Origin of the sequence: Maricaulis salignorans (assembly GCF_900103475.1) — a bacterium.
Lineage (GTDB): Bacteria > Pseudomonadota > Alphaproteobacteria > Caulobacterales > Maricaulaceae > Maricaulis > Maricaulis salignorans.
On record NZ_FNHG01000002.1, the window covers coordinates 1 to 54472 of the forward strand.

The 54472-nt window shown below is 63.7% G+C and carries 64 protein-coding genes (1 of these 64 cut by a window edge); 37 read left to right on the forward strand and 27 right to left on the reverse strand.

Features of this window, described 5'->3' with window-relative positions:
- Both BLT42_RS15070 and BLT42_RS01730 read left to right on the forward strand, forming a co-directional pair.
- A partial coding sequence (locus tag BLT42_RS15070) for a hypothetical protein (RefSeq protein WP_407657263.1) occupies positions 1-1032 on the forward strand: 1032 nt, incomplete at its 5' end.
- A 192-nt stretch (positions 1033-1224) separates the two neighbouring features.
- Positions 1225-1932: a hypothetical protein gene (locus BLT42_RS01730; protein ID WP_091765899.1), complete on the forward strand. Its 708-nt coding sequence runs from the start codon at positions 1225-1227 to the stop codon at positions 1930-1932.
- A 19-nt stretch (positions 1933-1951) separates the two neighbouring features.
- On the opposite strand, the gene BLT42_RS01735 is transcribed toward BLT42_RS01730, so the two are convergent.
- The 13 genes from BLT42_RS01735 to BLT42_RS14920 form a co-directional block, all read right to left on the reverse strand.
- On the reverse strand, positions 1952-2689 hold the full coding sequence (locus tag BLT42_RS01735; protein WP_091765902.1) for a TlyA family RNA methyltransferase: 738 nt from the start codon (positions 2687-2689) through the stop codon (positions 1952-1954).
- Complete coding sequence (locus BLT42_RS01740; RefSeq protein WP_091765905.1) at positions 2689-3129, reverse strand: GNAT family N-acetyltransferase; 441 nt, start codon at positions 3127-3129, stop codon at positions 2689-2691. Before BLT42_RS01740 ends, BLT42_RS01735 begins: the two co-directional genes overlap by 1 nt.
- 24 nt (positions 3130-3153) lie before the next feature.
- Positions 3154-5079: a 1-deoxy-D-xylulose-5-phosphate synthase gene (gene dxs / locus BLT42_RS01745; protein WP_091765908.1), complete on the reverse strand. Its 1926-nt coding sequence runs from the start codon at positions 5077-5079 to the stop codon at positions 3154-3156.
- Positions 5080-5094: 15 nt separating this feature from the next.
- Entirely contained in the window at positions 5095-5982 is an 888-nt protein-coding gene (locus BLT42_RS01750) for a polyprenyl synthetase family protein (protein ID WP_091766829.1), read from the reverse strand.
- A gap of 107 nt (positions 5983-6089) precedes the next feature.
- Positions 6090-6434 carry a tRNA-binding protein gene (locus tag BLT42_RS01755; protein ID WP_091765911.1) on the reverse strand — a complete coding sequence of 115 codons (345 nt, stop codon included), beginning with the start codon at positions 6432-6434 and terminating at the stop codon, positions 6090-6092.
- A 4-nt stretch (positions 6435-6438) separates the two neighbouring features.
- The gene (locus BLT42_RS01760; protein WP_091765913.1) at positions 6439-6687 is read right to left on the reverse strand and encodes an exodeoxyribonuclease VII small subunit; all 249 of its coding nucleotides are present in this window, start codon (positions 6685-6687) and stop codon (positions 6439-6441) included.
- A 60-nt stretch (positions 6688-6747) separates the two neighbouring features.
- Entirely contained in the window at positions 6748-7335 is a 588-nt protein-coding gene (locus BLT42_RS01765; RefSeq protein WP_233342256.1) for a histidine phosphatase family protein, read from the reverse strand.
- Between the two features lie 80 nt (positions 7336-7415).
- A complete protein-coding gene (locus BLT42_RS01770) occupies positions 7416-8348 on the reverse strand; it encodes a histone deacetylase family protein (RefSeq protein WP_091765916.1) in 933 nt (310 codons plus the stop codon).
- Positions 8349-8477: 129 nt separating this feature from the next.
- Positions 8478-9350: an SDR family oxidoreductase gene (locus BLT42_RS01775; protein WP_091765919.1), complete on the reverse strand. Its 873-nt coding sequence runs from the start codon at positions 9348-9350 to the stop codon at positions 8478-8480.
- Positions 9351-9395: 45 nt separating this feature from the next.
- Positions 9396-10175: a signal peptidase I gene (gene lepB, locus BLT42_RS01780; protein ID WP_091765922.1), complete on the reverse strand. Its 780-nt coding sequence runs from the start codon at positions 10173-10175 to the stop codon at positions 9396-9398.
- Position 10176: 1 nt separating this feature from the next.
- Positions 10177-10941 (reverse strand): signal peptidase I, encoded by a 765-nt coding sequence (gene lepB, locus BLT42_RS01785; RefSeq protein WP_091765924.1) that lies wholly within the window; start codon positions 10939-10941, stop codon positions 10177-10179.
- Positions 10938-11258: a YbjQ family protein gene (locus BLT42_RS01790; RefSeq protein ID WP_091765926.1), complete on the reverse strand. Its 321-nt coding sequence runs from the start codon at positions 11256-11258 to the stop codon at positions 10938-10940. Before BLT42_RS01790 ends, lepB (BLT42_RS01785) begins: the two co-directional genes overlap by 4 nt.
- 26 nt (positions 11259-11284) lie before the next feature.
- On the reverse strand, positions 11285-11512 hold the full coding sequence (locus BLT42_RS14920; RefSeq protein ID WP_143024005.1) for a hypothetical protein: 228 nt from the start codon (positions 11510-11512) through the stop codon (positions 11285-11287).
- A 221-nt stretch (positions 11513-11733) separates the two neighbouring features.
- On the opposite strand from BLT42_RS14920, the gene BLT42_RS01795 reads away from it, so the two are divergent.
- The 3 genes from BLT42_RS01795 to BLT42_RS01805 all read left to right on the forward strand — a co-directional run bounded on the left by BLT42_RS01795 (position 11734) and on the right by BLT42_RS01805 (position 12935).
- Positions 11734-12117, forward strand: a complete 384-nt coding sequence (locus BLT42_RS01795) for a DUF4870 family protein (protein ID WP_233342257.1) — start codon at positions 11734-11736, stop codon at positions 12115-12117.
- Positions 12118-12370: 253 nt separating this feature from the next.
- Positions 12371-12625: a GlsB/YeaQ/YmgE family stress response membrane protein gene (locus BLT42_RS01800; RefSeq protein ID WP_091765929.1), complete on the forward strand. Its 255-nt coding sequence runs from the start codon at positions 12371-12373 to the stop codon at positions 12623-12625.
- 184 nt (positions 12626-12809) lie between these two features.
- Positions 12810-12935, forward strand: coding sequence for an entericidin A/B family lipoprotein (locus tag BLT42_RS01805; RefSeq protein WP_143024006.1), 126 nt, complete (start codon positions 12810-12812; stop codon positions 12933-12935).
- A 118-nt stretch (positions 12936-13053) separates the two neighbouring features.
- Here the strand turns inward: BLT42_RS01805 and BLT42_RS01810 are convergent, their stop codons facing one another.
- A complete protein-coding gene (locus tag BLT42_RS01810; protein ID WP_091765935.1) occupies positions 13054-14814 on the reverse strand; it encodes an acyl-CoA dehydrogenase in 1761 nt (586 codons plus the stop codon).
- A 131-nt stretch (positions 14815-14945) separates the two neighbouring features.
- Here BLT42_RS01810 and BLT42_RS01815 point away from each other — a divergent pair, with 131 nt between their 5' ends.
- From BLT42_RS01815 to BLT42_RS01885, 15 genes are all read left to right on the forward strand, one after another.
- Positions 14946-15548, forward strand: coding sequence for a YceI family protein (locus BLT42_RS01815; protein ID WP_091765938.1), 603 nt, complete (start codon positions 14946-14948; stop codon positions 15546-15548).
- Entirely contained in the window at positions 15545-16126 is a 582-nt protein-coding gene (locus BLT42_RS01820) for a cytochrome b (protein ID WP_091765940.1), read from the forward strand. The genes BLT42_RS01815 and BLT42_RS01820 overlap by 4 nt, the downstream gene beginning before the upstream one ends.
- A gap of 5 nt (positions 16127-16131) precedes the next feature.
- Positions 16132-16680, forward strand: coding sequence for a YceI family protein (locus BLT42_RS01825; protein WP_091765943.1), 549 nt, complete (start codon positions 16132-16134; stop codon positions 16678-16680).
- Between the two features lie 38 nt (positions 16681-16718).
- Entirely contained in the window at positions 16719-17669 is a 951-nt protein-coding gene (locus tag BLT42_RS01830) for an L-threonylcarbamoyladenylate synthase (RefSeq protein ID WP_091765945.1), read from the forward strand.
- A gap of 13 nt (positions 17670-17682) precedes the next feature.
- Complete coding sequence (locus BLT42_RS01835) at positions 17683-19116, forward strand: FAD-binding oxidoreductase (protein ID WP_091765948.1); 1434 nt, start codon at positions 17683-17685, stop codon at positions 19114-19116.
- Between the two features lie 271 nt (positions 19117-19387).
- Positions 19388-20188 (forward strand): peroxide stress protein YaaA, encoded by an 801-nt coding sequence (yaaA, locus tag BLT42_RS01840; protein ID WP_091765951.1) that lies wholly within the window; start codon positions 19388-19390, stop codon positions 20186-20188.
- 341 nt (positions 20189-20529) lie between these two features.
- Complete coding sequence (locus BLT42_RS01845; RefSeq protein ID WP_091765954.1) at positions 20530-21330, forward strand: 3-hydroxybutyrate dehydrogenase; 801 nt, start codon at positions 20530-20532, stop codon at positions 21328-21330.
- Complete coding sequence (locus BLT42_RS01850) at positions 21327-21683, forward strand: VOC family protein (protein WP_091765957.1); 357 nt, start codon at positions 21327-21329, stop codon at positions 21681-21683. The genes BLT42_RS01845 and BLT42_RS01850 overlap by 4 nt, the downstream gene beginning before the upstream one ends.
- Entirely contained in the window at positions 21676-22116 is a 441-nt protein-coding gene (locus BLT42_RS01855) for an NUDIX hydrolase (protein ID WP_091765960.1), read from the forward strand. Before BLT42_RS01850 ends, BLT42_RS01855 begins: the two co-directional genes overlap by 8 nt.
- Before the next feature lie 20 nt (positions 22117-22136).
- Positions 22137-22649, forward strand: coding sequence for a TIGR02301 family protein (locus tag BLT42_RS01860; protein WP_176780205.1), 513 nt, complete (start codon positions 22137-22139; stop codon positions 22647-22649).
- 157 nt (positions 22650-22806) lie between these two features.
- On the forward strand, positions 22807-23823 hold the full coding sequence (locus BLT42_RS01865; RefSeq protein WP_091765966.1) for an efflux RND transporter periplasmic adaptor subunit: 1017 nt from the start codon (positions 22807-22809) through the stop codon (positions 23821-23823).
- 84 nt (positions 23824-23907) lie between these two features.
- A complete protein-coding gene (locus BLT42_RS01870; RefSeq protein ID WP_091765969.1) occupies positions 23908-24600 on the forward strand; it encodes an ABC transporter ATP-binding protein in 693 nt (230 codons plus the stop codon).
- Positions 24597-25754, forward strand: a complete 1158-nt coding sequence (locus BLT42_RS01875; RefSeq protein WP_091765972.1) for an ABC transporter permease — start codon at positions 24597-24599, stop codon at positions 25752-25754. The genes BLT42_RS01870 and BLT42_RS01875 overlap by 4 nt, the downstream gene beginning before the upstream one ends.
- A 12-nt stretch (positions 25755-25766) precedes the next feature.
- Positions 25767-26945, forward strand: a complete 1179-nt coding sequence (locus tag BLT42_RS01880) for an ABC transporter permease (RefSeq protein ID WP_091765975.1) — start codon at positions 25767-25769, stop codon at positions 26943-26945.
- 10 nt (positions 26946-26955) lie between these two features.
- Entirely contained in the window at positions 26956-27174 is a 219-nt protein-coding gene (locus tag BLT42_RS01885; RefSeq protein WP_091765978.1) for a hypothetical protein, read from the forward strand.
- Positions 27175-27207: 33 nt separating this feature from the next.
- On the opposite strand, the gene BLT42_RS01890 is transcribed toward BLT42_RS01885, so the two are convergent.
- The 5 genes from BLT42_RS01890 to BLT42_RS01910 all read right to left on the reverse strand — a co-directional run bounded on the left by BLT42_RS01890 (position 27208) and on the right by BLT42_RS01910 (position 31828).
- Positions 27208-27969 (reverse strand): hypothetical protein, encoded by a 762-nt coding sequence (locus tag BLT42_RS01890; protein ID WP_091765981.1) that lies wholly within the window; start codon positions 27967-27969, stop codon positions 27208-27210.
- A gap of 72 nt (positions 27970-28041) precedes the next feature.
- The gene (locus BLT42_RS01895) at positions 28042-28431 is read right to left on the reverse strand and encodes a DUF6165 family protein (protein WP_407657271.1); all 390 of its coding nucleotides are present in this window, start codon (positions 28429-28431) and stop codon (positions 28042-28044) included.
- Between the two features lie 53 nt (positions 28432-28484).
- Entirely contained in the window at positions 28485-29822 is a 1338-nt protein-coding gene (locus tag BLT42_RS01900; RefSeq protein WP_091766837.1) for a dihydroorotase, read from the reverse strand.
- A 2-nt stretch (positions 29823-29824) separates the two neighbouring features.
- Positions 29825-30775: a glycosyltransferase family 9 protein gene (locus tag BLT42_RS01905; protein WP_091765987.1), complete on the reverse strand. Its 951-nt coding sequence runs from the start codon at positions 30773-30775 to the stop codon at positions 29825-29827.
- Positions 30776-30862: 87 nt separating this feature from the next.
- Complete coding sequence (locus BLT42_RS01910; RefSeq protein ID WP_091765990.1) at positions 30863-31828, reverse strand: glycosyltransferase family 9 protein; 966 nt, start codon at positions 31826-31828, stop codon at positions 30863-30865.
- Between the two features lie 64 nt (positions 31829-31892).
- Between BLT42_RS01910 and ygfZ the strand changes: the two genes are divergently transcribed.
- Both ygfZ and BLT42_RS01920 read left to right on the forward strand, forming a co-directional pair.
- A complete protein-coding gene (gene ygfZ, locus BLT42_RS14925; protein ID WP_176780206.1) occupies positions 31893-32711 on the forward strand; it encodes a CAF17-like 4Fe-4S cluster assembly/insertion protein YgfZ in 819 nt (272 codons plus the stop codon).
- The gene (locus tag BLT42_RS01920) at positions 32711-33292 is read left to right on the forward strand and encodes a DNA-3-methyladenine glycosylase I (protein WP_091765994.1); all 582 of its coding nucleotides are present in this window, start codon (positions 32711-32713) and stop codon (positions 33290-33292) included. Before ygfZ ends, BLT42_RS01920 begins: the two co-directional genes overlap by 1 nt.
- Positions 33293-33317: 25 nt before the next feature.
- Here BLT42_RS01920 and BLT42_RS01925 read toward each other — a convergent pair whose 3' ends face one another.
- Together BLT42_RS01925 and BLT42_RS01930 are read right to left on the reverse strand one after the other, a co-directional pair.
- Positions 33318-33962: a response regulator gene (locus tag BLT42_RS01925; protein ID WP_091765996.1), complete on the reverse strand. Its 645-nt coding sequence runs from the start codon at positions 33960-33962 to the stop codon at positions 33318-33320.
- Positions 33959-35863, reverse strand: coding sequence for an ATP-binding protein (locus BLT42_RS01930; RefSeq protein ID WP_176780207.1), 1905 nt, complete (start codon positions 35861-35863; stop codon positions 33959-33961). Before BLT42_RS01930 ends, BLT42_RS01925 begins: the two co-directional genes overlap by 4 nt.
- A 218-nt stretch (positions 35864-36081) precedes the next feature.
- Here BLT42_RS01930 and BLT42_RS01935 point away from each other — a divergent pair, with 218 nt between their 5' ends.
- Positions 36082-36444, forward strand: coding sequence for a hypothetical protein (locus BLT42_RS01935; RefSeq protein ID WP_143024008.1), 363 nt, complete (start codon positions 36082-36084; stop codon positions 36442-36444).
- A 44-nt stretch (positions 36445-36488) separates the two neighbouring features.
- Entirely contained in the window at positions 36489-36950 is a 462-nt protein-coding gene (locus BLT42_RS01940) for a hypothetical protein (protein WP_091766004.1), read from the forward strand.
- 70 nt (positions 36951-37020) lie between these two features.
- Here BLT42_RS01940 and BLT42_RS01945 read toward each other — a convergent pair whose 3' ends face one another.
- A complete protein-coding gene (locus tag BLT42_RS01945) occupies positions 37021-37644 on the reverse strand; it encodes a hypothetical protein (RefSeq protein WP_143024009.1) in 624 nt (207 codons plus the stop codon).
- Positions 37641-37958 carry an autorepressor SdpR family transcription factor gene (locus BLT42_RS01950; RefSeq protein WP_091766010.1) on the reverse strand — a complete coding sequence of 106 codons (318 nt, stop codon included), beginning with the start codon at positions 37956-37958 and terminating at the stop codon, positions 37641-37643. The genes BLT42_RS01945 and BLT42_RS01950 overlap by 4 nt, the downstream gene beginning before the upstream one ends.
- Before the next feature lie 276 nt (positions 37959-38234).
- Between BLT42_RS01950 and BLT42_RS01955 the strand changes: the two genes are divergently transcribed.
- The gene (locus tag BLT42_RS01955) at positions 38235-39281 is read left to right on the forward strand and encodes an SMP-30/gluconolactonase/LRE family protein (protein WP_091766013.1); all 1047 of its coding nucleotides are present in this window, start codon (positions 38235-38237) and stop codon (positions 39279-39281) included.
- 76 nt (positions 39282-39357) lie between these two features.
- Here the strand turns inward: BLT42_RS01955 and BLT42_RS01960 are convergent, their stop codons facing one another.
- Both BLT42_RS01960 and BLT42_RS01965 read right to left on the reverse strand, forming a co-directional pair.
- Positions 39358-41517, reverse strand: a complete 2160-nt coding sequence (locus tag BLT42_RS01960) for a tetratricopeptide repeat-containing sulfotransferase family protein (protein WP_091766016.1) — start codon at positions 41515-41517, stop codon at positions 39358-39360.
- A gap of 168 nt (positions 41518-41685) precedes the next feature.
- Positions 41686-41898: a DUF3185 family protein gene (locus tag BLT42_RS01965; RefSeq protein WP_091766019.1), complete on the reverse strand. Its 213-nt coding sequence runs from the start codon at positions 41896-41898 to the stop codon at positions 41686-41688.
- A gap of 242 nt (positions 41899-42140) precedes the next feature.
- Here BLT42_RS01965 and BLT42_RS01970 point away from each other — a divergent pair, with 242 nt between their 5' ends.
- On the forward strand, positions 42141-43256 hold the full coding sequence (locus tag BLT42_RS01970) for a beta-ketoacyl-ACP synthase III (RefSeq protein ID WP_091766022.1): 1116 nt from the start codon (positions 42141-42143) through the stop codon (positions 43254-43256).
- A gap of 112 nt (positions 43257-43368) precedes the next feature.
- Here BLT42_RS01970 and BLT42_RS01975 read toward each other — a convergent pair whose 3' ends face one another.
- A complete protein-coding gene (locus tag BLT42_RS01975) occupies positions 43369-44595 on the reverse strand; it encodes an ammonium transporter (RefSeq protein WP_233342259.1) in 1227 nt (408 codons plus the stop codon).
- Positions 44596-44609: 14 nt separating this feature from the next.
- Here BLT42_RS01975 and BLT42_RS15075 point away from each other — a divergent pair, with 14 nt between their 5' ends.
- The 5 genes from BLT42_RS15075 to BLT42_RS01995 all read left to right on the forward strand — a co-directional run bounded on the left by BLT42_RS15075 (position 44610) and on the right by BLT42_RS01995 (position 48965).
- Entirely contained in the window at positions 44610-44771 is a 162-nt protein-coding gene (locus BLT42_RS15075; protein ID WP_176780208.1) for a hypothetical protein, read from the forward strand.
- A gap of 27 nt (positions 44772-44798) precedes the next feature.
- Positions 44799-45941, forward strand: coding sequence for a beta-ketoacyl-ACP synthase III (locus tag BLT42_RS01980; RefSeq protein WP_091766025.1), 1143 nt, complete (start codon positions 44799-44801; stop codon positions 45939-45941).
- The gene (locus BLT42_RS01985) at positions 45941-46984 is read left to right on the forward strand and encodes a TolB family protein (RefSeq protein ID WP_091766029.1); all 1044 of its coding nucleotides are present in this window, start codon (positions 45941-45943) and stop codon (positions 46982-46984) included. The genes BLT42_RS01980 and BLT42_RS01985 overlap by 1 nt, the downstream gene beginning before the upstream one ends.
- 76 nt (positions 46985-47060) lie before the next feature.
- Complete coding sequence (locus BLT42_RS01990; protein WP_143024010.1) at positions 47061-47858, forward strand: hypothetical protein; 798 nt, start codon at positions 47061-47063, stop codon at positions 47856-47858.
- A gap of 3 nt (positions 47859-47861) precedes the next feature.
- Entirely contained in the window at positions 47862-48965 is a 1104-nt protein-coding gene (locus BLT42_RS01995) for an acyltransferase family protein (protein WP_091766035.1), read from the forward strand.
- Between the two features lie 14 nt (positions 48966-48979).
- Here the strand turns inward: BLT42_RS01995 and BLT42_RS02000 are convergent, their stop codons facing one another.
- A complete protein-coding gene (locus tag BLT42_RS02000) occupies positions 48980-49354 on the reverse strand; it encodes a hypothetical protein (protein ID WP_091766038.1) in 375 nt (124 codons plus the stop codon).
- 180 nt (positions 49355-49534) lie between these two features.
- On the opposite strand from BLT42_RS02000, the gene BLT42_RS02005 reads away from it, so the two are divergent.
- The 6 genes from BLT42_RS02005 to BLT42_RS02030 form a co-directional block, all read left to right on the forward strand.
- Positions 49535-50152: an HD domain-containing protein gene (locus BLT42_RS02005; protein ID WP_091766041.1), complete on the forward strand. Its 618-nt coding sequence runs from the start codon at positions 49535-49537 to the stop codon at positions 50150-50152.
- Entirely contained in the window at positions 50152-51114 is a 963-nt protein-coding gene (locus BLT42_RS02010; RefSeq protein ID WP_091766044.1) for an NUDIX hydrolase, read from the forward strand. Before BLT42_RS02005 ends, BLT42_RS02010 begins: the two co-directional genes overlap by 1 nt.
- Before the next feature lie 2 nt (positions 51115-51116).
- The gene (locus tag BLT42_RS02015; protein WP_176780209.1) at positions 51117-51794 is read left to right on the forward strand and encodes an RluA family pseudouridine synthase; all 678 of its coding nucleotides are present in this window, start codon (positions 51117-51119) and stop codon (positions 51792-51794) included.
- Positions 51795-51911: 117 nt separating this feature from the next.
- Positions 51912-52193 carry a RebB family R body protein gene (locus BLT42_RS02020; protein ID WP_407657272.1) on the forward strand — a complete coding sequence of 94 codons (282 nt, stop codon included), beginning with the start codon at positions 51912-51914 and terminating at the stop codon, positions 52191-52193.
- Between the two features lie 162 nt (positions 52194-52355).
- On the forward strand, positions 52356-53495 hold the full coding sequence (gene nadA, locus BLT42_RS02025) for a quinolinate synthase NadA (RefSeq protein ID WP_233342293.1): 1140 nt from the start codon (positions 52356-52358) through the stop codon (positions 53493-53495).
- A gap of 3 nt (positions 53496-53498) precedes the next feature.
- Positions 53499-54472, forward strand: partial view of an L-aspartate oxidase gene (locus BLT42_RS02030; RefSeq protein WP_091766050.1) — the 5' portion only. Its footprint extends 634 nt past the window's final position; only the first 974 of its 1608 coding nucleotides appear in the window; the start codon lies at positions 53499-53501; its stop codon lies off the right edge, out of view.

Genomic DNA, 54472 nt, shown 5'->3' on the forward strand with positions numbered 1-54472 from the left:
CGCCGCTCCGATTCCCACCCCGGTAGTAGTGGTAGTAGTCCACGCACCGGAACATACCGTCCCGGCGCGCAGCCGGGCCGCGACGGCGCGCATAACCCGCGCGGACCAAGATCAGGATCCACCAGCCCAGGCTCACGCCCGGGTCGCGATGGAGCCTATAACCCGCGGGGTCCGAGATCCGGAACCACCCGTCCCGGCTCACGCCCGGGTCGCGACGGAGCCTATAACCCGCGGGGTCCGAGATCCGGAACCACCCGTCCCGGCTCACGCCCGGGTCGCGATGGAGCCTATAACCCGCGGGGTCCGAGAGCTGGAACGAGCCGTCCCGGTCATAATCCACGCGGCCCGAGAACCGGTTCCAGCCGTCCCGGCTCCCATGATTACCGTCCGGGCCGGAACCAGGTCGGCTATCGCAATGATCGCCGCCGCCACGAATACGCCCAGCGACGCCACTCATTCTACCGTTCCGACCACCGCAGCGATATCCGCTGGGTTCGGCATCTGAATGTTGGCTGGAATAATTCGCGCTATTACGGCCATTACGGGCCATCGACCCGTTGGCGGTATAATTCTCGCTATTATGACCATGGCTACAACACCCGCCAGTTCGCCTATTACGACCGGGCCTGCCACTATGAACGCAATGGCAATGGCACCGCGGTCGGTGCCATTCTGGGCGCGATCATTGGCGGCGCGGCGGCCGATGGCGACAATGTCGGAGCCGGAATTCTGCTCGGAGCCGGATTCGGTGCCGTGCTCGGCAGCGCAGTCAGCCAGCTCGATGACTGCGACAAGGTTCAGTATCAATATGCGATGAATTACGCCTTCGAGAACGGGCAACCCTATTACTGGGGCAATCCCTATTCCGGCGTGCGCGGCAGTATCGTGATCCGCGACAGCTATGCCTATGCCAATACGGAATGCCGCTGGGGCGATGCCGAGATCTACATGCCGGACGGGACGTTCAGCTATGATCAGGTCCGCATGTGCCGCGATGCCTATGGCGACTGGGAAGTCGCACGGCAGCAATAATCAGCTGCAGCGCTGATCAGACAGGGGCCGTGCCGGCAAGGTGCGGCCCCTATTTTTTTGCTTGCGGCCGCGAGGCTCCCGGCACTAGCCTTGCAGGGCCGCACAGACCGTTCATCCCCGGCTCATCACCCCGCCCTTATGGTCTGGGTGAAAGTCGGGTCAGAAATGGCCCGCCCACGCCAGGAGACTGACATGAAAATGCTGACAACCGCCCTGCTCGCCGCCACTGCCTTCGCTGTCGTGGTGCCCACGGCCTCCGCCCAGGCGCAGGCTTATGGCAATTGCGAATCTGACCGCCAGGGCCGGCAGGTCGCCGGCGCGATCATTGGTGGCATTCTTGGCGCCGTTATCGGTAATGAGCTGGCTGATGACTCGAATAATCAACGCGAATACCGCCGCGGCGGTCGCAGACACCACACCCCCTATCGCGGCCGGCATCACCGCAATGACCGCGGCAATGCCGAGGAAGTCGGCACTATTGCAGGCGCCGGGGTTGGCGCGCTGATCGGAGCCGGAATTGCCGGCGGCAGCGATCCGTGTGCACCGACGCGCACCAGCCGGGGCTTTGACGATTACGAGGCCTATCCGGGCAAGCCCGGTTATGCCGATAATTCCTACCAGGATCAGGGCTATCGCGGCTATCCAACGCAAGGCTACCGCGATGACGGCACAGATTATGGCTATGTCGACGGCTATGGCTCACGTTCATCGACCCAATTGCTCGGTGGCGCCCAGGCCAGTCAGGATGCCCGCATCTACAATACCGGCGCCCAGGACTGGAATTGTCAGTGGACCTCGACCCGGCGCATGGATTCATACGGCCAGGCGACCGTTGACCAGGTCTATATGTGCCAGGGCAATGACGATATCTGGCGCCCCTACGACACCTACACCCAGTAATCGCCGCGCAGCTTTGCGATCAGCGCGAGTCGACATTCCGGCGGGCGGCAATTAGATACTCCTGATTGCCGTCCCCACCCTTGACCGGACTCTCGATGACATCGCGTACGCAAAAGCCCTCGAGACCGTCCAGCGCGGCACGAACCTCCGCGACAGCGCGGGCGCGTTCCTTCGGACTTTTCACCAGACCGCCGCGTCCGATCGCGGCCCTGCCCACCTCGAACTGGGGTTTGATCAACGCGATCAAGTCAGCCTGGTTTGCGGCCAGGGACATCGGCCTGGGGATCACTTTCAGTAAAGAAATGAAGCTGGCATCGCAGACGATCAGCGAAGGCGGCTCGGCAAACACCGCCCCGGTCAATGATCGTGCATCCACCCCTTCCATCGAGACCACCCGGGAATCGCTGCGCAAGCTGGGGTGAAGCTGGTCATGCCCGACATCGACGGCATGGACCCTCGCCGCACCGCGCTCGAGCAGGACCTCGGTAAAGCCCCCCGTCGATGAGCCGACATCCAGGCAGGTGCGTCCAGCCGGATCGATCGCAAAGCGGTCGAGAGCGGCGACAAGCTTGAGCGCCGCCCGTGATACATAAGGATGGGCCGGGCTGGCCTGCACGATCGCACCCTCGGGGATTTTTTGCGAGGCCTTGGTGACAACCTGCCCGTCAATGCTGACCATGCCGGCAGCAATCGCCTCCTGCGCCTTGGCGCGGGTCTCGATGAGACCATGGTGAACCAGGTAGAGGTCGGCGCGCATCACAACACAATCCGGTAGCGGCATTTTTGCCGGATGCCATGCTCATACATCACATGTTCGACCGGAATATCGATGATTTCGACCAGCTCGGCGCCAGCCTTGTCGCAGACACGGCGCGAGGCGAGATTTTCCGGATTGCAGGTGATCCAGGCCTCGCCATAACCGAGATCCCTCATGACAGTGAGCGCAAGCTGGCAAGCCAGGCTGGCATGGCCGCGGCCGCGATATGCCGGGTAGACTTCATAGCCGATCTGGCCGAAATGGCGTTTGAGATCATCACTATCGCCCAGTCGAACCCGAACTTCGCCCACAGTCTGCCCCGCCGCCTCGATGGCATATCGCAGGGTCGGGACATGGGTCGGAGCCCGCGGCTCGAGATGCTCGCAGAGCCGGATCGCGCCGCCTTCGCCGCTCAGCATTTCCGGCGGCATCCGGTCCATCGGCCTCACTGCGGCATCACCGGCCTATTCGGCCAGCATCGGCGCGACGACGGACTTGGCCAGGTCCTGATTGCGCCCCAATGCCTCCAGCGCGGTGGCCGCGATGTGGCGGGCATTGAGACCGGCCGTGTCATACATCTTGAACGGCGCGTCGTGATCCTGGAACACATCCGGCAGGGTCATGGTGCGGATTTTCAGCCCATGGTCGAGCGCGCCGCGCTCGGCGAGAAGCTGCAACACGAAGGCGCCAAATCCGCCGCGTGCGCCCTCTTCGATCGTCACCAGGACTTCATGCTCGCGCGCCAGGCGCAGGATGAGGTCTTCATCGAGCGGTTTGGCAAAGCGGGCATCGGCGACGGTCGTGGAATAACCTTGGGCGCCCAGCGCATCGGCGGCCTTGAGCGCCTCGTCCAGGCGTGTCCCCAGGGACAGCAGCGCGATGCTGGTGCCTTCGCGAACGATCCGGCCCTTACCGATGGCGAGAGGCTCAATCACGGCCGGCATTTCAAGGCCCAGACCATTGCCACGCGGATAGCGGAAGGCCGACGGCCGGTCATCAATCTGGACCGAAGTCGCGACCATGCGGGCCAGTTCAACCTCATCGGCCGCAGCCATCAAGACCATGCCCGGCAGGGCGCCGAGATAGCCGACATCGAAAGAGCCGGCATGGGTAGCGCCATCGGCACCGACCAGACCAGCCCGGTCAATCGCGAAGCGGACGGGCAGGCCCTGGATCGCGACATCATGGACGACCTGGTCGTAGCCGCGTTGCAGGAAGGTGGAATAAATGGCGGCGAAGGGCTTCATGCCGTCAGCAGCCAGACCGGCGGCGAAGGTGACCGCGTGCTGCTCGGCGATACCGACATCGAAACATCGCTCCGGGAAGCGTTCGGCAAACAGGTCCAGCCCGGTACCGCCCGGCATGGCAGCCGTGATGCCGACAATGCGGTCATCGGTCTCCGCTTCACGGATCAATTGCTGCGCGAAAACCTTGGTATAGGAGGCCGGGCCACTGGCGGCCTTTTGCTGCTCGCCGGTGACGACATTGAACTTGGCGACGCCATGATATTTGTCGTCCGCCGCCTCGGCCGGGGCATAGCCCTTGCCTTTCTGGGTCACGACATGGATCAGGACCGGCCCGTCATCGCCGTCGCGGATATTGCGCAGCACCGGCACCAGCTGGTCGAGATCATGACCGTCGATCGGGCCGACATAGCGAAAGCCCATTTCCTCGAACAGGGTCCCGCCCATCGCCATGCCACGCATGTATTCCTCGGCCTTGCGGGCCGGGCCCTCGACGCCGATGGCCTTGGCGACGCCCTTTCCGATCTTGCGCAGGCTGCGATAGCTTTGCGACGATACCAGGCGGGCGAAATAGTGGCTCATCGCGCCGACCGGCGGCGCGATCGACATGTCGTTATCATTGAGGATGACGATCAGGCGCTTGTCGAGCCCGCCGGCATTATTCATCGCCTCATAGGCCATGCCCGCCGACATCGAGCCATCACCGATCACGGCGATGACATTATTGCTTTCGCCCTTCAGATCGCGCGCCACGGCGAAGCCCAGCGCGGCAGAGATCGAGGTCGAGGCATGGGCCGCGCCGAATGCGTCATATTCGCTTTCAGAACGCTTGGTGAAGCCTGACAGCCCCCCGCCCTGGCGCAGGGTGCGAATCCGGTCGCGGCGACCGGTGAGAATCTTGTGCGGATAGCATTGATGGCCGACATCCCAGATCAGGATATCCTTCGGCGTCTCGAACACATGGTGCAGGGCCGTCGTCAGCTCAACCACACCCAGCCCGGCGCCGAGATGGCCGCCGGTCACCGAGACCGCATTGATCGTCTCGGCGCGCAATTCGTCCGCCACCGCGATCAACATGTCACGATCGAGATTTCTCAGATCGGCTGGCGCGGTGATGCGGTCGAGATTGGGCGTGCTTGTGGTCATGCGAATACCAGCCTTTCAGGAGCGGCGATTGATAACATAATCAACCGCTTCTTTGAGAGTGTCTGCCCGCGCGCCAAACGGTTCGAGATGATCCTTGGCCTGCGCGGCCAGATGCTGCGAACGGTCCTGCGCGCCCTCAACCCCCAGAATGGTGACAAAGGTGGCTTTTCCTTGACCGGCATCCTTGCCGACCGCTTTTCCTGTGTCCGCCGCGTTTCCGGTCGCGTCGAGCAAATCGTCCGTTATCTGATAAGCCAGGCCGAGATCATGGGCAAACCCTTCAAGCGCCCGGCGTATCTGTGGCTCGACATCGCGCAGGATGCAGGCCGTCTCGGCGGCATAGCTGATAAGGGCACCGGTCTTCATCCGGTGCATGCGCGTGACGATCGAAATATCAAGTTCCTGGCGCTCGCCCAGAATGTCGATCATCTGCCCGCCGACCATGCCATAGGGGCCGCAGGCGCGCGACAGGCGCTCGACCAGCCGGGCGCGGACGCTGCCGCGATTATGCGTGTCGGGATGGGCGAGGATCTCGAAAGCCACCGCCTGCAGGGCATCGCCGGCCAGAACCGCAGTTGCTTCGTCATAGGCGCGGTGCACAGTCGGCCGGCCGCGGCGCAGATCATCATCATCCATGCAGGGCAGATCATCATGGATCAGCGAATAGGCATGGATGCATTCCAGCGCCGAGGCGACGCGCAACAAACCGCGTTCATCGGCATTGACCAGGCGGCCGCATTCGATCGCCAGGAAGGGCCGCAAACGCTTGCCCGGCCCGAGCGCGGCATAGCGCATCGCCGAATTGAGCTGGCTCTCCGGGCCTTCAGCGCGCGGCAGCAGGGCATCGAGCGCGACGGTGACCCGGTCGGCAGCCTCATTCAGGCGTTTCTCGAAACTGTCCATCACCCTCGCCTGTCCTGTTGCTTCCGGCCCGTCACGATCGGCCCGGCAGTTGCAGCCCGTCCTGCCTGTCTCATGGCCAGCCCTGTCGACCGGTCCGGCAGAACCGCCTAGTGCAGGCGGGATCCGTTCGGCACGGCTTGATCAGGCGTCATAAGCACGATCTCTCCCTTGCCATCAGAAACGCCAAGAGTCAGCACTTCAGAGCGCATCGGGCCGATTTGACGCGGCGGAAAATTCACCACAGCCAGCACTTGCTTGCCGACCAGGTTTTCGGGCGTGTAATGCGCCGTGATCTGGGCCGAGGATTTCTTCTCGCCCAACTCGCCGCCAAAATCGATCCAGAGCTGGATCGCCGGCTTGCGGGCCTCGGGGAATTCGGCGGCGCGGACAATCGTGCCAATCCGGATGTCGAGCTTGAGGAAGTCCTCGATCGTGGCGTTCGAACCGGTCACCGGATCAGTCCAGCCCCGCAGGTTCAGCTGCCGGCTTGCCGTCTTCACCGCGGACGATCTTCTCGACCTTCAACTCGGCATCTTTCAGCTTGCCATCGCAATGGGCACGTAGGGCGGCGCCGCGCTCATAGATCGCGATCGACCGCTCGAGCTCGACTTCGCCGGATTCCAGCTGCTGCACGATCGTCTCCAGCTGGGCCAACGCCTGCTCAAAGCTCATCGTTTCAATATCGGCATTGGGTGTGTCGGCCATAACGACTCTCCTGCAAGGTCTGCAACATAGGCAGCCGCCCGCCGGGCGGCAATTCCGCATTTATCGTGGGCGGTATTCATAGCGGCGGAACGACCAGTAGCTGTCGCCACCATCCCGCACGCAGCGCCAGCCGAGCGCGCGCATGTGCGGGCGCATCATGCGGTTGAACCATCCATGCGCACACAGCAGGACCGGCCCCGATTGCGCGGCCTCCACCAGGGTGCGCGCGGCGAGGGCGGCGCGTATTTCGGCATCCTTGCGGCTTTCGCGGCCACGCGAAAAACCCTGCCACCAGGAACAACGCGCAAACACGCCCCAGGTCTTGGCCATGAAACGGCCAGCCATCGCCGGCGGCGGCAATTCGGCTTCGATGAAACAGGCGTCAATCACCAGTTCGCGTCCCGGCGCAACAGCCCGCGCGGTCTCGATGGCCCGCCGCAATGTGCTGGCGAAAATGATGTCGGCGGCGGCGGCAACGGCAATCAGATCGTCCGGTGGCGTCTGGTCGGGATGGAGCCCGGCCGGCTGGTAGCAATCATCCCACCAGCTCTCATAGCCGCGCCAGTCGAGCATGGTCGTGCGGTCGGCATCGGGTCTGCCATGCCGGGCAATGGTGATCGGGCCCGGTTTTTCCGGGGAAGGTGTCAAATCGGTTTTGGGCATCGGCTGGCTGACGGGGTCGGAAACATTCAGCCGACGCGCCCCTTCGCGACCGGTCTGACCAGAATTCATGCCTCGGCCAAGGCGTGCACAAAGGCAGCTGCCGAGCGGCCAAGCGCCGGGCAGTCGTATCCGCCCTCCAGCACGGAAACAAGCCGCGAGGACGCAAATTCGGCGGCGAGGCTGGCGAGTTCCGTCGCCGCCCAGGCGAAATCTGCCTCCAGCAAGGCGAGACCACCAGCCGGATCGCGTTCATGGGCATCGAAACCGGCGGAGACAAAGATGAAGTCCGGCCGGAAGGCGGCGAGCGCCGGCCTCAGGCCGGTTTCGAAAGCTTCGCGCCAGGCGGCGCCGCCTGTCCCCGCCATCAAGGGCAGATTGACGACATTCCCGTTGAGTCCCGTCTCCGCGGCTGCACCGGTGCCGGGATAGAGCGGCGACTGGTGCAGGGAGCCGAAAAACACCCGCTCATCAATTTCAGCCAGGCATTGCGACCCATTGCCGTGATGCACGTCGATATCGATGATCGCAACGCGCGAGAGTTTGTGGACGTCCAGCGCGTGCAATGCCGCAATGGCGATCGAATTGAGCAGGCAGAAGCCCATCGCGCGGTCCGGCTCGGCATGATGGCCTGGCGGGCGGGCCAGGCAGAAGGCGGCATCAGCGCCGCCCGCCATGATGCGATCGACGGCATCAATCGCGCCGCCCGCCGTGGCCAGCGCCGCATCCCAGGATTCGCGGCAGACCTTGGTATCCAGATCCAGCGCAATCCATTCTGACGGCCCCGCCGTGAGGCAGGCAGCGCGGACGCGCTCGACATAATCAGCCGTATGAAAACGTTCGACCGCGGCAATGCCGGACGGTTTGGCCGCGTGCCAGACCGGCTGGGCCAGGCCCGCCAGTGCCTCGCGGACGGCGGTGTAACGCCCCTCATGTTCGGGATGGCCCGGCGGGACGCGATGCATCCGGCTGGCCGGATTGTCGATGACCAATGTTCTCATGGGGTCAGTCTGTTCTGATATTCACATTGCACAAGACCACAGGGCACAAGACCGCAGGGCCGAAAACGCGAATGGCACAGCTGGGATGCGCGCCGCGTCGAGACGACGCGCACCGGGCCGTGCCCCGCCTCAATGCCCCAGCGATACATCCATGATTTTGACACCCGGCGGAGCCGGCACGTCTTCAGGCACGAAGAAATCCGGCAAGAGTTCGATGCCCGGCACATAGCTGTATTGCTCGAAATCGCGCTCGCCTTCGTCATAAAGGAAGCTGTCATCGATGAGGAAATTGCCGGTGAAGCTGGCCGCCGGCTTGTTGAGAACGCGATAGGCCGTCTCGGCGAGAATTTCCGGCTTGCGGCAGGATTTCATCGCCTCGTCATCGGCGAGGATATTGGAGATGGCGGCGGTCGCGACGGCCGTGCGCGGCCAGATCGCATTGGCGGCGATGCGGCCCTTGAATTCCTCACCCCAGCCAAGAATGCACAGGCTCATCTGGTATTTGGCGCTGGTATAGGCGACGTGTGGCCCAAACCACATCGGCCGCATGTCGAGCGGTGGCGACAGCGCGATGATGTGCGGATTCTCGGCCTTTTCCAGCCAAGGCAGGCATTTCTGCGTCACCATAAACGTGCCGCGGCCATTGACCTGGTGCATCAGGTCATAGCGCTTCATCGGTACGTCGCTGGTGCCGCGCGGGAAGATCGCCGAGGCGTTATTGATCACGGCATCAATGCCGCCAAAGCGGTCCGCCGCAGCCGCCACAGCGGCCTCGACCTGGGCTTCGTCGCGGATATCGCACTTGACCGCCAGGGCCTGGCCACCGGCGGCCTCAACAGCTTCAGCCGCTGAGTGGATCGTGCCCTCCAGCTTGGCCTGCTCGGTATCCGACTTGGCCGCGATGACGATATTGGCGCCATCGCGGGCACAACGCTCGGCGATTGCCAGGCCAATGCCGCGGCTGGCGCCGGTGATGAATATCGTCTTGTTCTTGAGGCTCATGGCGCTCTCCCGATCTGTTTTCTTGGACGGAAGGTTAGAGCGCTATCACAGCCCGCGCCAGACCCGGCCCGACGGACAATACAGCCCCGGCTCGATGCGGCAGCGCGCAAAGGTGAAGGGCACGGTCTCGGCGCGGCCAATCACGTGCGAAATCGGCACAAAACCCGGCCCGTCAGCGGCGCGGCTATCGGTGGAGTTGTCGCGATTATCGCCCATCAGGAAAATCCGGCCGGCGGGGATGATGACCGGGCCGAATTCGTCGAGATATTGACGGTCGTCGCGCTCATAGGTTTCATGGCTGAAACCCTCCGGGAAGGTTTCGACATAGTGCTCGACCTCGACCACTTCCGGATAGCCGTGAAACTGCCGGTAGCTGCGCCGGTCGACGAGTTCGCGCTCGACCACATTGCCATTGATGTAGAGCCGGCCTTCACGTACGGCGATCTCATCGCCGGGCAGGCCGATCACGCGTTTGATCAGCGTCAGGTTCTGGCGCGTGTCGCGCAGCACCACGACATCGCCGCGATCCGGCACCGCCCAGCCAATACGGCCGTCCCAGCTCTCGGGCAAATGATCGCCGAGCCCCAGCGGCAGGGAGTGGCGCGAATAGCCATACGCCCATTTCGACACCAGGATCCGGTCGCCGACCTCAAGCGTGGGCTGCATGCTTTCCGACGGGATATAGAAAAAGGCAAAGGCGACCGACGTCATCGCAAACCACAGTCCCGCCACCCCGGCGAGAAAGTGCACGGCGTCGCCCGCCTCATCGAGACCACTGCGTGCCCAGCCTGGCAAATGCCGGGTGATGGCCTCCAGCCGGCTCATCCTACAGCCCCTGCCAGACACGTCCGCTCGGGCAGTGCAGCCCGTCTTCGCGGCGGCAGCGGGCGAAGGTGAACAACACGGTTTCGGCACGGCCAACCACATTGGCCAGCGGCACCAGACCCGGACCCGGCGAAGCGCGGCTGTCGCGCGAGGCATCCCGGTTATCGCCCATCACGAAGACGGTTCCAGGCAAGACGGTCACCGGTCCGTAATTGTCGAGCGGGTGGTTGTCATCCTGCTCATAGATCGGATGGCTGCGATCCAGCGGCAAGGTCTCGGTATAATGGGTGACCGTCTGGACACGCTGCGTCGGGTGTTCGCGGAAACTGCGAATATCCTCGAGCACACGCGGCGGCGCTTCGCCATTGATATAGAGCCGTCCGTCACGCACTTCGATCACGTCACCGCCAATGCCAATGACGCGCTTGATCAGATTGCGCGGCGGCGATTGACGCTCATCGCGGAAGACCACGACATCGCCGCGACGCGGCTCAGACCAGGCCAGACGCGCATTCCAGTTGTCGGGCAACAGGTAGCCGACACCGAGCGGCAGGGAATGGCGCGAATAGCCATAGGCCCATTTCGACACCAGGACCCGATCGCCAACTTCCAGCGAGGGCTGCATGCTTTCCGATGGAATGTGGAAGGCGGCGAAGCCGAAGGTCACAAGCCCCAGCCAGACAGCAGCCACACCAACCAGGAAGCGGCCAGTCTCTACAACTTCATCGGCGGCACGGCCCGCCAGGCGTTTTACCAGAGGGCTCATTTCAGTTTCACCGCAGTTCCGTAAGCCAGGATTTCAGCCGTACCTTCCATCACCGTCGAGGTGGCGAGGCGGAAGGTGATGATTGCATCGGCGCCGAGTTCTTCGCCATGGCGGACCATACGGTCGAGGGCCTGCTCGCGGGTCTCGGAGAGAAGCTTGGTATATTCCGGCACTTCGCCGCCGACCAGATTGCGCAATCCGGCGACAAAATCGCGTCCGAAAAAGCGTGCCCGCACGACATTGCCGCGCGCCACACCGACCACGCTGTCGATCTCGCGGCCGGGAACAGTGTCGGACATGGTTACGATCAAACTCATTTCATTTCCCCTCTTGGAGCCGGGCATCAATGCGGCCGGTCATCATCGCTTTCATCGCAGGTGTTCAGATACATCAGTGCGATGCCTGCTGCCGGCAGCGCGACCACGCCGACCCAGACAAGATTGTAAGGATAGGCGAAGCGCCAGCCGACCGACAGGTCGAGCACCAGCAGGACGAGATAAATCGCCATGCCACCAGCGAGCAAAGCCAATCCGCCATGGTCTCGTAGCCAGATAAGGGCAGACTGAAACATGTCGACATGCATCCTGTATTCGATCCTGCCAGCCGCATACGCCGAATTCAGGGCACAACCAAGGCCGTGAGACCTCGCGGCGATGAATTGCCCGGTCGCGTGGCATCGGAGCCGCACCCTGTTTCAATCCCCGCAGCGGCACCATGGGGACCGTCGCGCGCGCATTCCCCCTTGGCCGCTCATCTCTAAACTGGGACATTGCGGGCTGAAGGAGTTTGCCCATGACCCAGACAATATTCGAACCCGAATCCGACCGCACCGCCGATCGCGACGAGCGCCTGATGGCCGGACTGGGTTATATCCTGATCCTGGTCGGCAATATCATCGGCGTCACGACGCTGATCGCCGTCATCATTGCCTATGCCCGCAAAGACACGTCTCCAGGCTGGCTTCACTCTCACTACGTCTTCCAGATCCGCACCTTCTGGGTCGCCGTCTTCGGTATTATCGCCAGCACCGGGCTGATCATGACCCTGATCCTCTCGCCATTCGGCTTTCTCGGCTTCGGCCTGGTCTGGCTGTGGGTGCTGATCCGCTCCATCGTCGGACTGATCCGCCTGGTCGACGGCCGCGGCAATGCCGATCCTGAAGGCTATTGGGTTTAGGCGCGAAGGCGGGGGATGTGCCCCCGCCGGTGCTGATACAAGCGCCTGGAATGATTGCATTTAGGCCGAGTAACCGCCTCGACGGCCCACATCCAGGGAAGTGTTCGCGGAAATCACTATGACGTTTGCCATATCCCAACTATAATGCCGGATGGTAATGACCAACTGTTGACCCTCTGAAAACTTGGCATTATTTTCGAAACTACCAGTCCATTCGGGCTGGTTTTCGACGAACTATTTGAGGTATGACACAATGACTCTCAGTGGATTGCTTATCTGGTTGTTCATCGGTGCCGTTGCCGGCTGGCTCGCCGGCCTCATCGTCAAGGGCTATGGCTTCGGCCTGCTCGGGAATATCGTCGTCGGCATTGTCGGCGCCTTTGTCGGCGGCTGGCTGTTCGGCCTGCTCGGCATCGCTGCCCTGCACGGCATTGTCGGCGCGATAGTCGGCGCCACGGTTGGCGCGGTCGCCGTCCTGCTCCTGCTCAGCCTGGTACGGCGCGCCTGACGCCTGCGTCGTCCCGCCTGATCACCAACAGACCAGATCGTCTCAAGACCCTGGATTGAAGCGGCTTGAAGCCTGTCGGCATGCCGGGGCTTCACGCACAGCGCTTCACCGTATTCGAGCGGTTTGCGTTCCGTTTTGTGTTACAACTAAAGCGGTGACGATCACGTCACCATTGGAGAATCCCATGCGTATTCTAGCCATGATCATTTTCAGCTGCCTCTTCCTGGCCTCCTGCCAGACCCTCAAGGGTGCCGGACAGGACATCCAGGATGCCGGTGAAGTCCTCGACGACGCGATCCGCGACGAATAGGCTTTCCAAAACCGCCGGGGTCCGCCCCGGCCGGCACACGGCCCTGCGCGCGGTCACCCCGGGCGCAGGGACCGCCCTCGCCCGGAAAACCAGCGCCTCCCCAGAGCCATCAGCCCGCTCAGTCCACGCCAAACCCGACATCGCTGATCATCTCGACACCCATGGTGATGTCGTCGACCCGTGCGTGCGCCAGGGTGAGGACGGCTTCGCAGTAGAAGCCGGCCAGGGCGATGCGCTGGGCGGCGAAGACCGGGTCGCCGAGCTTGTCTTTCTGGCGGCGGCGTGCGGCGACGGCGCCGATGCAGAGCATCCAGCCGCCGATGACTTCACCGGCCAGGGTCAGGAAAGGCGTGGCGCCGGCCAGGACATCGGCCGGATCGGCTTCCGACATCCAGGTCGCGGCTTCGCGCAGCGAGTCGAGGCCTTCCTCAAGGCGTTCACCGAGCAGCGGCAGGTCGGGATGGCTGGAGGTAGAGCAGGCTTCAATCGTCAATTCGATATCGGCATAGAGCTCGGTGAAGGCAGCGCCGCCCTGCATGTTGAGCTTGCGGCCGGCCAGATCCATCGCCTGGATCGCATTGGTGCCTTCATAGATCGGGGTGATGCGGGCATCGCGCAAATGCTGGGCCGCGCCGGTCTCTTCGATATAGCCCATGCCGCCATGGATCTGGATCCCCATCGACGCCACTTCGACGCCGATATCGGTTGACCAGGCCTTGGCGATCGGGGTCAGCAATTCCTCGCGGCGCTTGGCGGCGGCGCGTTCATCCTCATCCTCGGCATATTCCGACAGGTCAGCCGCCACGGCGCAGGCCATGCAAATGGCGCGCGAGGCGGCGATCTTGGATTTCATCATCGCCAGGGAACGCTGGATATCGGGATGCTGGATGATCGGGTGCGGGCCCGGCCCCTTGCCGTCGATCGCCTTGCCCTGCTTGCGGTCCTTGGCGAAGGCCAGGGCCTGCTGATAGGCGCGCTCGGCAATGCCCACGCCCTGGACGCCGACATTGAGCCGGGCCGAATTCATCATCGTGAACATGGCTTTCATGCCGGCATTCTCAGCGCCGATCAGCCAGCCCTTGGCGCCGGAATATTCCATCGTGCAGGTTGGTGAGCCATGAATGCCCAGCTTGTGCTCGAGCCCGATCGCCTGCACGCCATTGCGGCTGCCATCATCGAGGATTTTCGGCACGATGAAGAGCGAGAGGCCCTTGGTCCCGGCCGGCGATCCCGGCGTGCGGGCCAGCACGAGGTGGAGGATATTGTCGGCGCAATCATGCTCGCCCCAGGTGATGAAGATCTTCTGGCCCGACACGGCCCAGCTGCCATCACCATTCGGCTCGGCCTTGGTGCGCAGGGCGCCGACATCGGAGCCGGCTTGCGGCTCGGTCAGATTCATCGTCGCTGACCATTCGCCATTCAGCAGCTTGGGCAGATAGGCGGCGCGCTGTTCGTCAGTGCCGTGCACCAGCAGGACTTCAATCGCGCCATAGGTCAGCATCGGGCCAAGGCCGAAGGCCATGTTGGCCGATTGCACCATTTCCAGCGTCGCGACACCGAGCGCGCGCGGCAGGCCCATGCCACCCACCTTGGTCGGGAATTGCAGGCCTTGCCATCCGCCCTCGACGAATTTGGCATAGGCTTGCCTGAAACCCGTCGGCGTGGTGACGACGCCATTGTCGAGTTTGCAATGCTCGGCATCGCCGGTCTTGTTGAGCGGGGCGAGCACATCATTGGCCAGTTTGGCTGCCTCTTCCAGGATGGCGAGCGTGATGTCATCGGTGAAGTCCGGGAAAGCACCGGTGGCCTTCAACACATCGACAGCGGCAACTTCCACAAGGGTAAAGCGAAGCTCGTCCACGGGTGCGCGATAGGTCATGCCGTCTCTCCTGAAATCCGGGCCGCAGGATAGCGCGCACGGCCAAACATGCGAGCGCGGAAACAGTGTTTTTTCGTCGCAGCGTGAAGATGTGGCTTTCCGGTCGCGCAACAGGGTTTAGGGTGAGGCCCATGTTCGCCCGCACGCCCATCGCTGTGGTCCTGTTTGCGCTGCTGATCGCAGGCTGCGCGACACCGACCACCGATCCCCGCCGCCTGCCGGCGGGCAGCTGGGTGCTCGATGACGCGCATGCCAGCGTCATCTGGCGCGTGCGCCATTTCGGCCTGGCCTGGTATACGGGCCGTTTTGACAGGCTGGAAGCCAGTCTCGATTTTGATCCGGCCGATCCACAGGCCGCGCAGCTGACCGCGATCATCGACGCCAACTCCATCTCCACCGGCAATGCCGATTTCGACCGCGACCTCGCCAATGGCTGGCTGCACGCTGATCAACACCCGCAAATCATCTTCACCAGCGAGCGGATCGATGCCACGCATGGCCGCGCCTTCGGCCATATTGTGATGAATGGCCGCAGGATTAATGCGGTTATGGAGATTGAGTTTTACGGCGGGAGCTTCAACATGCTGGCAGGCGGCGACACGATCGGATTCGGCGCCGACATGGTGATCGACCGCACGGATTTCGCTGTCGGCAGCCTGCCAGCCTCCATCGTTGGCACCGAAATACGCATTCATATTGAAGCCGAGTTTCTGCGGCAGGGAGCCCCGTCATGACCGAAGCCACACGCTACACAACTGTCGCCATTGTCCTCCATTGGGTGATCGGCATCTTGCTGATCAGCATGGTCTTCTACGGCTGGTATATGGAGGATCTGGGTCACGCCCTGCGCGATGGCAGCGGCGATGTGAGCCTCGCCGAGGTCCAGTTCGCCTATAATGCCCACAAGACGGTCGGCATGCTGGTCCTGCTGCTCAGCTTTGGCCGCCTCGCCTGGCGCCTGATGCACAAGACGCCGTCCATGCCCGCCGGCATGAAATCCTGGGAAGAGATGGTCGCCAAGGCCACGCATTGGGCGTTCTACGGCCTGATGATCGGCCTGCCCCTGGTCGGCTGGGTCGCCGCGTCGACGACCGAGCTGCCCACCATGCTGTTCAATAATCCCGACCTCATCCTGCCGCGCCTGCCGGTCTCGCAGGATCATGATTTCCACGAGCTGGTCGGCAATATCCACGGCAAGGGGGCCTGGGTCTTGCTGGTTCTGGTCGGCCTTCATTTCGCCGCAGCGATCAAGCATCAATTCATCGACAAGGACGGGCTGATGGCCCGCATGCTGCCATTCCTCAAAGGCTGAATATCATGATGTTGCGTACCCTCACTGCCTGCCTCGCCCTGTGCCTGTCGCCAAGCCTGGCGGCGGCCCAGGACTGGAATATCGACCGCGACGCCAGCTCGGTCGGTTTCGAAACCACAGCCTTTGGCGGCCCGGTCGCGGGCGAATTCTCCGACTGGTCGGCACAGATCACGCTTGATCCAACCGCGCTGGAAACCGCACAGATCAGCGCCCGGGTGCAAACGGCGACCGGCGCGACCGGCAGCAATGGTGTCGACGACCCGATGCTCGGTACCGATGGCCTGGCACCCGCAGCGCATCCGCTGGCCCTGTTCGAGTCCGGCGATATCCGCGCCACTGAAACCGGGTATGACGCGCATGGCGTCCTGACCATTCGCGACGTCTCCCAACCGGTCATCCTGCCCTTCACGCTCGAGATCGCCAATGGCCACGCCATCGCCGATGCCCGCCTGACCATCGCCCGCACCGATTACGGCGTCGGGGCACCGGGCTGGGGCACGACGGCGGCGAATGTGACGCTGGTACTGCATATCGAGGCCGATGCGGCGGAATAGGCTTGCCGGGCGGCCCTTGCGGGCGCTAGCACAAAGCCATGACCGCACCCGTCCTGCCTGCCGACAGTCCTGACGCCATTGCCCGCGCCGCCGCGATCCTGCGCGAGAGCGGTCTGGTGGGCATGCCAACCGAGACCGTGTACGGCCTCGCGGCCGATGCCAATAACGCGGCCGCGGTCGCCCGGCTCTATGCCGCCAAGGGACGCCCGCGCTTCAATCCGCTGATCGCCCATGTCTCCGGCATCGCCATGGCTCAGACGCTGGCGTCGTGGCCGGATCTGGCCGGTGAACTGGCCGCCGCCTTCTGGCCCGGCCCGCTGACCCTGGTTCTGCCCAAGCTCAAGGCCGCCCCGATCTGCGACCTCGCCAATGCCGGGCTCGACAGTGTCGCCATTCGGTCGCCGGGCCATGCCGGCGCCCGGGCCCTGCTGGCTGGCTTTGGCGGCCCGCTCGTCGCCCCCAGCGCCAACCCGTCCGGCGGCGTCAGCCCGACCACGGCGCGCCATGTCAGCGACGGGCTGGGCGACAAGCTCGACCTCATCCTTGATGGCGGCGCCTGCACGGTCGGGCTCGAATCCACGGTCATCGCCATTCTCGACGGCCGCGCCACCCTGCTGCGCCCGGGCGGGCTGGAACGCGCCCGCATCGAAGCCATCACCGGCCCGCTTGCCACAGCCGGTCACGCCGACGCACCCACGAGCCCCGGCATGCTGGCCAGCCATTACGCGCCCGGCGCCGCCATCCGCCTCAACGCAGTGCGTGCAGGAGCCGGCGAGGTCCTGCTCGGTTTCGGCGCCATCGAGGGCGACCTCAATCTCTCGGCCTCCGGCGATCTGGCCGAAGCGGCTGCGGGCCTGTTCGCCGCCCTGCGTAAAATGGACGCGCTCGCCCCGACATGTATTGCGGTCGCCCCCATTCCCGATGAAGGTCTCGGTGAAGCGATCAATGACCGTCTGCAACGCGCCGCCGCGCCGAGAGACGGTTCGTGACAAGGACAGGCCCATGAGTGACGCCCAGACTCCGCCCCGCCCGCAAGCCCTGCCCGGCGATGTGATCGCGCGTCTCAAGGCCGCGCTCGGTCCCAAGGGCTGGAGCCAGGACGCCAATGAGCTGGGGCCGCACATCGCCGATTGGCGCGGCCGTTTCCAGGGCCAGACACCGATCCTGCTCAAGCCGGCCAATACCGCCGAGGTTTCCGCGGCCGTCAGGATCTGCCACGAGGCCGGCATCGCCATCACGCCGCAGGGCGGTAATACCAGCCTGTGCGGTGCCTCGACCCCGCAGGGCGAAGTCCTGATGACGCTCAAGCGCATGAATGCCGTGCGCGAAGTCGATCCGGACAATGACTCGATGACCGTCGAGGCTGGCTGCATCCTGGAGAGCCTGCAAAACACCGCCGCCAGTGCCGGCCGGCTTTTCCCGCTGAGCCTCGGCTCGCAGGGATCGGCCATGATTGGCGGGCTGATCTCGACCAATGCCGGCGGCGTGCATGTCCTGCGCTATGGCATGACGCGCGAGCTGGTGCTCGGCCTGGAAGCCGTCCTGCCCGATGGCACGATCTGGTCGGGCCTGACGGGTCTGCGCAAGGACAATACCGGCTATGATCTCAAACAGCTCCTGATCGGCGCCGAGGGCACATTGGGCATCATCACCGCCGCAACCCTGAAACTCTTCCCGCGCCCGGCCAAGATGGAACTGGCCTTTTGCGGCCTGAACTCGGTCGAGGACGCGGTCTCCTTCCTGTCCCTGGCCAAGAAAGTCTCCGGCGGCGCGGTCACGGCGTTTGAAATCATGCCGCGCCTGGCGCTCGATTTTGTCCTCGCCTTCGTGCCCGGCACCCGCGACCCGCTGGAGAGCTCGCATCCCTGGTATGTGGTGTGCGAGATGAGTTTCGGACGTGTCGAGGGCGCGCGTGAAACGCTTGAGGCGGCGCTCGGTGAGGCCTTCGAAGCGGAATTGATCAGCGATGCCGCGATTGCCGAGAATGAGAGCCAGGCCCTTGATTTCTGGCGACTTCGCGAAAGCATCGCCCTGGCCGAACGCGGCCAGGGCACCGCGATCAAGCACGATATCTCAATCCCGGTCTCGAAAATGGCCGCCTTCATCAAGCTCGCCGGCGAGCGGATCAAGACGATTTTCCCCGACGGCGTCGTCGTTGCCTTCGGCCATGTCGGTGATGGCAATGTCCACTACAATATCGTCGGCCTCGACGAGGCGACTCAGCAGGCGATGCTGGCCAAGGGCACTGCCATATCGAGCTGCGTCTACGACACCGTCGACGAATTTGGCGGCTCGATCTCGGCCGAACACGGCATCGGCATCCTCAAGCGCGAGGAATTGGCAGCGCGCAAACCGGTCGATGTCGCCGTGATGCGCGCGATCAAGCAGGCGCTGGATCCGAAGGGCATCATGAACCCGCGGGTTTTGCTGGGCTAGCCGTTTCGCCTCTGCATACAAACCCAATCCCACCGTCATCCCACGGTGCTTGGCTGCGCATCGCGCAGGCAAGTGTCCGGGGGACCTCGGCTATGAGGTCGGGAAGTTTCGCCGGCGGCGCATCCTATCCAGCCTCAAAGCTAAGGTCCCCCGGATGACCGCTGCGCGGTCCCCGTGGGATGACGGTGGTGGGGGGTTGGAGGGTGGCGCACACCCCGCCCCTTTCGCGACACGGCAAGTTTGCCTATCTCTCCCCTCAAGGAGACCACCCATGCTGATTCTGCTTTCGCCCGCCAAAAACATGAATTTCGACGCGCCCGAGCGCAAGCTGCCGGCGACGGTGCCGGCCCTGCTCGACGAGACGCGCACCCTGTCGGCGACGACGCGCGGGCTGTCGACCTCGAAGATCAAGGCGCTGATGAAGATCAGTGCCGATCTGGCCAAGCTCAATCGTGAACGCTTCCAGGCCTTCGACGCCGACCAGCCAGGCAGCAAACAGGCCGCGCTGGCCTTTGCCGGCGAGGTTTATCGCGGGCTTGAAGCAGGCACATTGAATGATGACGATCTCGCTTACGCCCAGGATCATCTGCGCATCCTGTCGGGCATGTATGGCGCGCTGCGTCCGCTCGATGGCATCCACCCCTACCGCCTCGAAATGGGCCGCAAGCTGCACACGCGGCGCGGCGAGAGCCTGTATGATTTCTGGGGCGACAAGATCGCGCAGCATTTCAATGCGCTGCAGGCGGAGGACACCGACCCGGTCGTGCTCAACCTGGCCTCCAATGAGTATTTCAAGGCTGTCGATCAAAAAGCGCTGAAGGCCCGCGTTATCACCGCCAGCTTCAAGGAAGAAAAAGACGGTCAGGCGCGCATGCTGATGGTCTTCGCCAAGAAGGCCCGCGGCATGATGGCGCGCTGGGCGATCGAGAACCGGATCAGCGATCCGGCCGATCTGGTGAAGTTCGATGCCGGGGGCTATGCGTTTGACGAGGCCGGCTCGAGCGAGACCGATCTGCTGTTCACACGGCCGCAGCCAGCGGCAGCAGGAGCCAAGGTGAAGGCGGAAGCCTGAGGGCGGAACTCTTCCCGACACCTCTGAAATATGTTATCGTCCAAGGGCCGCCGGAGACGGGTGCTTCCGTCCCCTTTGGCCGCCCTTTAGGCGATGGATAGACGGATCAACAGCGTCCAGCCGCCGATCCGCTTTTTCCTCACCCAGAGGACGAGGCAGCATTTCGGAAACCGAAACATTGCTCCTTCCTTGGATTGCGCCGGCCCCAACATGGCCGGCGTTTTCATTTTAGCACAAATGCTCGCTATACGTGCAGTCGATGGAGAGGCACGCAAACCGCACCTTGACCCGAGCGCGTCGATCCCCTCTCTTCGCACCTGCACAAACCTGAAGGGTGATTCATGTCTGAAATCCGTACCGACCTTTCCGGCCAGGTAGCCCTCATTACCGGCTCGACCAGCGGAATTGGCCAGGCTATGGCCGAGGCCCTTGCCGCCAACGGGGCGAATATCGTGCTCAACGGGCTGGGTGATGCGGGCGAGATCGAAGCCTTGCGCGCCAAAATCGCGGCGGATCATGGCGTCGAGGTTCGCTATCACGGCGCCAATATGCTCAAGCCGGACGAGATCACCGATATGGTCGCCTATGCGGAGCGCGAATTCGGACGGCTGGATATTCTTCTGTCCAATGCCGGCATCCAGCATGTCTCACCGGTCGAGGATTTCCCGGTGGCGAAGTGGGATGCGATCATCGCCATCAATCTGACCTCTGTCTTCCATGCAGCGCGCGCGGCGATCCCGATCATGAAGCGCCAGGGGCGTGGGCGGATCGTCAATCTTGCCTCGGTCCACGGCCTCGTCGCCTCACCGTTCAAATCGGCCTATGTCGCGGCCAAGCATGGCGTGATCGGCTTCACCAGGACGCTGGCGCTCGAACTCGCCGAGGACGGCATCACCTGCAATGCGATCTGCCCGGGCTATGTGAAGACACCGCTGGTGGAAAACCAGATCGCTGACACCGCCCGCGCGCGCGGGATTTCCGAAGAGGAGGTTGTGCGCGATGTCATGCTGGCGGCACAGCCGACCAAGCAATTCGTGACATTCGAGCAATTGGCCGGCGCGCTGCTATACCTGGTCTCCGATGCCGGTGCCAATGCCAACGGGACGGCGATCACGATTGACGGAGGCTGGACCGCGAAATGACCGATACCGTTCTCAAGATTGACTATAACGAACTGCCCGTCACCAATATGGACGCGGCGAAAACCTTCTATGCCAAGGCCTTCGGCTGGACCTTCCTCGATTACGGCCCGACCTATGCCGCCTTCGAGAATGCCGGCATTGATGGCGGACTGCGGCTGGAAGACAAACCCTTCCCCACCGGTGCCCTGATCCTGCTGCGGGCCGAAGACATTATCGCTGCGGAGGGCCGGGTCGAGGCTGCCGGTGGCCGCATCACCCTGCGCGAGGATTATCCGGGCGGGCGGCGTTTCCTCTTCACCGATCCGAGCGGCAATCAACTCGGCATTTATTCGGAACACGGCAAATATGGCTGAGCCGAAACACCCCGTCCCCGGTGCCGGTATTGTCGTCTGGCGCGGCGACGAAGTCCTGCTGATCCGGCGCGGCAAGCCGCCCTATACCGGCGAGTGGTCGATCCCCGGCGGCAAGGTCGAGTTTGGCGAGACTGTGCGCGAAACAGCCCTGCGCGAACTGAAGGAAGAGACCGGCACCACGGCGCGCATTGTCGGGCTGATCGATGTCATCGATGCGATCGGCGCCCGCGAACCGGGCAATCCGGGCGACTGGCATTATGTGCTGTGTGACTTCGCCGCCGTTTGGACGGGCGGCGAACCGGTCGCGGCCGATGATGTCACCGAGGCCGCCTTCTTTCCGCTCGATGAGGCCCTGCGCCTGACGCGCTGGGACCAGACCCGCGATGTGATCGGGCGTGCCCGCACGATGATCGCTGCCTTGCCCACGCCATAAATCTCGCCAATATGGCGATCATGCGCACACTGACCGCCCTCCTCGCGACCCTGATCCTGCTGCCGCTCGCCGCTGGCTGGGCGGACGCGCAAAAGCCGGGCGCACCCGATTGGCGCGCACCGGACCGCGCCAGCGCGCGAGAGGCGGCGCGCACTGAACGCGAGGTCCAGCGCGGCATTGACCGCCTCGCCACCCATACCGCCGCCGTTTCCACTCAGCAGCGCGATGTCGGCGATACCGAGCGCGCCCTGCCCTATCTCGCCTACACGCTGGGCGAATTACACTATCTCGCCTCGGCCTGTGAAGGCCTCGACTCCCAGGCCTGGCGCCAGCGCATGATCGAATTGCTGGCCATGGAAGCCCCCGAGCCCGGCCGCCGGCGCGACCGGATGATCGAGAGCTTCAATGATGGCTACCGGGTGCAGCAACGCCGCCGTCCGGTCTGCGGCGAGGAAGTCGAGATCGAGCGCCGCGCCCTGGCCCATCGCGGCCATGATCTGTCGGAAATGATGCGCGCCGCCTATTTCGACTGACTGCGGCCCGCACGCCCGCCTGGTCACTGACGCAGGCTCCGCGGCGATTGGCGAAATATGATCCGGGCGGGACGCGAACCCGTAGAATACCGGGTGTTCTGATCCGGCAGCCGTTGTATATGGGGATCGCATTCGTACAGACCCCGGGGGGAATTGAATGACCGACCGCAGTGCCCAGCTCCATTCCTTGAGCATTGACCGCGACGAGCCGGAGGCCCGTTCGGGTATCTCGCTGATCACAATGCTCAGCCTGCTCGTCGGCGCCATCATCGCGACTGCGGCCCTGATGTGGTTTTTCGTGACCCCGCCAGCGCCTGCCCCCGCTGCAGCCCCGGTCACCACGGCAATCACGACCACCACCACCCCATCGCCAGCAGCCCCGGCCGCACCGGCCCCGCGCACATCGGGCCTGGTCGCTTCAGGCTATGTCGTGGCGCGCCGCCAGGCGACGATCTCGGCGGAAATCACCGGCCGCATCCGTGACGTGCTGGTTGAAGAAGGCACCCGCGTTGAGGTTGGACAGGTACTGGCCCGGCTCGATGATACCCGCGCCCTGATCCAGCTTGACCTGCTGCAATCCCAGCTCAACGCCGCCTCCGCGCGCATTCGCTCGCTCGACGCACAACTGGCCGAGGCCCGGCTGGTGGCAACGCGGGCCGCCGATCTGGCAGCGCGCAATATCGGACCACAAGCCAATGTCAGCGCCACCCAGGCCCAGGTCGACAGCCTGGCCGCACAACTGGCCGCCGCGCGCTCCGACCGGGCCGCTGCCGCCGTGATGCTGGTCAGCCAGCAGGACCTGATTGAACGCCATATCGTGCGCGCCCCCTTCGCCGGTATCGTCATCGCCAAGAATGCCCAGGTCGGCGAGATCCTCTCCCCGGCATCGGCGGGCGGCGGCTTTACCCGGACCGGCGTTGCCACCCTGGTGGACATGGATTCGCTGGAGATCGAGGTCGACGTCAATGAAGGCCAGATCGGCCGCGTCACCCCCGGCCAGCGCGTCGAGGCCCGCCTCGATGCCTATCCCGACTGGCGCATCCCGGCCCATGTCGAAGCCATTATCCCGACCGCTGATCGCGCCCGCGCCACCATCCAGGTCCGCGTCGCCTTCGACGAGCGCGATGACCGCATCCTGCCGGACATGGCCGCACGCGTGATTTTTGTTGAATAGGCCCGGCCGGCGCAAGCCGACAGCCGCGACCGTATAACCAGACCTCCGCCCTTGCGGCCAGAAACAGAGAATGAGGACCCGTCCATGACTGACCTTTACCAGCTGACCGATCTGTCCAAGGGCTATACGCGCGGACGCGAAGCCATCACGATTTTCGAACAATTGACGATGTCGATCCAGGAAGGCGATTTCATCGCCATCATGGGCCCGTCCGGCTCCGGCAAGACGACCCTGCTCAACCTGCTCGGCGGCATCGACCGGCCGAGCTCCGGTTCGGTGGATTGCCAGGGCGTGCGCATCGACAAGCTGTCACAGGGCAAGCTCGCCAAATGGCGCGCCGCCAATGTCGGCTTCATCTTCCAGTTCTATAATCTGATGCCGACGCTGAACGCCGCGCAGAATGTCGAACTGCCGCTGCTGCTGACCAATCTGTCCGGCAAGGCGCGCAAGGAACGCGTCGCCACCGCCCTCGATATTGTCGGCCTGGCCGACCGCGCCCGGCATTCACCGCGCCAGATGTCCGGCGGCCAGCAACAGCGTGTCGCCATCGCCCGCGCCATTGTCGCCGACCCGAAAGTCCTGCTCTGCGACGAGCCGACCGGCGATCTCGACCGCAAGTCCGCCGACGAAATTCTCGAGACGCTTCAGCTGCTCAACAAGGATCTCGGCAAGACCATCATCATGGTCACCCACGATCCGTCCGCCGCGAAATATGCCCGCCGCGAACTGCATCTCGACAAGGGCCGTTTCGTGGAAGCTGCGGAGCTGGCCCAATGAATGATTTCACCCTGATAAGGAAGAATCTCTTCCGCAAGAAGATGCGGGCCATCCTGCTGATCTTCTCGATCATGATCGCTTTTCTGATCTTCGGAGCCCTGGGCGCCTTCTATTCCGTCTGGACCTCGGGCTCATCGAGCGCGGCCGACAACCGGCTTGTCACCGTCAACCGGATCAATTTCACCGTCTCGATGCCGTTCGCCTATTGGGGACGGGTCGAGGGGGTCGAAGGCGTGACCAATGTCAGCCATGCCAGCTGGTTCGGCGGCTATTACCAGGAGCCGGCCAATTTCGTACAGACCTTCGCCGTCGATCCGGAAAGCTGGCTCGCCGTCTACTCAGAACTGACCATGCCGGATGAGCAGCGCGCCGCCTTCTTCAATACGCGCGACTGCCTGCTGGTCGGGGCCGACCTGGCTACGCAATATGGATGGAGCGTCGGCGATCGTATTCCGCTGCTTTCAAACATCTGGCAGAAACAGGACGGCACATCGAGCTGGGACTTCGAAGTCTGCGCTGTTTTCGACGCGGAAGACGATACGCTTCCGACCAATTACGCGATGTTCCACTACGAGTATTACAATGAAGCGCTGGCCTTCAACCGGGACAATATCGGCTGGATGGTGCTGACAACGATTGATGCCGCGCAAAATGACCGCATCATGCGCGAGATTGACTCCCTGTTCGCCAATTCTCCGGCCGAGACAGAGACCAGTACCGAAGCGGCCTTTAACGAGGCCTTCGCAGCCCAGTTCGGCAATATCGCCTTGATCCTGCTCTTCGTTGTCGGCGCAGCCTTCATGACCATCTTGATGATTGTCGGCACCACCATGGTTATGGCGATCAATGAGCGGACCAAGGAAATCGGGGTGATGAAGACCCTCGGCTTCCCGGCGCCGCGCATTTTCCGCATGGTGTTGATCGAATCCATCCTGCTCAGCCTGGTCGGCGGTTTGCTCGGCCTCGGCCTCGCAACACTGGCGGTTGCGGGCTCTGCGGCGGCGATGGCCGCCTTCCTGCCCGGGCTCAGCATGCCCCCGCTCGTGCTTTCGATCGGCCTTGCCCTCGCCATCGGGCTGGGTTTCATCACTGGCATTATTCCCGCCATCAACGCCCAGCGCGTGACCATCGTCACCGCCCTTGGCAAGCTCTAGGAGACGGATGAGATGTTCGACCAGATCGCAGCCGTAACCCTGATCAATCTGCGCTCCATTCCGCAACGCGCCTTGCTGTCGGGGGCGACCGTCTTCTCCATCGCCCTGGTCGTGATGGTCCTGCTCGGCTTCCTCGCCATGTCGAGTGGTTTCAGCAAGACCATGCAGGGCACGGGCTCAGCCGATGTTGCGGTGATGTTGCGCACAGGCTCGCAGACCGAGCTCAATTCGGGCCTCTCCGTCGACCAGCTGCGCCTGATCGAGGAGGCGCCAGGCATTGCCCGGGACGCGAACGACATACCCATCGTCTCGGGCGAGCTCTTCGTCATCGTCGACGGTATCAAGCGGGCCTCCCAGACCGAGGCCAATCTGCCGCTGCGCGGCGTCGGACCGGCAGCCCAGTCGCTGCGCCAGGGCTTCACCATCGTCGAGGGCCGCACCTATGAAGCGGGCACCAATGAGCTGATCGTGGGCGAAGGCATTATCCGCGAATTCGCCGGCTTCGATCTTGGCCAGACCATCCGCCTCGGCTCGAATGAATGGGTCGTCGTCGGGATCTTCTCGACCGGCGGAACCGTCTTCGACAGCGAAATCTGGACCGATCTGACCGTGATCCAGAATCTCTATCAGCGCGGCACTTCCGTGCAGTCGATCCGCGCCCGGCTGACCAGCCCCGAAGCGATCGAGGAGGTGCGCGCCTACGCAGAAAACGATCCGCGCCTGAATCTCGATATCCAGAGCGAAGTCGACTATTTCGCCAGCCAGGCCGGCGGCACCGCTATGCTGATCACCTATCTGGGCGTCCCGCTTTCGATCGCCATGGCAATCGGCGCCCTCGCCGGTGCCTGGAACACGATGTATTCCTCGGTCGACACCCGCATGCGCGAGATCGCAACCCTGCGGGCCATCGGGTTTTCCGGTTTCGCAGCAGCGTTTGGAACCATGGTCGAATCCCTGGCCCTGGCGGGTTTGGGCGGACTGATCGGCGCGGCAGGCGTCTACCTCTTGTTCAACGGAGTCAGCGCCTCAACGCTGGGCTCCAGCTTTACCCAGGTTGTATTCTCCTTCGCGGTGACCCCGATGTCGGTCGTTCTCGGCCTCGGCCTCGCCCTGATCGTCGGCTTCCTCGGCGGCATCATCCCCGCGATCCGCGCAGCGACGGTACCGCTGCTCGCCGTCCACCGGAGCTAGGGTTCGCGAAATGGTGAAGGTCGAGCTGAGCGCGGCGGAAGCGATTGTCCTGTTCGAGATGCTCAACCGGCTGGTCGATGGCGATATGCTGGCCGATGACGCCGAAACGCAGGCGGCGACAGCGCTGATCGACAGGCTGGAAGGCGGACTGCCAATCGTCGCCGGGGTCGATTACGCCCTGCGCCTGGCGCGGGCGCGCGAGGAATTGACCGAGGATATAGAGGACTGATCAGGCATACGGCCGGATCAGTCCTGATATCCGTCAGCCGTAATAATCGTCCTCGGCCTCACGCAGTTTTTGCTGCTCCTTGTGAGGGGGGAGGATTTCCATCTTCACATGGCGGCGGCGATTGGTGGAGATGACGAAGAAGCGCTTGTCGGGATAGTCCAGCTTGCACTCGAGCATCGCCGAGGTGATCAGGTCGACATTCTTGAGATCATCATCCGACATGCCGAAAGAGTGCGGCAGATCGCGGCCATACTTGTCCAGTCCCGTCTCGACGCAGCGCCGGATCGCGGTCCGCTTGAGGCCGGCGGTGGTCATGTGAGCGCCGAGTTCATCGCGGATCTCCGGATTTGAAACCGGGTAAATGCCCATATAATCAGGCTCTTCAGGAATATGCCCGGCCTCGACGAGCAGGCGGATACCTTCCTGGATGATCTCGCGTGAATGCTGACGCGCCGTGATGACGGCGATCGGTCGGCGCTTGAGCACAGCGTATTTGAAAATGTCCCAGGACGGGCCCTTCCAGTGGGCGCTGTCGAGGGCACGGCGGACATCGCGCAGCAGGTATTCCTCGCCATTGCGATCCTGGCCATCGGAGAATTCACGATAGGCCCGCGCCGGCGGATCGGCCCAGTCTTCCCACAGGCCGGGCACGCCAAGATAGGCCTTGATATCCTCATACTCATGCTGGCGCATGGCCCGTTCTTCGCCGGTCATGGTGTTGAGCAGATGGATCCGCGTCGGCAGATGCAGGATGTTTTCGTCGATATCAAAGAAATAAAAGCTCTGGCGTTCCACGAAGGCATCCTTGTTGGCATCCGTCCGTCAGACGGGCTGGGTTGCCCCGCTTAACGAGGCGCGGCACGCGATTCAATAGGCGGCGTAGGATTTTTCTTCGACGATATTCGAGCCCAGCAGCACATTGATGTCCTTCTTCAGGGCCGCGCGCTTGTCATTGGTGACATAGACGGCGCGCGCGAGGCGGATAAACTCGGCGCCGAAATCGCCGTCGCGCTCGCAGTCGCGGATATCATCCTCAATCACCCAGAGCTCTTCATTGACGGCCTGCAGCGCCGCATCGAGACGGCTCAGCGCGTCGCTGGCCGGAACATCACTGGCCAGGGTCTCGTTGAGCAGGGCCAGTTCGGTGCGGACATTCTTCAGCTTCGCATCATCACCGATCCGCTCCGACTTGATCCGCAGAATGGTGATCTTGTCGATCAGCTCGCCCGGCGCAATGGCCGTCAGTATCGTCGTCATGGTCATGGGGATTCCTTTTGAGAGACGCGTGCGAGCCAGGCATGGCGGGATGATCAGCTGTGCTGCAGGGCTTCCATGAAGCGCACTGGTTGACCGCTGCCGGGCGCAACCAGCTCGCCGTCGCGCATCACGGTCCGGCCGCGCACAATCGTGCCCACCGGCCAGCCGGTGACGCGCATGCCATCAAACGGGGTCCAGCCCGATTTGGACTGCGACCACGCATCGGTGATCGTCTCGGTCCGCTTCATGTCGACCAGGGTGAAGTCGGCATCCCAGCCAATCGCCATCCGGCCCTTGCCGGCAATGCCGAAAACCCGCTGCGCACCGGCCGAGGTCAGATCGACAAAGCGCTCGATCGTCAGGCGGCCGGCATTGACATGGTCAAGCATGATCGGGACCAGGGTCTGAACGCCAGGCATGCCCGACGGGCTTTGCGGATAGGGCTTGGCCTTTTCTTCCAGCGTGTGCGGTGCGTGGTCGGAGCCGATCACATCGACAATGCCGCGCTGCAGGCCGCGCCACAGACCGGCGCGGTGGTAAGCGTCACGCAGGGGCGGGTTCATTTGCGCCCGCGCGCCGATGCGTTCGTAAATCTCCGGCCCTTCCAGGGTGAGATGCTGCGGCGTCGCCTCGACGGAGGCGTAATCGCGGTGATCGGCGAGGAAATCCATTTCCTCGGCGGTCGAGACATGCAGGACATGGATACGCTTGCCGGTTTTGCGCGCCAGCCGGACCAGGCGTTTCGTGCTCATCAGCGCGGCTTCCGCGTCGCGCACGACGGGATGGCTGGTCCAGTCGCCGGCGACAGCGAGATGGCGGCGTTCGACGAGGCGGTATTCATCCTCGGAATGGAAGGCGGCGCGGCGATTGATGGCGCGCAGTACGCGTTCGACGCCCTCATCATCGGCGACCAGCAGGGAGCCGGTCGAGGCGCCCATGAAAACCTTGACGCCACAACAGCCCAGCATGCGCTCCATCTCGGGCAGGATGTCGGCATTTTCATTGGTCGCGCCGGCATAAAAAGCGTGGTCGCAATGCATGCGGTTTTTGGCGCGGGCGAGCTTGTCGGTCAGCATGTCCGGCGAGGTCGTGGTCGGCTCGGTATTGGGCATTTCGAACACGGCGGTCACACCGCCCATCACCGCGCACAGCGAGCCCGATTGCAGGTCTTCCTTCCACTCCATGCCCGGCTCGCGGAAATGGACCTGGGTATCGATCACACCGGGCAGGACCAGAAGGCCGGCACAATCGACCACCTCACCGGCAGACGCCCGGGACAGATCGCCGATCGCCGCGGTCTTGCCGTCAATCACGCCGATATCCGCATGGGCACGCCCGTCATGATTGACGATTTCGCCGCCCTTGAAGATCACATCGAAGGTCTGGGTCATGGTCATGCGGTCCTTTCAAAGAGTGCCTTTGCGGCATCATACACCGTGTCGACCGTCAGGTCCGCAAGCAGGCTTTCCGGATGCTGGCGGCGGTCATCATGGGCGCCGTCGATTTCGGCAAAGCTCGCCGGGCCGCGCACCGCATCAGTATGCCCGCCCCACGGCGCGTAGCAACGGTCATCGGAAGGCCCGAACAGGCCCAGTGTCGGCGTGCCGACCGCTGCGGCCATATGCATCAGCCCGCTATCATTTCCGACATAGAGCCGGCAGCGCTGTAGGCAGGCCGCCGTCTCGGGCAGGCCAAGGCCGACCAGATCAATAAACCGGGTTTGCGGCAGGGCGTCAAAAACCGGCTGCGCATAGACCGCGTCACCGGGACCGCCCAGCATCACCACGCTCGCCCCCGGCATCACGCCGCCAGGCGCGGTGAAACGGCGTATGAACGCAGCGAAACTCTCGGCCGGCCAGACCTTGAAAATCCAGGATGCGGACGGGCAGATCGCCAGATAGGGGCCCTCGCCGGGCAGGCGGTCTGCGGCCTGCGCGCGCACCGCCTCGGACAGGTAAAGACGCGGATCAGGCGGCGGATCGAGGGCCAGCACGCTGGCCGCTTCGGCGACCTTGGGAATGGGGGTTTTGCTCTTTTTCAGAATACGGCGCTGACCGGCGCGCAGGAAGCAGCCCGTCACCGAACTGCGCAGATCGACCACGAGATCCCATTTGGTGCCGACCGTGCGGCACCACAAATCCCACCAGTGCAGCCCGGCCTTCTTTTTGCGCATCACAATGATGCGGTCCAGGCGCGGGGTCTCGGTGAAGAGCGAAGCCGCCAGGGGGCCACAGGCAATGGTGAAGCGCGCCTGTGGGCACGTGCGGACGAGATGATCGAGAACACCGGAATTGATGATCGCGTCGCCGATACGGGTCGACGTAATGAAAAGGACGCGTTGCATGGGATGGCAGATAGCGCGGGCAGCAGGCCTTTACCAGAGAGGGGCGCAATCTGATTTTCGCCCGGGGGCCAGACCGGCCCCCTTGTCTCAGCTCCGCTGCAGCAGCGCGGCCGCGGCATCAAGGGCGGCATCGACGTCGAGATCGAGCAGAAGACTCTCCGGATGCAGGCGCCGGTCAGCGAAGGCGGCATCGATTTCGGCAAAGCCGGCCGCTCCGCGCACGATCGCACAATGCGCGCCATAGGGCCCGTAGCGGCGCTCGTCGGAGGGACCGAACAGGCCCAGGGTCGGGGTCTGCATGGCAGCGGCCATATGCATCAACCCGCTATCATTGCCGATGAAAAGACGCGCGCGCTGCAGGCAGGCGGCGACATCCATCAAGCCGAGCTGGCCGGTAAAATCGAGCAGGCCGGCATCGAGCGGACTGGCATCGGGCAGAGCGGCATGGATCGGCGCCGCTGCCGCCTCGTCGCCGGGTCCGCCAAAAATCGCCACCCGCGCGCCGGCCATGGCACCGTCCGGGGCGGTGAGACGTTTGACCAGTTCGCCAAACCTTTCCCCCGGCCAGACCTTGTAGGGCATGGAGGCCGAAGGACAGATCGCCAGCACCGGTGTGCCGTCGGGCAGCAGTTCAGCCGCCTTCGCCCGCGCCGCGTCGGAGAGATAGATTTTCGGATCGGGAACCGTATCAATCCCCAGCGCTGTGGCCGCCTCGGCAACCTTGTGAATCGGTGCGCTGGTCTGGCGCAGGATGCGCCGCTCTTTCGCCCGCAAGGCCCAGGCCGTCGCCGAGCAGCGCAGATCAACCACCAGATCCCATTGCTGGCCAATTGTCGCCCGCCAGAGATCAAACCAATGAGCTCCGGCCTTCTTCTTGGCCATCACGATAACCCGGTCCAGTCGCGGCACGGCGGCAAACAGCGGCGCCGCCAGCGGTCCGCAGGCAATCGTGAAGCGCGCCTCGGGCCGGGTCTCGACCAGATAACGCAATACGCCGGAATTGATGATGGCATCACCGATCCGGGTCGATGTGATAAGAAGGACGTTCTGCATGCACGCGCAAATACCGCGCAACACCCCACTTGGCCAGTCATCAAGGCAATGCGATAGAACGGATATGGAAACCACACCCCCCCGCATACACACCGCCCCGGCCCGCACCATTCTTTCCGTCTCCGGTCCGGAGGCCCGCGCGCTGCTCCAGCGCGTCATCACCGCCGATGTCGAGACGCTCGAGGCCGGCCAGTGCCGTCCCGGTGGGTTACTGACGCCCCAGGGCAAGCTTGCAGCAGACTTCCTGCTGTTTGCCGATGGGGAAACAGTATGGCTGGACGTGCCTGGCGCGACAGCCGAAACGCTCGCCAAACGTTTGTCGATGTTCAGGCTGCGCGCCAAGGCGGAGATCGTGATCAATACCGATCTGGCAGCGCTGTGGAGTGAACACCCGTTCGACAATTCCGCGCCGGATCCACGCCTGGGCGGCGGTGTTCACCGCGGTATTGGCGAGGAGGCGGGCGACAGTGTTTCGCTCGATGCGGTTGAAATCCTGCACGGAATTCCTGCCTTCGGCCGCGATTATGGCGAGGCTGAAGTCTTCCCGACCGACGTCAATCTCGACGTTTATGGCGGGATTGGCTGGAAGAAGGGCTGTTTCATCGGCCAGGAAGTGGTGAGCCGCATGAAACGCCGCGGCACCATCCGTAAACGCTCGTTATCCCTGAGCTTTTCCGGCGACGCCCCCGCCAGCGGCACGCCTGTCATGGCCGGCACGAGCACAATTGGCGAGATCACCTCATCGCACGGCCATCACGCCATCGCCCTGATCCGTCTCGACCGGCTGGAAGCCGCCAGCGAGACACCCCGGGCCGGCGGCCAGGAGTGCGTGATCGCCGTGCCCGACGCTCTACGTCCCGACGCAGCGGCGGAAAAAGTCTAATGAGTTCAGAGCGCTGCGCCTGGATCAACAGCCCGGATCCGATCTATGCCGCCTATCACGACACCGAATGGGGCGTGCCGGAATATGATAGCCGGGCGTTGTGGGAAAAACTCATGCTCGACGGTTTCCAGGCCGGCCTCGCCTGGATCACCATCTTGCGCAAACGCGAAACCATGCGCGAAGCCTTCCACGGCTTCGATCCGGAAGTCATTGCCCGCTATGATGATTCCGACCGCGAGCGCCTGCTCGCCAATCCCGGCATCATCCGATCGAAACTGAAAGTCGAGGCCGCCATCACCAATGCCCGCGCCTGGCTCGACATGCGCGAAGCCGGCGAGGATTTCTCCGCCTATCTCTGGAACCATGTCGGCGGCAGCCCGATCCAGAACCGCTATACCCGCGAAACCGGCCTGCCAACCCACACCGACCTCAGCACAGCCCTGTCAAAAGACCTCAAGAAGCGCGGCTTCAAATTCGTCGGCCCCGTCATCGTTTACGCCTTCATGGAGGCGGTCGGAATGGTCAATGACCATGAAGTCACCTGCCCGCGCCATGGCGCGGTCCAGACCATGGTGCGCTGAGCCTGGGCACGTAAAGACGGAGGTCTCAGGTCGATCCGGGCGTCAGGCCCATCCGGGTCGCGTGCCATGAAGCCTCGGCGCGCGAGGAAATCCCGAGCTTGCGATAGATCGCCTTGATATGGCTGGCCACCGTGCTCTCGGCGACGCCAAGATCGGCGGCGACATCGCTATTGCGCAGACCGCGCCCGATCAGGCCCAGCACATCGCGTTCGCGGGCGGTCAGGCCTTCATCGGGATCGGCGGCCGGCCCGGTCAGGCGGAAATGCTCCATGATGCGGCGCGCCACCGAGGGCGAGATCGCCGGCAAGCCCTCGGCCAGTTGCAGCAATTGCCGCGTCAGGAGCTCGGCTGGATTCTCCTTCAGGAGATAGCCCTGCGCGCCCGCCGACAGCGCTGACACGATCGAGGCATCATCGCCCATCACCGTGGTCACGATCGGCACGGCTTGCGGGCAGACCAGACGCAGGCTGCGCAAGACCTCCAGCCCCGATCCATCGGGCAGACCAAGATCGATCAGCGCGAGGTCATAATCCGCCTCGGCAGCGGCACGCAGGCCGGCGCGCATTGTCGCGGCCTCGGTGATGTCGCAATCAGGGAAGGCCGCGCGGGCGATTTCGCACAGCCATTTGCGGGTCTCGCTGACATCCTCGACGATCAATATCGCGCTCATGCGGCAGCTCCTCTGCGCGGAATCGGAAAACTGGCCGTCAGCCGGGTGCCGGCGGCGGACGGCGTGATCTTGAGCTGGCCCTTCAATCCGGCAATACGGCCACGCATATTGGCCAGACCGCGGCCGCCCGGCAAAACATCCGGATCGAAGCCGGATCCGTCATCCTCGATCACCAGTTCGACCCGGTCACCTTCCGGATGAATCTCGACCCGCATCAGGCTGGCACCGGAGTGCTTGAGCACATTGCTGGCAGCCTCGCGCAGCAGGGAGCGCAGGGCATGACCTGTCTGGGGCGGCAGGCCCGTAATGTCGCGGGCCTGATTGACCCATTCCAGCGCGATCCCGACCGAAGCGAGACGCTCGGCCGTCTCGAGCCGCAAGTCAGCAAGGGTTTCATCCAGCGACCGTGTGCCGCCAGAGGCGTCATTGATGATATCGCGCAGATCCGTCAGGGTTTCGCGGATCATGGAATTCTTGCGGTCCTCATCACGGCTGTGCAGGGCGCCGAGCAGATGCGCGCCAATATTGTCATGCATGTCGCGCGCTATCCGGCCACGCTCCTCGGTGACACCCCGGTCATAGGCGTCACGGCTGGCATCCGCATACGCCATCATCTGCACCAGGCGCTGGGCAGTTTTGACATGCGAGGGACTAAACAGGGCCCGGCCAGCCCAGGGATAGCGCAGGCTCAATCCCGGGATGTCGCCGATCGGCGGCAGCACGAGTTCAAGCCCGTCTTCGCGGATTTGCGGTTCGGCCACATCGGCTTCGGCCCGGTGGCAATCGAGCGGATCGAACAGGCGGGTGACCAGCCTGCGCCATTGTTCGGAGCGCTCCTGCAGCGAAGACTGGAAGGCGAGGTCAACGACAGCGTGAAACAATTCCTGCTCGCTCAATCCGGGGCGCGGCACGAAGTGCCGGGCCACGGCATCACGCAGCGGCAGATAGAGAAAACCGACGACCAGAAGCGAAATGCCGATCGCGGGGCCCGGGCGCAGGGAGAGCAAGCCGATCAGCGCCGCGTCCAGTGCCACGAGGATCAGCGTGCCGACCACGTAAAACAGGATGCGGAACGCCCACTCGCCCAGCTCGAACAGACGATATTGCCGCAGGCCTGCAGCGACGCCGATATAGATCAGGAGGAAACAGGCAAAGGCATAGCCCGCCTTGATCGGCGGCGGGTGTCCGAGCACGCTTGGCAAGGCGATCAAGCCGATAAACCCGCCAGCTCCGAACAGGACGGAGAGCCCGAACCAGGTCGCGACGGCCCGATCCTTCGGTGAACGTGCGGTGGCGAGGAACTGGCTGCCCACGGCCAGAAATATCCCCCCCATTTCGACCACGGTGACCAGATGAATCGATGACCAGGCCGGCATCCGGCCCAGCAAGGTCAAAACCGCCCAGAGACAGAAACCCGCACTGCTTAGCAGAGCCAGCGGGCGCCAATGGGGCAGACGCACCGGATAGACGAGAAAGAGAACGATCATCGCCGCGCCAAACAGGGTTGCGCCGCCGGCATTGAGCCACATCAAAACAACGGCGAGGCTGCGCGGCTCGATTACCGCGCCGGACCGGCTTGCCGCTGCCAGGGTGAAGATGAGAGTCGCCAGACCACTCAAGGCAAACAGGCCCGTAGCCAGCTCGCGTGGCCGCAAAGCCCAGACCCAGCCCGAAATAATCATTGCCCCCAGGCCGACAGCCAGCTGCACCCAGAAGATCGGCGGCAGCGGCATCATCGGCCCCGAGCCCATGGCCAGGCGGATGGTGGCGGCGGCCATAGCGAGGGCGAACAGGACAATCCCGGCCAGGCGAGCGCTCGGCGTATTGAACCCAGGCAGATCGTGAGCGGCAGCGGTTCCCGTCTTGCTGTTCACCGTCTTGCTACGCCCCGTCTCGCCCATTTCCATCTCCCGCTGGCTCGCGCCGCCTGAAGTATTCGTGCGCGCGCCGTTGCCGGCAATTCTTACCCGCGCCAACGGCGCCGGCGAACTCCCCGGAACAGGGGATGGAGAAGCCGGGGCCGCACGGATTAACTCAGAACAGATAACAGGATCGCCGTCCCAGCCAAGCGTGAACTCACAAGCGCGAGCGCGGCCGGGCCAACCCAGAGGGGGCAAAAATGAAACACACACTCCGGGCCGCATTCGTGGGCATTGCCCTCACGATGAGCGGCTGCAGCAGCGTCGTCGACAATTTCGTCACTGGCGGACCTCTGGTCCGGTCCGGCGAACAGACCGGCGTCATCCAGGTTGTGAACCGGTCCGGCTATTCGCTGACCTCGGTCCTGCTCGCCCGCTGCAGTGCGCCATCCTATGGCCTCAACCGTCTGCCCGACGGCGTCCGTATCGCGCCTGGCCAGACCTACACCTTCCGCGTCGGCGCCGACTGTTGGGCCGTGCTGGCCGGATTGGCCGGACATGAAGCTCGCCGCGACATGCACGTCCGTGCCGGGAGCGGCGTCGTCTACACCGTGACCGGCTGACCAGCCGCACTTTCCTCCACCCATGGATCCAGAAAGGATATCCCATGAAAGCCTTACTTACCGCCAGCGCCCTGTTACTGGCCCCTGTCATGACGGCGTGTCTTGCCGGGTCCGCGCAAGCGCAAACCTATGGCAGCGTCAGCCTGCGCGCCGGCTTCACACCCGACCCGTACCGCGTATCGATCACTTCGGGCGGAGCGATCAACGCCAACACGATATCATCAGGCTGCCGCGGCTGGATCGCGAACACGATGGACTACCAGGTGCACTACGCCGCCGGCTCCTTTAATCTGAGCTTCTCCTCGACCTCGTCGTCCGACACGACGCTGGTGGTCCAAGCGCCCAATGGCAATCTTTATTGCGATGATGACAGCGGCAACGGCCTCAACCCGATCGTAACCATCGGCAACCCGCAATCGGGCAGCTACAGCGTCTGGGTCGGGTCCTACCGGAACGGCGAATATGCCCAGTCTACCTTGTCGATCTCCGAGCTTGGGCGCCAGTAAGCGCCAAGCAGTCCCTGGGGGGACGATCTGGCGGCAATCGGGTTGCGTCCCAGGCAACCATGCCGCCAGATCACTTCGCCGGGCGCTGCCGGTTAAGGCGGCGCGAATAGAGTAGACCCAGCCCGCCATTCAGCAGAAGGAATGGCACGGTCAGCCAGCGCGAAACCGCATCACCCCACACCGAGTCCGCGAAGAAAATCACGGCTACCCAGAACAGGGCATGCATCAGCATCAAAACCGTCAGGCGTGGTTGTGACGCCAGCAGTCCACTGGCAGCCGATTGCGCCGCGGCTCCACCGGTCAGGATCACGCGCACCCAATTGGCCGCCGTCAATCCGAAACCCGCCAGAACGATCGCGCCGGCAACCGCCATCATCTGCGTCGCAGGCCACCAGACCCAGACCGCCAGCGCCGCCAGCCCGGCGATCACCAGAATCGTTGCCGCAAAGCGTTCTGCCGCCAGGACCGGGCCCGGATTTGCCCGCCGCGCGTCCACCGGAATGAACAGTTTGGGCCAATAATTGCCCACCACGAGCAGCAACAGCGCCAGCGCCGCTCCAACGCCGCGTTTTGCCCATTCGCGACCGATCAGTTCGAACTCTCCGGCAGTTGCGATAACCATCACAGCGATCACCAGACTGCCCATCAGCACCAGGCTGACAGGGGATCCGTATTTTTGTGGCGCAAGCGTCATATCCCAGTTTCCTTCCTGTCGTCCGGCACGCCGGTCGCGTCGGGCTTCGCAGTCATTTCCCATCCGAACAGGCGTGCAAAACCCAGCAAGGCGTCTTCCAGCACAGAAATCTGCAAATGATAGACGACCGACTTGCCGTGCTTCTCCGACGCCACCAGACCGGCCTCGCGCAAGATTGCGAAGTGAGCCGACATCGTCGATTTCGACACCTCGAACTGGCCCGCGAGCTCCCCCGCGCTCAATGGACCTTGCTTGAGCAATTCGAGCACGCGGCGACGCGTCGGATCGGAGAGGGCCTTGAATGCATTGTTCATGATTCGATATTTCGCTGATTATCAAATTATTTGCAAACACTCATTCACAAAAACCCTCCCTGGCCAGAGCGAATCGCGCGCCAGGACAGGTCTGGACACAGACAAATTCGATACAGCACAGCCGCTCTCGTCGCCCGTCCCGGCTCGCATCGCCGCCGGAGTCACGGCTGTGCGGGGATGCTCCGGGACCCCGAGCCCCATCAAATTCGGGTCGCGAAACCCATTGCCCGGATCACCGATCCGGGTCACCCTGCCGGCAGCCTGGGGGGAATTATCATGCGTGGAATCATCATCATTGTCGCGGCGCTCGGCGCCCTTGTTTCGCTGGCGGCCTGGGGCCCCGGTTCGCTGGACGCGATGCGGCTCGTCAATACGCCGGCAAATCCGGCACTCCAGCCCCTGTTCGAGCCCGTGCAGCATCCCCAGCGCACCGAGCGCGCCGACCTGCACGGTGCCGAAGACCTTGAACCCGGCCCCGATGGACGCCTCTATGCCAGCCTCGCCGATGGCCGGATCATGGCACGCGAACCGGTCGGCGACTGGGTCGAGTTTGCCAATACGGGCGGCCGCCCGCTCGGCCTGTCTTTCGCGCCCGACGGATCCCTGTTTGTCGCCGACGCGCGACGCGGGCTCCTGCATCATACCGGCGAAGGCTGGGATGTCTGGCTCGGCGCCGCGCCCGACGGACCACTCGTCTTTGCCGACGACCTGACCGTGCTCGCTGACGGCCGGATCGTGCTGACCGACGCCTCGCTGCGCCATGCCTATGGCCATCACATGGAGTCTTTCCTGGAAGCGGAACAGACCGGGCGCATCCTGATGGTCACCGGCCCCGATGAATATGCCGAGCTTGCCGGCGGACTGGCCTTCATCAATGGCGTCGACCATGACCCGGCAAGCGGCCGGGTTTACGTCAATGAGACCTGGAGCGGCCGGATCTGGCAGCTGGATCCGGACACCGGCGAGATGAGCGTCCTGATCGAGGGCCTTCCCGGCTACCCGGACAATCTCGAGTTCGACAATGCGACCGGGCTGATCTGGGCCGCCATGCCCTCGCTGCGCTCGGCTGATCTGGAAGCGCTGCATGCCCGCCCCTTCCTCAAACGCCTCGTCTGGCGCTGGCTGCAGATCGCCGGCCTGCCAGCCCTGCCCGACCGGCCCGCCATGGCCATCGCGGTCGATCGTGACGGTCATGCCGTCTACGGTCTCACCGGCCCGGCCGAAGCCCAGGACGGCACGACCACCGTTCTGGTCTGGAATGGCGAATTGTGGATGGCCGGGCTCGACCGCGACGGCATAACCGTCTTCAGCGCACCGGATTGAGAGCGGGTGCCTCTCCCGCGCCCGTGACCGTGACCGTGACCGTGACCGTCAAAGCCATGACCGGGCCTGTCGGCAATCAGTCCAGGCGATATCCCAGCTTGTCCGCCCAGGCCCGCAGCCTGGCACTGTCCTCGCCCTCGAAGGCGAAGGCATAATTGCGCCAGCGCTCCGTTGATGTCTTGTAGAGCGACTGGGTGACCTGGGTGGCGCTGGGCGTGTTGATGCGCCCGCGCCCGCGGGCGGTTTCGAAATAGCGCGCCTGGGCCGGTTCGAATTCAAGGCCGAGCCGACGCATCAACGGCGTGACGCTGGCCTCGAGATCCTCAACCAGATTCTCATAGGTGACGCGCTCGACAATCGGCTTGCGCCAGACCTCGAACGCCTCCCACAGCGAGAAACTCAGATCATACAACCGGTCAATCCGCGCCATGCTGGTCATGTTGAGCATGGCGTTATTGGGTGAAAAATCCTGGACCAGATTGCTGATCGCCACGTCAAGCGGATTCCGCCCCGCCAGGATGAAGACCGCCCGCGGAAACATCCGCTGAATGGTCGGTGCGCGATTCATGTTGAGCGGCAATTTGTCGACATAAATCCTGCCATCATCAAGCGCTTCGCCGGCATATTCCGCCATCTGTTCCAGATAGCTGGCCCGCAGCTGGGCCGGGTCACAGGCATCGATCTGATCAAGCCATTCCTCGGTGAAATTCGTCTCGTCCCCGCTGACACCGCTGACGACATTGCGAAGCGCCCTGTTCAGGATCGGCTTCTCTTCAATGACGCTCACTCTGGTGTGGGACCGAAGGATAGTGTCGAGCAGGGTCGTCCCGGATCTCGGAAAACCGACCAAGAAGGCGATATTGCCAGGGCCCGCCTCGCGATCCTCGATCGCGGAGCGTCCCGATTCTATCTCCGCCGCCAGGCGGCGCTGCAGGCTCTCGATGCGCCGCGTGGTCACCGTGTGATCACAGGGGCCATGTGTCTCCCAGACCGTCTCCCGGAGCGCATTGCCCGCCTGGAATGCATCGAATGCCGCGGGATAATTCCCGAGTTTGTCCTCGATCCGTCCCAGCGTGTAATAGCGGCTTCTCACCTGGTCTGGCGCGGCAGGGAGTTCCATCGCCCGCAAGACACTGGCGCGGGCATCCTCGGGCCTGTCAGTCCGCAACATGAGGCGCGCTTCGGCGTGGCGCAGTTCATCAGCGTTGAAGTCGATCCCGTCTGCATGGGCTTTTTCAATCAAGGCCTGCAAAGGCGCAATATCGACCTGGCGGTCAAAAAACGCCGCCGCGGCGGAAATGATTTCGGGGTTGGTCGGGGCCAAGGCCAGCGCTGCCCGGTAGTGCGCCTCGGCCTCGTCGAATACACCGGCATTTTCAAGCGCTGCTGCACGCAAGCGTTTCAATCGCGCCGATGGCGCCGACAGGGCGGCCTCCACCTCGTCGAGAACCGCGACGCCGCGCTCCGGCTCATTCGCACCAAATAACAGATCGCACAGGGCGACGGCCAGCGTCTCGCCCGGCCCGCAGACTTCAAGCCCGCGCCGCAAGATCCGTTCTGCGTCCCCCTGGCGTCCATCGGCACCGCGTACAATCCGGGCAAGATTGGTCCAGGCTCGCGCGTCCTGCGGCTCGATTGCGAGGGCGCGACGGGCGCACATTTCCGCATACTCTCCGGAGGCGCAGGTCTCCGCGGCACTGCTCAACAATTTCCACACCGGCAGGGAGCGGGGCGCCACCCAGATCAGCTCAGAGGCCAGGGCAAAGGCCTCCTCGTCCCGGCCGGCATCGAAGGCTGCGAGCGCCCGCTGGAACGAGGCATCCCCCTGCGCAGGGCTCACCCGATTGGCAAAACCGTCCAGGCTGGCGGCCGCAGCAGGGCTGAGCGGGTATTGTCCGGTCAATTCCCGCAGCATGGCATCATCAGGCGCGTCACGGCTGGCGCGGTCCAGGGTCGCAGCGGCGCGATCCGCATATCCGCTTTCCAGCAAGGCGCGCGCCAGTGCGATGGTGAGCTGCGTGCTGGATGGTTTCAACATCGCGGCGGTCATCAGGCATGGCAGGCTCTCGGCGGCGCGTCCCGACATCAGCAGGATCGCGCCGAGATTGTAATGCGCGGCCGCCAGCCGCGGCTCCAGATCAAGCGCGCGGCAAAAGGCGAGGCAGGCCGACCCATGCGCGCCGGCGCCCAGCTGGGCATTGCCCTCGCGGATGAAGTCTTCGATCGTCTCAGTCATGGGAAACCTAGCGCAAACCTGTCGACCGCATCACATAGCCGCGATGCAGCCGCGCGCGCAAGCACAGCACTGGCATCGTCGCGCACCGGCCTGGCGGGTCGGAAATCAGCCCTTCGCCCCGACACCTGGGTGCCGGAAACTGCCGGGTCGCCGGCAGATGCCTGAGGGCTATTTGATGCGCCCGCCGAAGAATAGAAGGAAGAGCCCGCCCAGGGTCGCGACTATGCCGGAGATCAAATACCACATGGTACGGTCGGTATAGCGGCCGGTCAGCGCTTCGGTGATTTGATCAGCCGGGGCGTTCGTGCCCTGCAATGCGAACAGCAACAGGACGATGCCAAGGGCCAAGGCGATAAATCCCAGGATTTTTGTTTTCGTCATTGCGCGGTTTCCTTCTCGCAATCCGGCTTGTTGCCGCTGTTGCAGGACCTCGGACCGGGGTTCGGCGCAGCGGGCGGATGGCCGGCATCTTGCGCGCTTCCGGCTGGCAACGCCAGGCAATAAGCGATCCTTCAGCCCCGTAACCGTCATCGCCACGTGACGCCGCCGATACACGCGACTAAGTTGCCGCGCTTGTAAGGTCCGAGTCCGGCCGCTGGCTGGCCCAGTCTGGAGTTGCTCACATGAATGCTGTTATCCGGTCCACCGGCCTCTGGGTCCCCGAGGACACTGTCTCCAATGAGGAGCTGGTCGAATGCTATAACAAGCATGTCGAGCTTTATAATGCCGAGCATGCCGACGCGATCAAACGCGGCGCCGTCGAAGCGAAAAACCCGTCTTCGGTCGGGTTTATCGAGAAAGCCTCCGGCATCAAGTCGCGCTATTCGATCGACAAGGCTGGCGTGCTTGATGTTGACCGCATGCGCCCACGCGTGGCGCCACGGCCGAATGAGGAAATCTCGATCATGGCCGAGTGCGGTGTCGCCGCAGCCCGTCAGGCCTTGAGCAATGCCGGGCGCGATGCGGCCGATGTTGATGCCGTGATCTGTTCGGGCACCTCCATGCAGCGCACCTATCCGTGCATCGCGATCGAAATCCAGGACGCACTCGGGATTGAGGGCTTCGGCTTCGACATGACGGTCGCCTGTTCCTCGGGCACATTCGCCATCATCAACGCCGTCAACATGATCAAGTCGGGCATGGCCAAATCAGTCCTGGTCGTCTGTCCGGAACTGACAACGGCGCAGCTCAATTTCCGCGACCGCGACAGCCATTTCATCTTCGGCGATGTCGCCGTGGCGATGCTGATTGAATCCGAAGACATGGCCAATGGCGATGGCTGGCGCATTCTCGGCACCCGGATGATGACGAAATTCTCGAACAATATCCGTTCGAATTTCGGCTTCCTCAATGCCTGCGAAGTGCCGGAACCGGAGTTTGAGGATCGCTATTTCGTGCAGGAAGGCCGCAAGGTCTACAAGGAAGTCTGCCCGATGGTCGCCGAGATGATCCTCGAGGACCTCGCCACCATTGATCTGACGCCGGCCGACCTGAAACGTCTCTGGCTGCACCAGGCCAATATCAACATGAATATGATGGTCGCGCGAAAAGTGCTCGGCCGCGACGCCGAGCTGGAAGAAGCGCCGGTCATCCTTGATGAATTCGCCAATACCGCCGGTGCCGGATCGCTGGTCGCCTTCCACCGTCACCATGACGGGTTTGCCGCCGGCGAGAAGGGACTGATCTGCTCCTTCGGTGCCGGTTATTCGGCGGGCACGGTCTTCGTCGAACGCCTCTAGCCGGCTGCTCAGGCCCCTGCCCGGCCGGGCCGGCCCACGCCACGAACACAGCGCTGCCAAACCAGCCAGACAGAGTCTTGCGCCCTCCGGCCCGTAGCCGGGGGGCGTTTTGTCAGGTGCCGACGGATTCGCCGTGCAGTGTCGTATCCAGGCCCGTCACCTCATCCTCTTCGCCGACCCGCAATGTCATGAATTTCGACAGGGCGAACAGGATGACCCAGCTCATCGCGCCGCAATACAGCGCCGCGGCGAGCGCGCCCCAGACCTGGGTAAAGACCTGCATCAGATTGCCCTCAAGGGCACCGGGGGCGCCGCCAATGGCTTCCGAGGCGAAAACGCCCGTCAGCACCGCGCCGACCAGACCGCCGACGCCATGCAGGCCGAATGCGTCGAGCGTATCGTCCCATTTGCCCCAGCGCTTCAGCGCCGTGACGCCCCAATAGGCTCCGACCGCGCCGGCACCGCCAATGATGAAGGCGGCCCAGGCCGGCACGAAACCCGCCGCCGGCGTGATCGCAACCAGGCCGGCAATCGCACCGGAGGCAGCGCCGAGCACGCTCGCCTTGCCGCGCCGCAGCCATTCGATCGTGATCCAGGTCAGAAGCGCCGAGGCCGCCGCCAGCTGGGTGGTAACAAAGGCATGCGCCGCCGCACCATCTGCCGCCAGGGCCGAGCCACCATTGAAGCCGAACCAGCCAACCCAGAGCAGACCGGCACCGATCACGGTCAGTACGAGATTGTCGGGCATCATCTGCGCGCCGGGATAGCCACGCCGTGGTCCGACAAATTTTGCCAGCACAAGACCGGCAACACCGGCATTGATGTGCACAACCGCGCCGCCGGCAAAGTCGAGGACACCGGCATCGCCGAGAAAACCACCGCCCCAGACCCAGTGACAGACCGGCGCATAGACCAGGATCAGCCAGATGGAGGCGAAGATCATGAAGGCAGAGAAACGGATCCGCTCAACGGCGGCACCGGCAATGATGGCGACCGTGATGATGGCAAAGGTGAGCTGGAAAATGAAAAACAAATTCTCCGGCAAATCGCCCGACATTGTCTGTGGGGTGATGCCGAGCAAGCCGATCCGGCTCAGCCCGCCGATGAAGGAATTGAGAACGCCGCCATCGGTGAAGGCCAGGCTATAGCCGAACAGGGCCCACAACACCGTCACAGCGGCCGTGGCGCCCAGGCTCTGCATCAGGGTCGAAAGCACATTCTTGCGCCGCACCATGCCGCCATAGAATAGGGCCAGCCCCGGAAGCGTCATCATCAGGACGAGCGCCGTTGCCGTCAGTATCCATGCGATATTGCCTGTGTCGATGCCAGCGTTGTCCATCGGACCTCTCCAGAATGTTGCAACGCATCATTGGTAGGCAAGCGGGAGCGGCGCTGTCGAGTTTCGGGGAAAATTTTCCTGCAATCGGCCGGGTTGCGCTGCAAAATGGTGCAGGCTTGCCCGAATGGGAGGCAATCAAGCATGTTCTTGCCGTGATGCAGCGCCGCATTGATTAGGCGCGTCCATGTATTACGCTGTCGGGAATGGATAGCAGGGATGAGGCCGAGACCGTGCAGACCAGCATTATTCGCTCAACCGGATTCTGGGCTCCGCCCGATGTGATCACCAATGCCGAGCTGGTCGCGAGCTATAACGCGTACGCGAAGCGCTTCAATGAAGAGCATGCAGACGCCATTGCCGCGGGCGATGTCCCGGAAGTGCCGTTTTCCAGCACCGACTTCATCGCCAATGCCTCGGGCATCGAGCGCCGCCATGTTCTGGAAAAGTCGGGCATTCTCGACATTGATCACCTGGTCCCGCGTATCCCGCCGCGGGGATTTGATGACATCTCGGTGCAGGCTGAATTCGCCATGCGCGCGGTCAAGCCGGCGCTGGAGAAAGCCGGCCGCGACGGTTCCGAGATCGACGGGGTCATCGTTGCGTCCTCGGCACAGCAACGCAATTTCCCGGGCCTGTCCTGCGAGATCCAGAACCTGATCGGCGCAACCGGTTGGTCCTTCGATCTGACCATGGCCTGCGCCTCCGCGCTCTACGGGCTCAATATCGCCAATGCGATGATCCGCTCCGGCCAGGCGAAGCGCATCCTGGTCTGCTCGCCCGAGATCATGACCTGTATCAATGTCCACTCGCGCCGCGATGTGCACTTCATCTTCGGCGATGCTGCCAGCGCCATACTGGTCGAGGCTGATGACGGCACACCGGGCGGCTGGGACGTGTTGGGCACCCACACCCAGAACAAATTTTCCAACCATCTGCGCTCCGATTACGGCTTCATCAATATCGCCGAGCGCACGGTCGATCCGGACTATACGCCCGGCCTCGACCAGGACGGGCACAAGGTCTTCAAGGATGTCGTCTCCTTCGCGCCGGTGGTGGCGCGCGATCTGATGGCACAGATCGGGCTCGAGCCGGAGGCGGTCCACCGCGCCTGGCTGCACCAGGCCAATATCCGCATGGTCGACATGATCGCCAAACGCATACTTGGCCGCGACCGCACGCTGGAGAACGCCCCTTCCATCCTCGAGGAATACGGCAACACCTCCTCCTCGAGCGTGGTGATGAATTTCGAGAAGAACTCCGAAGACATGAAGCCCGGTGAGACCGGGATCATGTGCGCCTATGGCGCCGGTTACGGCGTCGGCGCAGCGGCCATAAGGAAACGCTGATGCGTCACTACCTCGCCCTCGCCGCCGCCACGGGCCTGATCGCCTGCTCCCCCACGGACCCCGACACACAGACGCCGGCAGCCGGGCCCCCGGCAGAGCGCGATCTCCCGGCGGCACCGGCCGTCGAGCGTGACGCGGAGGCACCGGCCGAAGAAACGGCGGGCCTGCCAGGCACGGACATCCGGATTTTTGCCCTCGACTGGGTCGATGGCCGCCCGCAGATCGGCGCGCCGGCTGGCGGCGTTGTCCGCCCGGGCTATGACAATCAACCCTTCTTCACGCCCGATGGGACCGGCCTGCTCTACACGGCCGGCGATGATGCAAGCGGCGAAACAGATATCTGGCGGCTCGATCTGGCCAGTGGCGAAACCGCGCCGGTCACCCGCACACCGGATGAGAGCGAATACTCGCCGCGCGTCCCACCGGGTGAAGCCGAGCTGTCCTATATCTACCAGCCGCCGGGCGGTTATGCCGGCAATGCCTATCTGGCCAATGCGGACAATTCAGACCGCCGGGCCGCCGAGGATCTGGCGCCGGTCGGCTATTACCTGTTCAGCGGCGATATGCGCCATGTCGTCACCTTTGCTCTGGGTGAGCCCAATACGCTGCAATTGATTGATCGCTCGGTCGAGCCGGAAATCGTGCAGGCTGTGGCTGACAATCCCGGCGCCTCCCTCGCCCGGACCCTGCACGGCGATGGTGCCTGGGTCACGCTGGAGCGGGCTGATGGCGGGTTTGCGGTTCACCGGCTCGACTTTGCCACTGGCGCTCTGAGCGCGGGCTTTGATCTACCCGGCATGCAACCGCATTTCGCACGCATCACCAGCCCGGCATCGGGCATGTTCGCCTTTGACGGCTTCTTCTCCGCCGCCGATGGAACCCTGTTCTATGGCGCGGTCTCAGCAGCCGCTGCGGCAACGACACGGTCACCGGCCTGGAGCGAGATTGCCAGTCTCTCCGCGCTCGGCCTGGACGGTGTCACGCGCATCGCTGTCAGTGCGAATGCCGACCTTGTCGCCTTCGTCGTCGCCGACCAGGGCTGACCAGCCATCGCGATAGGCCGATCAATCCACCCGGAAACGCGGACACCCGCCCGGCACCCAGGAGAAGCCGCAGACCGTGTTGATCTCGATCCACATTCCCAAGACGGCGGGCACCGCCTGGCGCCTGATGATCGAGGCGAATGCCGGCCTGCAGGCGAGTTTCGTCTCGGTTGAGGCACGAGACCGCGACGACGCTGCCACCCGGGCGCTCGCCCTGATCGATTCCGGCCGGGAGAATGAGGCGCGAACCCTGGTTGAGGACGCCGGTTGCCAAATGATTCACGGACACCGGGCCGATGCCTTCCTCAAGCTTTTTCCCAATGCGCCGGCGATCTTCTGGTTACGCGAGCCGAAGCCAAGATTATTGTCGGAATATACGCATCTGAAGACGTTCAAGCGCGAGGAAGGCAAGCTCGGGCAAGCCATTCATGCCGGTGCGGCTGATCTGGGCGATCTGGCGCGAGCGCGGGGCCAGATCTACACCCGGCTCGAGTCCCGGCTCGACGAACACCCCGGCGGCTATATCGCCATGCTGACCGAAAGAGCCGATCAGGCCGCCCAGGCGTTTCATGCGGCGCTCGGCTGGCGGGGCCATCTGGCTCGGCGCAATGTCGCCCCGAGGATGTCCAGCGCGACCCTTGACGCCCTGGTAGACGGCCAGAATGAAGCACTCGATGAAATTCTCGCCAGCGACCGGCGCATCCATGATCAATGGCGCCAGCGCTGGGATAGCGGCGAGGCCGGTGAGCGGGCGATGGCCTTGCTGCAGGCGGGCCCTCGCCGGCAGCCGCCCCCGCTGCGGCACTATCTGCGCCGCCTTGCCGGGATCGGAAAGGAGCGATTGGGCCGGGCGCTGGGCCGCGATTGGCGCTAGTGTATGTTTGCGGCGTTCGCCGATGATTTCTACAGGAAACAGATGACCGTCACTGGCGCCCACAAGACCATCCCTGAAATCCAGTATCTGCGGATGATCGCCGTCCTGCTGGTGGTCATCGCCCACCTCTATCAGGCCAATGTCCGCTTTTTCGCACAGCCCCTGCTCGGCGATTTCGCCTATGCCGGCTTTGGCGGCGTGGATGTCTTCTTCGTCGTGTCCGGCTTCATCATTCACCACCTCTACAGCCGGAAGGCTGCACCCGGCTGGCGCTATTATGTCAACCGGCTCAACCGGATCCTGCCACTCTACTGGTTCTTCACGGCCCTGGCTGTTGCCGGATACTGGGTGATGGGCGACAGCCTGACCCGGGATCTTGCCGAACTGGACCTCTGGACATCCCTCCTCCTCCTGCCCAGCGGCTCGCCGCCAATCCTGGTGATCGGCTGGACGCTGACGCACGAGCTCTATTTTTACCTGGTTTTCGGGCTGATGATGTTGGCGCCCCCGGCGATGCGAGGATGGGCGGCAGGCGTGTGGGCCGGGGCCAGCCTGATAATGGCGCTTCAATCTGAACCGCTGATCTCGCCCTGGCTGAATCTGATTTTCAGCCCGTTCAACCTGTTATTCCTGGCCGGGACCATGCTGTCGGCCCATTACCGGCACCTCGCCCGCCTCCGCTGGCCGTTGCTTGTGGTGGCCATCGCCGGCGCTGGACTGGCCATGTTCTGGACCGGGTCGCAAGGCCTGGCGGGCATCGAAAACCGGACGATCCGCGTCGCCGCCTTCCTGCCCTTCGCCGTCGGGCTCAGCGGAAGCCTGCTGGCCTGGGCGCCACGCTGGCCGGAGCTGGCGGCGCGTATCGGCGACTGGTCCTACGCGATCTATCTGAGCCATATCCTGGTGATCGGCATCATGGCGCGGCTGTTTGCGACCGTTGCGGCAGAGCATTCCTGGTCAGGCTGGCTGCTCTACCCGGCCTGCCTCGCCGCCTGCCTTCTCGTCGGTGCGATCAGTCATTACGGCGTCGAGCGACCGATATTGCTGCGCCTCAAAGCCCTGATCAACCAGACCGCGCCGGTCGCGCCGAAGCGCGAAACCGACTAGGTCTTGAGCGCCAGTCAGAGCGGCGTTGTTTCGGTGATCTTGTAAGTCAGATCATCGCCATCAGCTTCGTGGATGGTGAGATAGTCGCCGATCCGCATCGAGTGCTCGCCGAGGCGGTAGACCGGCTCATCGGGGCCCTCTTCCTCTTCATCATAGCGGAAAAACCAGCGTGTGCCGCGGTGCGAGAGCCAGCCATCGGCGGTCTCGGTCGCATCGGGAGAGAAGCGGTCGACCGTGCACGCTGCCTTGTTGGCACGCCACAACTCGGTATCGAGCTTGCCGTCCTTGTCGAGGGGCGCGATCACGACATAGCCGTGATGATCGTCACCGTCGGGAAAACCGGCATCAGGATTGCGGCCAAGGCGCATGACAACACGTGTGAGCGACATCGATTTCTCCAGTGATGATTGTTTCTACCCCCTTGATGTATGGATCCTGGCAGGCCGGCGCAACCGAAGCAAACCTGCGACATCGCGGCGCAGACAACTGTGGAGTAAGTTCAGCGCGCGGTGGCGAAGGCCAGACCGGTCTGCTATTTCCGCAACCCGCCGCGAAATGAGACCCCTGCCATGCCGCCCGCCGCCAAGACCAAAAAAGAAGCCCCGCGCGCCTGGCAGCGCATGATCTCCGGCCGCCGGCTCAACCTGCTCGAACCCTCGCCCTTTGATGTCGAGATCGAGGATATTGCCCACGGCCTCGCCCGCGTCGCCCGCTGGAATGGCCAGACGATGGGCGATCACGCCTTTTCGGTCGCCGAACACTCGGTCGTGGTGCTGGAAATCCTCGACCAGCTCTATCCTGGCACGCCGCATAAATGGCGCCTGGCAGCGCTGCTGCATGACAGTCCGGAATATGTGATCGGCGACATGATCAGCCCGTTCAAGGCGGCGCTGGGCGTCAATTACCGCGATTTCGAGGACCGGCTTGAGGCCGCCGTGCACCTGCGCTATGGCCTGCCGCCGAAACTGCCCAAGGAGGTCAAGCGCAAGGTCAAACGCGCTGATGTCTGTTGCGCCTATTTCGAGGCCACGCAAATTGCCGGTTTCTCGCACGCGGAATCCGTGAAATTCTTTGGCCGTCCGCCTGCCGACCTGGAGATCGAGATCCGCCCGCTTCCCGTCAAACAGGCCCAGCAGCTTTTCCTCGACCGTTTCGCGACCGTGCTGGCAGAGTTTGAGACCAGCTGATGGCCATGGCCGGACAATCCATCGTCGTCGGCCTCAACGCGGTGATCCTCGCCGCCGATACCGAACACCCGCAAGTGCTGATCGTGCCGCAAGCAGGCAGTGATGTCGCCCTGCCCTTCGGCCCGTTCGATCCGGCCGAACACCGCACCTTCGAGATCGGCCTGCGCCGTTGGGTCGCCGAACAGGCGCGCTTCCAGCTGGGCTATGTCGAACAGCTCTACACCTTTGGTGATCGCGGCCGCGAAGCGCCGGTCGCGGCGATGTCGGGTCTGGAGGATTCGCGCATCATCTCGATCGGCTATCTCGGCCTGACGCCGGTGGCGGCACCGCCGCCCGAAGGCGGTGGCCAGTGGCGCGGCTGGTACAGCTTCTTTCCCTGGGAAGACTGGCGCGCCGGCAAGCCGGACATGATCGATGCCGATATCGTGCCGCGCCTGAAGGCCTGGGCTGATGAGGCCGGAGCGCCGGGCGGACGCGCCTCGCGCCACGACCGGGTCAAACAGGCCTTCGGCCTCGATGGCGCCAACTGGAATGAGCAACACGCGCTGGACCGGTTTGAACTTCTCTACGAGGCCGGCCTGGTCGACGAGGCCGAGCGCGATGGCCAGATCGACGGACCGCCGACCGGCCCCAGGCTGGGCCAGGCGATGGCGTCCGACCATCGCCGCATCCTCGCCACCGCTATCATCCGGCTGCGCGGCAAGGTGAGGTATCGCCCGATCGTGTTCGAACTCATGCCGGAACTCTTCACCCTCTCGGCGCTGCAGCAGGTCGTCGAAGGCATTGTCGGTTACCGCCTGCACAAGCAGAATTTCCGCCGCGCCCTCGACCGCACCGGCTTTGTTGAAGGCACCGGCAAGATGGAAGCCCTGACCGGCGGCCGCCCGGCGGAGCTGTTCCGCTATCGCCGCGAAGCCCTGGCCGGCCTGCCCTCGCTGGGTCTTGCGACGCCGCGGCTTTAAGCGTGGTCTCTGCCCCCGACAAACCGCGCCCCTTTACCTATGCGCCGCCGCCCGCTGGCGCCTTGCCCATTGTGCATGCCGATGACCACATCCTGGTGCTCGACAAGCCGGCCGGCCTCCTGACCGTGGCCGGCAATACGCCGGAGCTGGCCGATTGCCTGGAGGCCCGGGTCAGGACGCAATACCCGACGGCGACCATGATCCACCGTCTCGACATGGACACATCAGGCCTCATTGTGCTGGCATTGACCCCCGGGGCCCATGCCCATATCGGCAAGCAATTCGAAAAACGCCTCACCCGAAAAACCTATATCGCCCTCGTCTGGGGGCAGATGGCGCAGGCCTCCGGCCGCATCGATCAGCCGATGAAGTCCGACTGGCCCAATCGCCCCAAACAGCATGTCGATCCCGTTGATGGCCGGGCGGCGGTCACCGACTGGCAGGTGCTGGAGACCGGCCCCGACCGCACGCGCCTGTGCCTGACACCGCTGACCGGGCGGACGCATCAATTGCGGGTCCACATGGCCTTTCTCGGCCACCCCATCCTCGGCGATAATCTCTACGCGCCGGAAGACGCCCTCGCCGCCAGCGACCGGCTGTGTCTGCACGCGGGAACGCTGGAATTCCGGCATCCCGATGGCGGCGCGCCCGTGCGCTTTGACAGTCCGGCGCCCTTCTAGCCTGGCCCTCCGGTGCGCCATTAATCCAATCGCAAGCCGCGCCATCCATGCTCACCGCAAACTGAACGGGAGACCTTCATGCGCGCGACTCATCTGATTGCATCCGGCTTCATCCTTGTGGCCGGCGCCGGCACTGCCGCCTGGTCACAGACCCCCAATAATCAACAGGTCAATCCACAGATCACCGATGCCGTCACGCAGGCGAATGTCGAAGTTCTCGGTGATGCACCTGCGGACGCGATGGGCAATCTCTATCAGGAGACCGACCAGGCCCTGGCCAATGCCGCGCACAATGCGACCTCCGCCCAGCAGAATGCCAACACCGTGCTGCAGGCGACAACGACCCAGGGTGTCGAGATGCTCGACGCGGAAACAGCCTCTCCGGCTGAGCCGGACTAGCCGCCTTCATCCAGCCCCGGACGCTTCCTCCCTTGCTATGTGCTCAGAGTGAGCATATAAACACGCCATAGATAGGCTCATTTCGAGCAAAAGGTGATTTCAGGATATCGGAATCGCCCTTTTTCGGACCTCTGTAATGCTCAATTCGAGCAAAAGTGAGTGATGATGGAAATTCTCGACTTCACCCAAGGCCGCGACCGCCAGCCCGGCCATGACAGCTTCACCCCGGCCGCCAGTGATCGCCCCGCCCTGCCCTATACGGCAGAGGTCAAGGCCGCGACGGATCATCTCTATGAGCGCGTGAAAGACTTCGTCTCGCCGCTGGAATGGCCGGCCAAGGCGCCGCTGATCCACGCGATCAATGAGCTGAAGAAAGAGAAGAATGCCGTCATCCTGGCGCATAATTACATGACCGCCGACATCTTCCATTGCGTCGGTGATCTGATGGGCGACAGCCTGGCCCTGGCCCGCATGGCCGCGACCAGCGATGCCGAGATCATCGTCCAGGCCGGCGTGCATTTCATGGCCGAGACCGCCAAGATCATGGCGCCGGACAAGACGGTGCTGATCCCCGACACCCGCGCCGGCTGTTCGCTGGCCGCCTCGATCACGGGCGAAGACGTGCGCCGGATCCGCGCCGCCTATCCGGGCGTGCCGATCGTCACCTATGTCAACACGTCGGCCGAGGTGAAGGCCGAGTGCGATATCTGCTGCACATCCTCGAATGCCGTCCAGGTCGTCGAGAGCCTTGGCTCCGACACCGTCATCCTGTTGCCGGACGAATATCTGGCGAAGAATGTCGCCGCCCAGACCGATATCCGCATCCTGACCTGGAAAGGCTCGTGCGAAGTGCATGAGCAATTCACCGCCGAGGATGTGCAGGATTTGCGCGACGCCCATCCCGGCATCGTCATCATCACCCATCCGGAAAGCCCGCTGGAAGTGGTGCAGGCCGCCGATTTCGCCGGCTCGACCGCGGCGATGGCCGACTGGGCGAAGAAGAGCGGCGCCAAACAGGCCGTCCTGCTGACCGAATGTTCGATGTCCGACAATGTCGCCATCGACGTTCCGGAAATCGAATTCATCCGCCCGTGCAATCTCTGCCCGCACATGAAGCGCATCACGCTGGAAAACATCTATGACGCCCTGCGTCTGGAACAGCATGAGGTGATCGTCGACGAGGAGGTGGCGATCCGCGCCCGGGCCTCGGTCCAGGCCATGCTCGATCTGCCAGCGCCAAAAACTCCCGCGCATTTCGATCCGGCCAAGCCGGAAAAATTCGTCGAGATTGTCTCGGTCTAGGCGATGACCCGCCCCGTCCTCATCATCGGTGCCGGCATTGCCGGACTCTGGGCCGCGCTGAAGCTGGCACCGCGCAAGGTCGTGCTGCTGACCGGATCGCCGCTGGGTGAAGGCGCGGCCTCGGGCTGGGCCCAGGGCGGGGTGTCTGCGGCGCTGGCCGAGGACGATACGCCGGCCCTGCATGCCCGCGACACGATCGAGGCCGGCGCAGGTCTGGTCGATGCCGAGGCCGCTCATGCGCTGGCTGCGGGCGCCGCTGAGCAGGTGCGCGAGCTGGCAGCTCTGGGAGCGCCGTTCGAACGCGAAGGTGACGCTTGGTCCCTTTCCCGCGAAGCGGCCCATTCACGCCACCGCGTTGCCCGGGTGACCGGCGACGGGGCCGGTGCCGCAATCATGCAGACCTTGATCGCCGCCGTGCGCGCGGCCGGGCATGTCGAGATCCGTGATGGCTGGTCGGCGGCGGCCTTGATCGCCGGCGAGGATGGCGATTGTGCCGGCGCAATCGCGCGTTCACCCACGGGCGAAACCCTGGAAATCCAGGCCGATGAGACCATTCTCGCCATGGGCGGGGCGGGTGGCCTGTTCGCACTGACCACAACACCCGCCGGAGCCCAGGGCCAGGCGATGGCGATGGCCGCGCGCCTCGGTGCCGAAATCCAGGACGCCGAGTTCATCCAGTTTCACCCCACCGCGCTCAATGCCGGGCTCGACCCGGCCCCCCTGTGCACTGAAGCCCTGCGCGGTGATGGCGCGATCCTGATTGACCGGTCCGGCCACCGCTTCATGAAGGCGATTCACAAGGATGCCGAACTGGCGCCGCGCGATGTTGTCGCCCGCGCCGTGCATCGTCAAAGCCTCGCTGGCAAACACGCCATGCTCGATTGCCGCTTGGCGATTGGTGCCGCCTTCCCGTCCCGTTTCCCCGCCGTCTTCGCCGCCTGCCAGCAAGCCGGCATTGATCCGCGGATCGAGCCCAT

Bases quoted from the DNA above. Each gene is read 5' to 3' on its own strand.
- BLT42_RS01730 (WP_091765899.1), top strand. From the start codon at position 1,225: ATGAAAATGCTGACAACCGCCCTGCTCGCCGCCACTGCCTTCGCTGTC.
- BLT42_RS01735 (WP_091765902.1), bottom strand. From the start codon at position 2,689: ATGCGCGCCGACCTCTACCTGGTTCACCATGGTCTCATCGAGACCCGC.
- BLT42_RS01740 (WP_091765905.1), bottom strand. From the start codon at position 3,129: ATGGACCGGATGCCGCCGGAAATGCTGAGCGGCGAAGGCGGCGCGATC.
- dxs (WP_091765908.1), bottom strand. From the start codon at position 5,079: ATGACCACAAGCACGCCCAATCTCGACCGCATCACCGCGCCAGCCGAT.
- BLT42_RS01750 (WP_091766829.1), bottom strand. From the start codon at position 5,982: ATGGACAGTTTCGAGAAACGCCTGAATGAGGCTGCCGACCGGGTCACC.
- BLT42_RS01760 (WP_091765913.1), bottom strand. From the start codon at position 6,687: ATGGCCGACACACCCAATGCCGATATTGAAACGATGAGCTTTGAGCAG.
- BLT42_RS01770 (WP_091765916.1), bottom strand. From the start codon at position 8,348: ATGAGAACATTGGTCATCGACAATCCGGCCAGCCGGATGCATCGCGTC.
- BLT42_RS01775 (WP_091765919.1), bottom strand. From the start codon at position 9,350: ATGAGCCTCAAGAACAAGACGATATTCATCACCGGCGCCAGCCGCGGC.
- lepB (WP_091765922.1), bottom strand. From the start codon at position 10,175: ATGAGCCGGCTGGAGGCCATCACCCGGCATTTGCCAGGCTGGGCACGC.
- lepB (WP_091765924.1), bottom strand. From the start codon at position 10,941: ATGAGCCCTCTGGTAAAACGCCTGGCGGGCCGTGCCGCCGATGAAGTT.
- BLT42_RS01790 (WP_091765926.1), bottom strand. From the start codon at position 11,258: ATGAGTTTGATCGTAACCATGTCCGACACTGTTCCCGGCCGCGAGATC.
- BLT42_RS14920 (WP_143024005.1), bottom strand. From the start codon at position 11,512: ATGTTTCAGTCTGCCCTTATCTGGCTACGAGACCATGGCGGATTGGCT.
- BLT42_RS01795 (WP_233342257.1), top strand. From the start codon at position 11,734: ATGACCCAGACAATATTCGAACCCGAATCCGACCGCACCGCCGATCGC.
- BLT42_RS01800 (WP_091765929.1), top strand. From the start codon at position 12,371: ATGACTCTCAGTGGATTGCTTATCTGGTTGTTCATCGGTGCCGTTGCC.
- BLT42_RS01805 (WP_143024006.1), top strand. From the start codon at position 12,810: ATGCGTATTCTAGCCATGATCATTTTCAGCTGCCTCTTCCTGGCCTCC.
- BLT42_RS01810 (WP_091765935.1), bottom strand. From the start codon at position 14,814: ATGACCTATCGCGCACCCGTGGACGAGCTTCGCTTTACCCTTGTGGAA.
- BLT42_RS01815 (WP_091765938.1), top strand. From the start codon at position 14,946: ATGTTCGCCCGCACGCCCATCGCTGTGGTCCTGTTTGCGCTGCTGATC.
- BLT42_RS01820 (WP_091765940.1), top strand. From the start codon at position 15,545: ATGACCGAAGCCACACGCTACACAACTGTCGCCATTGTCCTCCATTGG.
- BLT42_RS01825 (WP_091765943.1), top strand. From the start codon at position 16,132: ATGATGTTGCGTACCCTCACTGCCTGCCTCGCCCTGTGCCTGTCGCCA.
- BLT42_RS01830 (WP_091765945.1), top strand. From the start codon at position 16,719: ATGACCGCACCCGTCCTGCCTGCCGACAGTCCTGACGCCATTGCCCGC.
- BLT42_RS01835 (WP_091765948.1), top strand. From the start codon at position 17,683: ATGAGTGACGCCCAGACTCCGCCCCGCCCGCAAGCCCTGCCCGGCGAT.
- yaaA (WP_091765951.1), top strand. From the start codon at position 19,388: ATGCTGATTCTGCTTTCGCCCGCCAAAAACATGAATTTCGACGCGCCC.
- BLT42_RS01845 (WP_091765954.1), top strand. From the start codon at position 20,530: ATGTCTGAAATCCGTACCGACCTTTCCGGCCAGGTAGCCCTCATTACC.
- BLT42_RS01850 (WP_091765957.1), top strand. From the start codon at position 21,327: ATGACCGATACCGTTCTCAAGATTGACTATAACGAACTGCCCGTCACC.
- BLT42_RS01855 (WP_091765960.1), top strand. From the start codon at position 21,676: ATGGCTGAGCCGAAACACCCCGTCCCCGGTGCCGGTATTGTCGTCTGG.
- BLT42_RS01860 (WP_176780205.1), top strand. From the start codon at position 22,137: ATGCGCACACTGACCGCCCTCCTCGCGACCCTGATCCTGCTGCCGCTC.
- BLT42_RS01865 (WP_091765966.1), top strand. From the start codon at position 22,807: ATGACCGACCGCAGTGCCCAGCTCCATTCCTTGAGCATTGACCGCGAC.
- BLT42_RS01870 (WP_091765969.1), top strand. From the start codon at position 23,908: ATGACTGACCTTTACCAGCTGACCGATCTGTCCAAGGGCTATACGCGC.
- BLT42_RS01875 (WP_091765972.1), top strand. From the start codon at position 24,597: ATGAATGATTTCACCCTGATAAGGAAGAATCTCTTCCGCAAGAAGATG.
- BLT42_RS01880 (WP_091765975.1), top strand. From the start codon at position 25,767: ATGTTCGACCAGATCGCAGCCGTAACCCTGATCAATCTGCGCTCCATT.
- BLT42_RS01885 (WP_091765978.1), top strand. From the start codon at position 26,956: ATGGTGAAGGTCGAGCTGAGCGCGGCGGAAGCGATTGTCCTGTTCGAG.
- BLT42_RS01895 (WP_407657271.1), bottom strand. From the start codon at position 28,431: ATGACGACGATACTGACGGCCATTGCGCCGGGCGAGCTGATCGACAAG.
- BLT42_RS01900 (WP_091766837.1), bottom strand. From the start codon at position 29,822: ATGACCCAGACCTTCGATGTGATCTTCAAGGGCGGCGAAATCGTCAAT.
- BLT42_RS01905 (WP_091765987.1), bottom strand. From the start codon at position 30,775: ATGCAACGCGTCCTTTTCATTACGTCGACCCGTATCGGCGACGCGATC.
- BLT42_RS01910 (WP_091765990.1), bottom strand. From the start codon at position 31,828: ATGCAGAACGTCCTTCTTATCACATCGACCCGGATCGGTGATGCCATC.
- ygfZ (WP_176780206.1), top strand. From the start codon at position 31,893: ATGGAAACCACACCCCCCCGCATACACACCGCCCCGGCCCGCACCATT.
- BLT42_RS01920 (WP_091765994.1), top strand. From the start codon at position 32,711: ATGAGTTCAGAGCGCTGCGCCTGGATCAACAGCCCGGATCCGATCTAT.
- BLT42_RS01925 (WP_091765996.1), bottom strand. From the start codon at position 33,962: ATGAGCGCGATATTGATCGTCGAGGATGTCAGCGAGACCCGCAAATGG.
- BLT42_RS01930 (WP_176780207.1), bottom strand. From the start codon at position 35,863: ATGGGCGAGACGGGGCGTAGCAAGACGGTGAACAGCAAGACGGGAACC.
- BLT42_RS01935 (WP_143024008.1), top strand. From the start codon at position 36,082: ATGAAACACACACTCCGGGCCGCATTCGTGGGCATTGCCCTCACGATG.
- BLT42_RS01940 (WP_091766004.1), top strand. From the start codon at position 36,489: ATGAAAGCCTTACTTACCGCCAGCGCCCTGTTACTGGCCCCTGTCATG.
- BLT42_RS01945 (WP_143024009.1), bottom strand. From the start codon at position 37,644: ATGACGCTTGCGCCACAAAAATACGGATCCCCTGTCAGCCTGGTGCTG.
- BLT42_RS01950 (WP_091766010.1), bottom strand. From the start codon at position 37,958: ATGAACAATGCATTCAAGGCCCTCTCCGATCCGACGCGTCGCCGCGTG.
- BLT42_RS01955 (WP_091766013.1), top strand. From the start codon at position 38,235: ATGCGTGGAATCATCATCATTGTCGCGGCGCTCGGCGCCCTTGTTTCG.
- BLT42_RS01960 (WP_091766016.1), bottom strand. From the start codon at position 41,517: ATGACTGAGACGATCGAAGACTTCATCCGCGAGGGCAATGCCCAGCTG.
- BLT42_RS01965 (WP_091766019.1), bottom strand. From the start codon at position 41,898: ATGACGAAAACAAAAATCCTGGGATTTATCGCCTTGGCCCTTGGCATC.
- BLT42_RS01970 (WP_091766022.1), top strand. From the start codon at position 42,141: ATGAATGCTGTTATCCGGTCCACCGGCCTCTGGGTCCCCGAGGACACT.
- BLT42_RS01975 (WP_233342259.1), bottom strand. From the start codon at position 44,595: ATGGACAACGCTGGCATCGACACAGGCAATATCGCATGGATACTGACG.
- BLT42_RS15075 (WP_176780208.1), top strand. From the start codon at position 44,610: ATGTTGCAACGCATCATTGGTAGGCAAGCGGGAGCGGCGCTGTCGAGT.
- BLT42_RS01980 (WP_091766025.1), top strand. From the start codon at position 44,799: ATGGATAGCAGGGATGAGGCCGAGACCGTGCAGACCAGCATTATTCGC.
- BLT42_RS01985 (WP_091766029.1), top strand. From the start codon at position 45,941: ATGCGTCACTACCTCGCCCTCGCCGCCGCCACGGGCCTGATCGCCTGC.
- BLT42_RS01995 (WP_091766035.1), top strand. From the start codon at position 47,862: ATGTTTGCGGCGTTCGCCGATGATTTCTACAGGAAACAGATGACCGTC.
- BLT42_RS02000 (WP_091766038.1), bottom strand. From the start codon at position 49,354: ATGTCGCTCACACGTGTTGTCATGCGCCTTGGCCGCAATCCTGATGCC.
- BLT42_RS02005 (WP_091766041.1), top strand. From the start codon at position 49,535: ATGCCGCCCGCCGCCAAGACCAAAAAAGAAGCCCCGCGCGCCTGGCAG.
- BLT42_RS02010 (WP_091766044.1), top strand. From the start codon at position 50,152: ATGGCCATGGCCGGACAATCCATCGTCGTCGGCCTCAACGCGGTGATC.
- nadA (WP_233342293.1), top strand. From the start codon at position 52,356: ATGATGGAAATTCTCGACTTCACCCAAGGCCGCGACCGCCAGCCCGGC.